This window comes from Dietzia papillomatosis NBRC 105045 (assembly GCF_001570845.1).
Lineage (GTDB): Bacteria > Actinomycetota > Actinomycetes > Mycobacteriales > Mycobacteriaceae > Dietzia > Dietzia cinnamea.
Genome location: NZ_BCSL01000014.1, coordinates 1 through 57,671 on the forward strand (window position 1 = coordinate 1; position 57,671 = coordinate 57,671).

Genomic DNA, 57,671 nt, shown 5'->3' on the forward strand with positions numbered 1-57,671 from the left:
CATCTCGACGCTGGTCTCGCCCGGCTCGTCGCCCGTGACGCGGGGTGCCGACGGATCCAGTTCGTAGGCGCGCCACGCGACCTCCACCTCGGTGTCGGGATGCTCGACCCGGAAGGAGTCCAACGCCGCCTCCAGGTGCCGTTTGCCGATCCAGCAGAACGGACAGATGACGTCGGACCAGATGTCGATGCGCATACCCGGGTGCAACGCCCCGGCGAGGTCCGGGATTCCGAGGAGGCCCGGGTAGCATGGACCGGCCCGGTCCCACGTTCGGACCGCGGTGTCAGCCCGGGCGGCCCGTCGCCGCCCGACGTCCACTGCCGAGGAGATCGTCCCCCGTGTCCGAGAACCGCATGCCTCAAGCCGATGTCGACGCGACGGGTGCGGCCACCGTGACCACCGTCATCCCGGCCGGTGAGCCGGCGGGCAAGATCCTCGCCGAGCGCGAGCTCCAGTCGCGCAGCGGGCCGGAGACCATCGTCGTGGTGCGCGACCCGGAGGGCACCCTTCGGGATCTGTCGTGGGCGCCGGAGGCGGACACCGAGGTCGAGCTCGTCCGCGCCGACACCGAGGACGGCCGGTCGGTGATCCGACACTCGTGTGCGCACGTGCTCGCCCAGGCCGTGCAGGACAAGTTCCCCGAGGCCAAGCTCGGCATCGGGCCGCCGATCGAGAACGGCTTCTACTACGACTTCGACGTCGCCGAGCCCTTCACCCCCGAGGACCTCAAGGACCTCGAGAAGCGGATGAAGAAGATCATCAAGGCCGGTCAGCGCTTCTCGCGCCGCGAGTACGCCTCGCTCGACGAGGCCCGGGCCGAGCTGGCCGGCGAGCCGTACAAGCTCGAGCTCATCGAGGACAAGGGTCGAGCGGACGCCGGCGACGAGAGCGGCGCCGAGGCGCTCGAGGACTCCGAGATCATGGAGGTGGGCGCGGGCGCACTCACCGCGTACGACAACCTCAACCCCCGGACCGGTGAGGTCATCTGGTCCGACCTGTGCCGCGGGCCCCACACCCCGACCACCAAGTTCATCCCCGCGTTCACGCTCACCCGCTCATCGGCCGCCTACTGGCGGGGCGACCAGAGCAACGCCGGCCTCCAGCGCATCTACGGCACCGCGTGGGAGAGCACCGAGGCCATGGACGCCTACCTCGACCGACTGGCCGAGGCGGAGAAGCGCGACCACCGGCGGCTCGGCACCGAGCTCGACCTGTTCAGCTTCCCCGACGAGATCGGTTCCGGTTTCCCGGTGTTCCACCCGCGCGGCGGAATCATCCGCAACGAGATGGAGCAGCACTCCCTCAGGCGCCACCTGGCCGCCGGCTATTCGCTGGTCAACACCCCACACGTGACCAAGGGGGATCTGTTCCGCAAGTCGCAGCACCTGAGCTGGTACTCGGAGGGTATGTTCCCCCCGATGGTGCTCGACGCCGAACACGACGCGGACGGCAACGAGACCAAGCCGGGGCAGGACTACTACGTCAAGCCCATGAACTGCCCGATGCACAACCTCGTATTCGACTCCCGCGGTCGCTCGTACCGTGAGCTGCCACTGCGGATGTTCGAGTTCGGCACCGTCTACCGGTACGAGAAGTCGGGCGTGATCCACGGGCTCACCCGCGCCCGCGGCTTCACCCAGGACGATGCGCACATCTACTGCACCGAGGAGCAGATGGAGGGCGAGATCGCCTCCGTGCTCTCGTTCATCATCTCCCTCCTGCGTGACTACGGTCTCGACGACTTCTATCTGGAACTGTCCACCAAGGACCCGGAGAAGTACGTCGGCGGCGACGAACTGTGGGAGCGGGCCACCGAGACCCTGCGCCGCGTGGCGACGAATTCCGGGCTCGAACTCGTGCCGGACCCGGGCGGGGCCGCCTTCTACGGTCCCAAGATCTCCGTGCAGGCACGTGACGCGATCGGCCGCACCTGGCAGATGTCGACCGTGCAGCTCGACTTCAACCTGCCCGAGCTGTTCGATCTGACCTACAACGCCGCCGACGGGACCAAGAAGCGCCCCGTCATGATCCACCGCGCGCTCTTCGGCTCGATCGAGCGGTTCTTCGCCGTGCTCCTCGAGCACTACGCAGGCCTGTTCCCCGCGTGGCTCGCGCCCGTGCAGGTGGTGGGCATCCCCGTCGCGGAGGCGCACGAGAAGCACCTCGAGGACGTGATCGACGAACTGCGCGGCAGGGGCATCCGAGCCGAGCTCGACACGTCCGACGAGCGGATGCAGAAGAAGATCCGCAACCACACCACCGGCAAGGTCCCGTTCATGCTGCTGGCCGGCGACCGCGACGTGGAGGCCGGCGCCGTGAGCTTCCGGTTCCCCGACGGCACCCAGCTCAACGGTGTCTCGCGCAACGCCGCCATGGACAAGATCGCCTACTGGATCAACTCGCGCCGCAACGACGTGCCCACCGCGGAGCGCGTGTGACGTCCGGGGACTCGGTGCCGACCGAGGAATACCGCCAGTTCGGCGTGGGCGAGGACCGTCTCCAGCTGCTGTGGGCGCCCTACCGGATGTCCTACATCGCGGAGACCCGCCCGGAACCCGCCGAGGGGATGACGGGGGAGCCGTTCCTCGACATCCCCCGGATGAGCGACGAGGACGGGCTGGTGGTCGCCCGGGGCGACCATGTCTACGTCGTACTCAACCTCTTCCCGTACAACCCGGGTCACGCCATGGTGGTGCCGTACCGCAAGGTGGCGAACCTGGAGGACCTGGACGACGACGAGTCCCGTGAGCTGATGTCCTATACGCAGCACCTGATCCGGGTCGTCAAGGCGGTCTCGGCACCCGATTCGTTCAACGTCGGGCTTAACCTCGGCGGCGCGGCCGGCGGGTCGCTGTCCGACCATCTGCACCAACACGTCGTCCCACGCTGGATCGGGGACGCCAACTTCATTACGGTGACCAGCGGCACCAAGGTACTGCCGCAGCTCCTCCGTCAGACACGGCAGCTGCTCGCCGAGGCGTGGTCCACCACGGGGTCCCCGGCTACCGTGCCCGGGTCGACCACACCTTCTAGGTAAGCGGGGGGACGAATGCTCAGCGAGTACGGAAGGTCGGGGGTCACCCGGGTGACGCACCCGTTCGCGACGCTCCTCGTCCGGGCGGGCGTCACGGCCAACGGCATCACCCTGACGGGGCTCGTGCTGACCAGCGCCGCGGCCGTCGCCCTGTTCGGCAACGGACTGCTCGTCGCGGGCGCGATCGTCATCGCGTTGTGCACCCTGCTCGACCTGGTCGACGGCGCCGTCGCGCGTGCCGGCGGCGGCGGATCGCCCTACGGCGCCCTGGTCGACGCGGTGTCCGACCGGGTCGCGGACGGCGTGATCCTGTCCTCCCTGCTGTGGTGGCTCGTCCACGCCGAGCCCGACAACCGCTACGCCCTCGTCATGCTCCTGGCCTGCCTGGTGCTGTCACAGGTGGTGTCCTACTCCAAGGCCCGCGCGGACGCCGGCGGCCTGCGTACCCCCGGCGGGCTCATGGAGCGCGCGGACCGGCTGGTGCTCATCCTGCTCGGCGCCGGGCTCGAGGGACTGGGTGTCCCGTGGGCCCTCGAGGTCGGGCTCACCGCCGTCGCGGTGGGCAGCCTCGTCACGGTCGTCCAGCGGGTGTGGGGCGGGCGCACCGACTACCTCCGGCGCGTGGCCCACGAGGACGTCGCCACCGCACCGGCCACGGGGCCGGGAGACCGATGAGCGACGTGCCCGAGCGCCTGTCCGACCTGGGCTACGCGGCCGGGTGGGCCGTGGTCCGGGCCCTCCCCGAAGGCCTGGCGCGGGCGCTCTTCCGCACGGGCGCCGACATCGCCGCCCGTCGGCAGGGCCCCGATTCCCAGCTGCGCAGGAATCTCGCCCGGGTCCTCGGCGTCGCCCCGGCGGAGGTCCCCGACGAGCTCATCCGCGACTCCTTCCGGTCCTACGCCCGGTACTGGCGGGAGGCGTTCCGCCTGCCGTCCATGGACCGCGAGGCCGTCGCCCGCGAGATGGACCGCACCATCGACGGGATCGAGCACCTGGACGCGGCTCTCGCGCAGGGGCGTGGCGTCGTGGTGGCGCTACCCCACTCGGCCAACTGGGACCTCGGTGGCACCTGGCTCGCGCGGCGGTACGGCGGGTTCGCCACGGTCGCGGAACGCCTCAAGCCGGAGTCGCTCTACCAGCGCTTCCTGGACTATCGCGAGAGTCTGGGGTTCACCATCTACCCACATACGGGCGGACCCACCCCACCGCTCGACGCGCTGCGGGACTACCTCGCCGGAGGCGGCATCGTCGCTCTGCCGGGGGAGCGGGACCTGCGCCGGACCGGTGTGCCCGTGACGTTCTTCGGCGAGACCACCCGCATGCCCGCCGGGGCCGCCAGGCTCGCGGTGGAGACCGGCGCACCGTTCCTCGTGGCCCAGTTCTGGTACGACGGCCCCGACACGATGCGCGTGCGGGTCACCCCGCCGATAGACGTCTCCGGGGGAGTCGAGCCCGCCGTCCAGGCGATGGCCGATCTGTTCGCCGAGGGCATCGCCCGCCACCCCGCGGACTGGCACATGCTGCAGCCCCTGTGGCTCGACGACCTGTCGGCCGAGCGGCGAGAGCGGATCGAGGGCTGATCCGGCCGTGCGTATCGGCATGATCTGCCCCTACTCCTTCGACGCCCCCGGCGGAGTACAGGCCCACGTCGTGGACCTCACGGAGGAGCTCCGCCGTCGCGGGCACACCGTCCGCGTCCTCGCGCCGGGCAGCCCCGGCAGTGCCCCGGTCTCCGGTATGACGCTGACCGGGCCGGGCGTCCCGATCCCGTACAACGGGTCCGTCGCCCGGCTCAGCTTCGGGCCCGCGACCTGGCGAGCGACCCGGCACTGGCTCCGCGAACAGCCCCTCGACGTGCTGCACATCCACGAACCCAACGCCCCCGGGGTCGGCATGTTCGCTCTCGCGATGTGTTCGGGCCCCATCACGGCGACCTTCCACACCTCCACCACCGGGTCGATGATCCTCGACGCCGCGGACGGCGTCCTGGCGCCGCTGCTCGAGAAGATCCGTGGCCGCATCGCCGTGTCGAGCCTGGCCCGCCGCTGGCAGATGGAGGCCCTGGGCTCCGACGCCGTGGAGATCCCCAACGGTGTCGACGTGGGCGCCTTCAGCGACGTCGACACCTCAGGGGAGCCGACCGACGCCCCGACCGTGACGTTCCTCGGCCGTTACGACGAGCCCCGGAAGGGGATGGGGGTCCTCGCCGCCGCGCTGCCGGCCGTCCTGCGCGAGGTGCCGGACCTGCGCCTGCGGATCATGGGCGACGGCGACGAGCACGCCCTGCGGGCACGGCTGCCCGCCGGTCTGGACGTGGAGTTCCTCGGCCGCGTCGACGACGCCCGCAAGGCCGCCGTCCTGGCCGCCGCCGACGTCTACTGCGCCCCCAACACCGGCGGCGAGAGCTTCGGCATCGTCCTCGTGGAGGCCATGGCCGCCGGCACCGCGGTCGTCGCCTCGGACCTCGACGCGTTCCGCCGGGTCCTGCGCGACGGGGAGTGCGGAGAACTCGCGGCGGTCGGGGACGCCGACGCCCTCGCCGGCGCCCTCAAGGCTGTCCTGACCGACCCCGCCCGCCGGGCCGAGCTGTGCACCAGTGGCAGCGAGGCCGTCCGGGAGTACGACTGGCCCGTCGTGGCGGACCGGGTGATCCGCGTGTACGAGACGATCCGCGCGCCGGGGGAGACGCTCCGTGTCCGTTGAGCTGATCGTCCTCGTCGTCGTCGTCGTTCTCGTCGCGGCCCTGGCCGCTGCCCTGCTCGGCGCCTACCTCACCGCCCACCGGCTGGACCGGCTGCACATCCGCACCGACCTCGCCCGCGCCGCGCTGGCCGGCGCCCTGGAGCGGCGCCACGCGGTCGCCGCCGCGGTCGCGCGTGACCTCGCCGACCGCGACCCACCGGGGGCCTACCGCCTGTTCCACGCGCTGGCCCGCGCCCGAGCGCATCCCCCGGACGCCGTCGCCGGGCCCGACCCGGCGCCCCAGCCGCCGCCGCGCCGGAGGACCGACCGGGCCGACGACGACGAGCCCGGCGAGAACGCAGAACTGGCCGAGAACACGCTCGGCATGATGCTGGCCGCGCTCGACGTGGAGGCACTGCCCGTCGACCTCGCCAGCGAACTCGAGGACGCCACCGACCGCGTCTCCATGGCCCGCCGCTTCTACAACGACGCCGTGCGGGACACCCGAGGTCTGCGCGAGCAGACCGCCGTCCGCGCCCTCCGACTGGCCGGCCGGGCCCCCATGCCCGACTACGTCGAGCTCGTCGACGCCCCGCCCCCGCGCGCCTGACCCACCCGGGCGGGACGGCGGTTGGGGAACGGAGGTGAGGGCGACCTACACTGGTAGGCCTGAACACGTCGTCTGAGCCAGGAAAGGCCAATTTCGTGAGCGAGCCGCAGTCGAGCGAGAACACCACCGGAACAGCCCGCGTCAAGCGGGGCATGGCCGAGATGCTCAAGGGCGGCGTCATCATGGACGTCGTCACCGCCGAGCAGGCGAAGATCGCCGAGGACGCCGGTGCCGTGGCCGTCATGGCCCTCGAGCGTGTTCCCGCCGACATCCGCGCCCAGGGCGGCGTCGCTCGCATGAGCGACCCCGACCTGATCGACGGCATCATCGAGGCCGTCTCGATCCCGGTGATGGCCAAGGCCCGCATCGGCCACTTCGTCGAGGCCCAGATCCTGCAGGCACTCGGCGTGGACTACGTCGACGAGTCCGAGGTCCTCACCCCGGCCGACTACACCAACCACATCGACAAGTTCGCCTTCACCGTGCCGTTCGTCTGTGGCGCGACCAACCTCGGCGAGGCGCTGCGCCGCATCACCGAGGGCGCGGCCATGATCCGCTCCAAGGGTGAGGCCGGCACCGGCGACGTCTCCAACGCCACCACCCACATGCGGTCGATCCGCCAGCAGATCCGCAAGCTCCAGAGCCTGCCGGAGGACGAGCTGTACGTGGCGGCCAAGGAGCTGCAGGCCCCGTACGAACTCGTCAAGGAGGTCGCGGAGAAGGGCAAGCTCCCCGTGGTGCTGTTCACCGCCGGCGGCATCGCCACCCCCGCCGACGCCGCGATGATGATGCAGCTCGGCGCCGAGGGCGTCTTCGTCGGTTCCGGCATCTTCAAGTCCGGCAACCCGTCCGAGCGGGCCAAGGCGATCGTCAAGGCCACCACCTTCCACGACGACCCGGAGATGCTCGCGAACATCTCCCGCGGCCTCGGCGAGGCCATGGTCGGCATCAACGTCGACGACATCTCGGAGCCCCACCGGCTCGCCGAGCGGGGCTGGTGACCCGCCGGTGGCGAAGATCGAGGACATCCTCGACCTCGAGCGGATCGACCGCGACCTCTACCGGGGCCCCGCGATCCGCACCCATCTCCAGCGCACCTTCGGCGGACAGGTGGCCGGTCAGACCCTGACCGCCGCCGTCCGGACCGTGGACTCCGACAAGCACGTCCACTCCCTGCACGGGTACTTCATCCGCCCGGGGATCCCGGACGTGCCCACCGTCTATCAGATCGACCGACTGCGGGACGGGCGGAGCTTCGCCACCCGACGGGTCACCGCCATCCAGGAGGGCGAGCCGATCTTCACGATGTCGGCCTCGTTCCACCTGCGCGACCAGGATGGGATCGAGCACCAGGACCAGATGCCCCGCGTCGTCGACCCCGAGGAGATCCCCGTGCCCTCCGTCGACGACCTGGATGAGGTCCACCGCGTATTCGTCGACGAGTGGGCCCAGTGGGACATCCGGTTCGTCCCGCGTGACGGGATGCCGACCAGTTCCGCGCTGGCCGCGCAGCAGCGGGTGTGGTTCCGGTGCGTCGACACCCTCCCGGACGACGCGAACTTCCACGTGTGCACGCTGGCGTACATGTCCGACATGACCCTCCTGGGGTCGGCCAAGATCCCGCACCCGGACGAGCCGACCCAGGACGCCTCGCTCGACCACGCCATGTGGTTCATGCGTCCGTTCCGGGCCGACGACTGGCTGCTCTACGACCAGACGTCCCCGTCCGCCTCCGGGGGGCGTGCCCTGACCCAGGGGCGGATCTTCGACCGATCGGGCCGACTCGTGGCCGCCGTGACCCAGGAGGGACTGTCCCGGCGACTCAATCCCGGGGCGCAGTCGTTCCCCGTGGACACCTCCGGCTCCACGTCCGTGTCGTGACCGGACCCGCACCGACGATCGGTGTCCTCGCCCTGCAGGGTGATGTCGCCGAGCACCTGTCCCACCTCGAGGCCGTCGGCGCGCGGGCCGTCCCCGTGCGCCGACGGTCCGAACTGGACGCGGTGGACGGCCTGGTCCTACCCGGTGGCGAGTCCACCGCCATGAGCCGGTTGATGGACGTCCACGAGATGTATGAGCCCGTGGCCGAGCGGATCTCCGACGGCATGCCCGTCTACGGGTCGTGCGCCGGCATGATCCTGCTCGCCTCGGATGTCCTGGACACCCGGGCCGACGCGACCTGGTTCTCCGCGATCGACATGACGGTCCGCCGCAACGCCTTCGGACGGCAGGTCGACTCGTTCGAGGCCGACCTCGTCGTCGACGCCCTCGGCGCCGACCCGGTACGCACGGTGTTCATCCGCGCGCCGTGGGTCGAATCGGTCGGCTCCGACGTGCAGGTCCTCGCCGAGGTCCGCGCCTCCGACGGCCGAGACCACGTGGTCGCGGTGCGTCAGGGCAACGCCCTGGCCACGTCGTTCCACCCGGAGGTCACCGACGACGTGCGCGTCCATCGGTACTTCCTCGACATGGTGTGGCAGACGACCTCGTAGACTGGGCGTTCAGCGGGCCTCGAGCGCAGCCCCGCGCCGGGCCGCCGGACGGCGGGACCCGGTCCCCAGACCCCCGGAGGGCGGAACATCAATGGCAGGCCATTCCAAGTGGGCCACCACCAAGCACAAGAAGGCGGCGATCGACGCCAAGCGCGGCAAGCTCTTCGCCAAGCTCGTCAAGAACATCGAGGTGGCCGCCCGCACGGGCGGCGGTGACCCCGCCGGAAACCCCACTCTCTACGACGCCATCCAGAAGGCGAAGAAGAACTCCGTCCCGGCCGACAACGTCGAGCGCGCCCGCAAGCGCGGCGCCGGCGAGGAGGCGGGCGGCGCCGAGTGGGAGACCATCATGTACGAGGGCTACGGCCCGAACGGCGTGGCCATGCTCATCGAGTGCCTGACCGACAACCGCAACCGGGCCGCCGGCGAGGTGCGCACGGCGATGACCCGCAACGGCGGCAACCTGGCCGACCCCGGCTCCGTCGCGTACCTGTTCGCCCGCAAGGGGGAGATCGTCCTGGACAAGGGCGAGCTGACCGAGGACGACGTCCTCATGGCCGTTCTCGATGCCGGAGCCGAAGAGGTCAACGACCTCGGCGAGCAATTCGAGGTGGTCTGCGAGCCCACCGACCTGGTCGCGGTGCGCACCGCCCTGCAGGAGGCCGGGATCGACTACGAGTCCGCCGAGTCGGGGTTCCGCGCCTCGGTCGAGGTGACCGTCGACGCCGACGGTGCCGCAAAGGTCTTCAAGCTGATCGACGCGCTCGAGGACTCCGACGACGTACAGAACATCTACTCGAACATGGACGTCCCCGAGGACGTGCTGGCGAGCCTCGACGCCTGACGGCCGACCCCGCTGGTAGGGTCTCGAACGTAGGTTCTACCACCGGTCGAGGAGAGGTCGCAGATGCGCGTCATGGGTGTGGACCCGGGGCTGACCCGGTGCGGGCTCGCCCTCATCGTGACCGCCCCGGGTCGCGCGGTCACGGCGCTCGACGTGGACGTGGTGCGCACGACCTCCGACGAGCCGCTCGAGCGGCGCCTGCGGGCCGTGCACTCCGTGGCCGACGAGTGGATGGAGATCCACCGCCCGGACGTGGTGGCCATCGAGCGCGTGTTCGCGCAGAACCAGGTCTCGACCGCCATGGGTACGGCTCAGGCGGCGGGTGTCGTCGCGCTGGCGGCGGCCTACCGGGAGATCCCCGTGGCGTTCCACACCCCGTCGGAGGTCAAGGCGGCGATCACCGGTAGCGGGCGCGCGGACAAGAAGCAGATGACCCTCATGATCACTCGCATCCTGGGTCTGCAGAAGCCGCCGAGCCCGGCCGACGCCGCGGACGCGCTCGCCCTGGCCGTGTGCCACAGTTGGCGCGCGCCCATGCAGGGTCGGGTGGCCTCGCTCAATGCCCACGTCGCCCGCTCGCGGGCCGGCTTCGAGGCGAAGGTCGCGGCCGCCAGGGAAGCGGCGGCATCGGACGGGACCGGGCGGCGCGACCCGGCCGCCGACCAGGAACGCGCCCGGGCGGCCGCCCGGGGCATGGCGCGGACGAAAGGAGTGCGCTGGTGATCGCCTCGATCCGGGGGACGGTGGCCGAGATCGGCCTGGACCGCTGCGTCGTGGAGACCGGAGGCGTCGGTGTCCTCGTACACGCGACCCCGGCCGCGCTCGCGGGACTACGGCGCGGCGCGGAGGGCATGCTCCACACCGAACTCGTGGTCCGCGAGGACTCGCTCACCCTCTACGGTTTCGACTCCGTCGACGCGCGGCAACTGTTCCTCACCGTGCAGACCGTCTCCGGCGTCGGACCTCGGCTCGCGCTGGCGATCGTCGCCACACTCGAACCCGAGGCCCTCATCCGCGCACTCGGGACCGGGGACGTCAAGGCGCTGACCCGGGTACCGGGCGTCGGCAAGCGCACTGCCGAGCGGATGGTCCTCGAGCTCAAAGACAAGGTCGGCCCGGTGCCGGACGGTGACGCGGCGACCGCCGTGGGCGGGACCGGGCGCGCGCCGGCCGCCACCGAGGTGGCCGACGCCCTGGAGGGCCTGGGCTTCTCCGCCGCGGAGGCCGAGAAGACCGCCACCGCCGTACTGGACTCACAGCCCGACCTCGACCCCGCGCAGGCGCTGCGCCTGGCCCTCAAGTCACTCGGTAAGCGCTGATGACCGGTCAGAACGGCATGACGGGAGGCGGCGCGGACGCCGGGGACGGCCACGAGGCGGAGCTCTCGGCCTCGCTCACCCCGTTCGACACCGACGTCGAGGGCGCGTTGCGGCCACGCAGCCTCGGGGAGTTCATCGGGCAGGAGACCGTCCGCGAGCAACTCGATCTGGTCCTCACCGCCGCCACCCGCCGCGGAGTAGTACCCGATCACCTGCTCTTCTCCGGACCGCCGGGGCTGGGCAAGACGAGTCTGGCCATGATCGTGGCCGCCGAGCTCGGCGGTTCGCTGCGCATCACGTCCGGCCCGGCCCTCGAGCGCCCCGGGGATCTCGCCGCGATGCTCTCCAACCTCATCGAGGGCGACGTACTGTTCATCGACGAGATCCACCGCATCGCCCGGCCGGCCGAGGAGATGCTGTACCTCGCCATGGAGGACTTCCGGATCGACATCATGGTGGGCAAGGGGCCCGGGGCCACGTCGATCCCGCTGGAGATCGCCCCGTTCACCCTTGTCGGAGCAACCACGCGCTCCGGCGCGCTCACCGGTCCACTGCGCGACCGATTCGGGTTCACCGCGCACATGAACTTCTACACCGACTCCGACCTCGCCCGGATCGTCACCCGCGCGGCCGAGATCCTCGCCATCCCCGTCGACCCCGATGCCGCCCTGGAGATCGCCGGTCGCTCACGCGGAACACCCCGGATCGCCAACCGACTGCTGCGGCGGGTCCGCGACTTCGCCGAGGTACGAGCGGACGGCCGCATCACCGTGCCCGTCGCGCGCGCGGCCCTGGAGGTCTACGAGGTCGACGAACTGGGGCTCGACCGTCTGGACCGCGCCGTGCTGCGCGCGCTGCTCGTCCAGCACGAGGGCGGGCCGGTGGGCCTGAGCACGCTGGCCGTGGCGGTGGGGGAGGAGTCGACCACCCTGGAGGAGGTCTGCGAGCCCTTCCTCGTCCGCGCGGGCCTGCTCGCCCGGACCCCCCGGGGACGCATCGCGACCGCCGCGGCGTGGGACCACCTCGGGCTCACCCGCCCCGACAAGACGCCCTCCGAGCCGATGCTCCCGGTCGAGGTCGACCGGGGCCCCGGCGCGCGCGGCTGACCCCCGGGCTGGCATCCTCGGACGGGACCGTCCGTAGCCCGGACCCGACCCACCGGACCCGGAACCCGCGGGTCCACATCAGGAGGACCCCCATGGGACTGGAACTGCTGCTGCCGTTGATGATCATCGTGCTGCTCGTGCTGATGTTCATGCAGAGCTCGAAGCAGCGCAAGGCGATGAAGGAACTGCGGAAGATGCAGGAGTCCCTCGCCGCGGGGGACCACGTGCTCACCACCTCCGGCCTGCACGCCACCATCGTCGGCGTAGACACGGACACCCTCGAGCTGGAGATCGCGCCCGGGATCCGCACCCGCTGGGACCGGCGCGTCATCCGGGAGAAGTTCGACACCTCCGCCGCGCCGGAAACCGGATCGGGGACCGACGCGTCGGGTTCCCGGTAGTCGACTACCGGCGAGTAGTGTAGTGGGGCCGCCCAGCCGGAGGCCTCAGACGAAGACCGAGAGAGATCACCTGTGTCGCCAGTACGTTCTCGAGGCGCCGACGCCCGCCCCAGACCCTGGGCGCTGCTGTCCAGCTTCTTCCTGGTGCTGTTCATCCTCTTCCTCGCCGCGTTTGCCGTCGCGGACAGGGGGCTGACCCCGAAACTGGGGATCGACCTCCAGGGCGGAACCCGTGTCACGCTCATCCCCAAGGGCGATCCCGACGAGGCCGACCTGCGGCTCGCTCAGGACATCATCCGGGAGCGCGTCGACGGCCTCGGCGTCGCAGGGACCACCGTCGTCATCGAGGGCAGCAACATCGTCCTCACCGTCCCCGGCGAGGACTCCAGCCAGGCGCGCGACCTCGGCACGACGTCCCAGCTGACCATCAGGCCGGTGCTCGAGGTGCAACCCGTCGCGGAGGGGGACCGTGAGCCGGTGCCCGCCGACAAGGGCGATCGCGAGGCCGTGGCCGCCGCCGTCGAGGAGGCGCGCGCGGAACGTCAGGGCGAGCCCGCCGAGCTCATCCAGAAGCTACCCACCTTCCGGTGCCCCGAGCGGGACGTGCTCGCGGGCTTCGACGACCCGGCGCAGGCTCTCATCGCCTGCGGGGAGGGAGCCAAGTACGTCCTCGGTCCGGTGCCGCTGCTCGTCGGTGAGCCCGAGGACGGGCAGCGACTCGACGGTCAGCAGATCGTCAAGGACTCCGTGAGCCACGGTTTCAACCAGCAGGCCGGCAAGAACGAGGTCTCGTTCCGTTTCAACGCCGGTCCCGGCGAACAGGGCAGCGCCACCTGGTCGCGCCTGACGCAGGAGAACCTCCAGCGTCAGATCGCGATCCTCCTCGACGGCGAGGTGATCAGCGCCCCCGTCGTGCAGGGCGTCACGCCGGTCGGGTCCGCGACCTCCATCACCGGTGACTTCACGATCGACGAGGCGGCCTCACTCGCCGCAAACCTGCGCTACGGCGCGCTGCCCATCTCCTTCGAGGACCCCAACGTCGACAACGTCCCGGCCTCCCTCGGGCTCGCCTCCCTCGAGGCGGGACTACTCGCCGGCGCGATCGGCTTCCTGCTGGTGCTGGCCTACTCCGCGTTCTTCTACCGCCTGCTCGGCGTCCTCGCGTTCGTCTCGCTGCTGCTGTCCTTCCTGCTCACCTATGTCGTCCTGGTCTTCCTCGGCTACACGGTCGACTACAGCCTCGACCTGGCCGGGATCGCCGGCCTGGTGATCGGCATCGGTATGACGGCCGACTCCTACGTCGTGTTCTTCGAGCGGATCAAGGACGAGTTGCGCGACGGGCACCGGTTCAGATCCGCCGTGCCCCGGGCCTGGAAGAGCGCCGGCCGCACCATCGTCACCGGCAACATGGTCAGCCTCATCGGCGCCGTCGTGCTCTACCTGCTCGCCAGCGGAGAGGTACGCGGCTTCGCCTTCACTCTCGGCCTCACGACCGTCATGGACGTGTTCGTGGCCTTCACCGTGACCTGGCCGCTCGTCTACCTGGCCTCGACCCGGCCCCTGTTCGCCAAGCCGTCGGCCAACGGGATGGGCCGGATGGAGAACCTCCAGGCGGCCGCCGCCGAGCAGCGCCGGCTCGACCGACAGGCCGAGAAGGAGACCGAGGAGACCGCGGATCGCGGGGTCACGGCGACCATCCGCGGCCCGGGCGGCGACACGCTCACCGAACCCCGGACCGACCGACCCGCCACCGACGAGGAGGAGGGCCGATGAGCACTCCCACCAGCACCGCGACCGAGAGCGGCGCCCCGGCCGGCGCGCCGACCGGCAGTCTGTTCACCCGGCTCTACACCGGTACCGGCGCGTTCGGCATCGTCGCGAACCGACGCAAGTTCTACGTGCTGACCGTGGTCATCGTCGCCATCTGCCTCGCCAGCATCATCTTCCGCGGCTTCAGCTTCGGCATCGACTTCACCGGCGGTACCAAGCTCTCCATGCCCGCGGGCAATCACGACCAGGACCGCGTAGCCGCGGTCGTCGAGGAGGCCATCGGCGAGGAGCCCCAGACGGTCCAGGTCGTCGGCGCGGGGGCCGCGCGGATCGTCGAGGTCGAGACCCGGTTCCTCACCAGTGACGAGATCCGCGCCGCCAAGAACGCGATGTTCGAGGAGTTCCAGCCCGTCACCTCGGACGGGGTCGCCTCGGTCGAGGCGATCGGCGACTCCGCCCGCAGCGAGAGCTGGGGTGGTCAGGTCACCAAGAACGCGCTGATCGCCCTCGGCGTGTTCCTCGTGATCGTCTTCGGCTACATCGCCTTCCGCTTCGAATGGCAGATGGCAACGGCCGCGATCGTCGCGCTGCTGTTCGACGTGGTGACCACCGCCGGGGTCTACTCGATCATCGGCTTCGAGGTCACTCCCGCCACGGTCATCGGCCTGCTGACGATCCTCGGTTTCTCTCTGTACGACACGGTGATCGTGTTCGACAAGGTCGAGGAGAACACGCGGGGCATCAGACACACCGCCACACGGACCTACGCCGAGGAGGCCAACCTCGGCGTCAACCAGACTCTCATGCGGTCCATCCACACCACCATCATCGGTGTCCTGCCGCTGCTGGCGCTGGTCGTGATCGCCGTGTGGATCCTCGGCGTGGGTACGCTGCTGGATCTCGCCCTGGTCCAGATGGTCGGCATCGTCACCGGCACCTTCTCCTCCGTCTTCCTCGCGACGCCACTGCTGGTGTCGTTGAAGAACCGTGACCCCGACATCCGACGCCAGACCGCCAAGGTCCTGGCCCGACGCGAGAAGGCCGAGGCCATCGCATGACCGACTCATCCGTCACCCACGTCTCACCGACCATCAGCTCCTCCGTCGAGCGTCTGATGCGCCGCGTCGAGGACTTCCCGTCCGCGGGCGTCCAGTTCTGCGACCTCACGCCCGTGCTCGCCGACCCCGACGGCTTCGACGCCGTCGTCCGCGGGCTCATCGCCGGTCACGAGATCGGCACCGTCGACTACGTCGCCGGCCTCGACGCGCGCGGCTTCCTGCTCGCCGGAGCCGTCGCCGTGCGCCTCCACACCGGCGTCCTGGCCGTCCGGAAAGCGGGCAAGCTACCGCCGCCCGTGCACTCGCGCTCCTACGAGCTCGAGTACGGCGCCGCCACGCTCGAACTGCCCGCAGACGGGCTCGACCTGCGCGGCAAGCGGGTCCTCGTCGTCGACGACGTCCTCGCCACCGGTGGCACCCTCACCGCGGCGGTCGGCCTGCTGGAGGACTGTGGCGCCGTCGTCGCCGGACTGTCCGTCGTTCTCGAGATCCCCGGCCTCGGCGGCCGGGATAGACTGGCCGGCACACCGCTGACCTGCCTCACGGTCGCGTGACCCCCGGCCGCTCCTGACGGCCCGACACTGCAGGGAGGAGCCGGAGATGACGCAGCACCAGAACCCCGCCGGCAACCCCGACGGGGGCGGCCCCACGGGTAAGAAGGCCACGCCGCAGCCCACCACCCAGCCGCTGCCGGTGATCCCCGGCTCCCGGCCGTCCGCCGGACGCCGGGTCCGGGCGCGGTGGGCGCGTCGACTCACCTCCGGTCTCACGGTCACCTCCACCCCCGCGGTCCTCGAACCGCTCGTCCGCGTCCACCGCATCCACCACGCCAAGGCGGATGTGGGGCTCCTGGCGCGCGCCTACACTCTCGCCGAGCGCCAGCACGAGGGCGTGTACCGCAAGTCCGGCGACCCCTACATCACCCACCCGCTGGCGGTGGCCACCATCTGCGCGGAGATGGGCATGGACACCACCACGCTCGTCGCCGCCCTCCTGCACGACACGGTCGAGGACACCGACTACTCGCTCGAACAGCTCGAGGCGGACTACGGGGGAGAGGTCGCCCACCTGGTGGACGGCGTCACCAAGCTGGACAAGGTCGACTTCGGCGAGGCCGCCGAGGCAGAGACCATCCGCAAGATGATCATCGCCATGGCGCACGATCCCCGCGTCCTGGTCATCAAGGTGGCCGACCGCCTGCACAACATGCGGACCATGCGCTTCCTGCCACCGGAGAAGCAGGTCAAGAAGGCCCGCGAGACCCTCGAGGTGATCGCCCCGCTCGCGCACCGGCTCGGAATGGCCACCGTGAAGTGGGAACTCGAGGACCTGGCCTTCGCGATCCTCGAACCGAAGAAGTACCAAGAGATCGTCCGGCTGGTGGCCGACCGCGCACCCAGCCGTGACGTCTACCTCAACACCGTGATCAACCGGGTCAAGGCCGACCTGGAGAAGGCCAACATCCAGGCCCGCGTCGAGGGACGGCCGAAGCACTACTGGTCGATCTATCAGAAGATGATCGTCCGCGGTCGCGAGTTCGACGAGATCCACGACCTCGTCGGCATCCGCGTCCTGTGCGACGACGTGCGGGACTGTTACGCGGCGATCGGTGTCGTCCACTCAACCTGGAAACCCATGCCGGGCCGGTTCAAGGACTACATCGCCCAGCCACGCTTCGGCGTCTACCGCTCCCTGCACACGACCGTGATCGGGCCGGACGGGAAACCTCTGGAGATCCAGATCCGCACGCACGAGATGCACCGCAACGCCGAGTACGGCATCGCCGCGCACTGGCGGTACAAGGAGACCCGCGGCAAACACAACGGCGACCCCGCCGAGGTCGACGAGATGGCGTGGATGCGCCAGCTCCTGAGCTGGCAGCGCGAGGCCGCCGACCCGGGGGAGTTCCTCGATTCCCTCCGTTTCGAGATGACCAGCAAGGAGATCTTCGTCTTCACCCCCAAGGGCGACGTGATCAACCTGCCGGTCGGCGCGACCCCCGTGGACTTCGCCTACGCCGTCCACACCGAGGTCGGCCACCGCTGCATCGGCGCCCGGGTCAACGGCAAGCTCGTCGCCCTCGAGCGCCCGCTCGAGAACGGCGAGGTGGTGGAGGTCTTCACCTCCAAGGACCCCAACGCGGGACCGAGCCTGGACTGGCAGAAGTTCGTGGTCTCCGGCCGCGCCAAGAGCTCGATCCGGCAGTGGTTCGCCAAGGAGCGCCGCGAGGAGGCTCTCGAGCGCGGGAAGGACCTCATCACCCGCGAGGTCCGTCGCGGTGGCGTCCCCGTCCACCGGGTGTTCTCCAACGAGTCGATCGCCGGCGTCGCCCGCGAACTCGGCTTCACCGATGTCACCGCCCTGTACACGGCGATCGGCGAGAACCACGTCTCCGCCAAGACGGTGGTCGGGCGTCTCGTCGCGGCCCACGGCGGCGTCGACGAGGTCACCGAGGAGCTCGCGGACCGGTCGCGGGACAAGACCATCACCCCGCACCGCCCCACGCCCGCGGGCGCCGGCGTCCTCGTCGGAGGCGTGGAGGACGTCCACGCCAAGCTCGCCCGCTGCTGCACACCGGTGCCCGGCGACGAGGTCCTGGGCTTCATCACCCGCGGCGGCACGGTGAGCGTCCACCGGACGGACTGCACCAACGCCACGGACCTCCATCGCGAACCCGAGCGGTTGGTCAAGGTCGAGTGGACGCCACAGCCGGGGTCGCTGTTCCTCGTGGCCATCCAGGTCGAGGCGCTGGACCGGCACCGGCTCCTGTCCGACGTCACCAAGGTGCTGGCTGACGAAAAGGTCAACATCCTGTCCGCGTCGGTGCAGACCGCAGGTGACGACCGGGTCGCGATCTCCCGGTTCACATTCGAGATGGCCGACCCCAAGCATCTGGGCCACGTCCTCAACGCGGTCCGTCGGGTCGAGGGCGTCTTCGACGCCTACCGGATGACGTCCAACTCCTAGGCCCGGCGAGCGCCGGAGCCGCACGAACGACTTCGCCCCGGCCGGATGGCCGGGGCGGTGTCGTCCAGGTCGCGATCCGGGCGGGCCCGGGCCGGGTCACTCCTCGGGCAGACCCTCCTGCGCGTCGACCGTGACCTTCTCGATCTGGACCGGACGCTTGGGCGCCTGGTAGTCCTCGCTCATCGGATCGTTGCTCTTGATCCCGCCCTCGGCGATCCGGTCCAGGACCTCGAGCCCCGACTCACCGATGGTGCCCATGACCGAGTACTCGGGCGGGAGCATGGAGTCCTCGTAGACGAGGAAGAACTGGCTGCCCGCACTGTTCGGCGCCTGGGACTTGGCCATGGCGACCGTGCCGCGCGGGTAGACCGACATCCCGGAGCCGTCCTCCGCCACGGGGAGATCGGTGGGCGGCTCGTCGACGATGGAGTAGCCGGGACCCGAGAGGCCGGTGCCGGTCGGATCCCCGCACTGCAGCACGGAGAGCTCGGCGCCCTCCTCACCGATGGTCAGGCGGTGGCACTCGGTGTCGTCGAAGTAGGACTGCTCGGCCAGATGGACGAAGCTCTCGACGTTGCAGGGGGCCCCGGCCCGGTCCAGCTCGAGCGGGATGTCCCCGGCGTTGGTCGCGATGGTGATCTGTGCGGTACCCCGGCGGGGCTGGTCGCCGCTCGGCGGCTCCACCTCGCGCCTGGTCTCCTCGATCTCGTCGATCTGCTCGTTGAAGCGCTCGGCCTCTTCGACCACCTCGGGGCCCTGGTCCTCGAACTGCGCGGGATCGACCTTCTCCATGGGGGTCTCCGCCGGGTACTCGCAGGTGACCCAGTTGGCCGCGTACTCCTCGGCGCGCGCCTGCTCGGTCTTGTTCCAGACCACGACCCCGACGATCCCCAGCAGGACCACCACGACGACAGCGGCGCCGGCGATCTTGAGCTGCTTCTCGCGGCGAGCCTGGGCCTCCATCTGCTCGCGCAGGCGCTGGCGCGCCTCGGCTCGGCGTTCCTGGTTGGTGGACACTGACCCTCCTGGGGACCTGGACTAGGCTGGAACGGTCGGCCGGATCGACTCGCCGGGTCTCCTCACGGAGGCCCCGGGGACGGTCCGGCCCAGGGTCCTTGTCTACCAGGTCGGGCAACGTCGATCGCACACCACTCCGGTGTCGGACCGCGTTGACCCGACGCCGCGCGCCAGGCGCCGTGGATTGTCGAAGAAAGGGAGTACGGGACGTGCAGATCGTCGGTTTCCCCGCCGGGATGTTCCAGACCAACTGCTACATCGTGTCCGACGACGCGGGGGACTGCGTGATCGTGGACCCGGGCCAGGACGCCGAGGAGCAGGTGCGCCGCCAGGTCTCGGAGGCGGGCCTGCGGCCGCGTGCGGTGCTGCTCACCCACGGTCACCTCGACCACATCTGGAACGCCCGGCAGGTCGCGGACCACTACCGCGTCCCCGCCTACATCCACCCCGACGACCGCCCGATGCTGTCTGATCCCGGCAAGGGCCTGTCGCTCGACCTGTCGGCCATGCTCAAGGACATGACGTTCACCGAGCCCGCCGAGGTCGTCGAGGTTTTCGACGGCGACACCCTGCGGTTCGGGTCGATGACCTTCGACGTGGACCACGCCCCCGGCCACAGCCCCGGTTCGGTGTCCTTCCGGATCACCGTGCAGACCGAAGAGGGACCGCGGATGGTGGTCCTCGGTGGCGACGTACTGTTCCAGGACGGGGTCGGCCGTACCGACCTGCCGGCGGGGGACACCGAGGTGCTCATGCAGTCGATCGCCAAGAAGTTCCTCGTCCTGGATGACGACGCGGTGGTCCTGCCCGGACACGGCCCGTCCACCACGATCGGTCGCGAGCGCCGGTCCAACCCCTTCCTGCGCGACCTCTAGACCGACCGGCGCCCCCGCCCCCTATCTGACCCGAGGACTTTCCCTGTGACCGGCACCGAGAAGAAGACCGCCCTCAAGGCCCCCAAGGGCGTGCCCGACTACGTCCCCCCGGCGTCGGCCGGGTTCGTCGCCGTCCGCGACGCGATCACCACCGCCGCCCGGCGCGCCGGCTACGGCCACATCGAGCTGCCGATCTTCGAGGACACGGCGCTGTTCGCCCGCGGGGTGGGCGAGTCCACGGACGTGGTCTCCAAGGAGATGTACTCGTTCGAGGACAGGGGCGGCCGCAGCGTCACGCTGCGGCCCGAGGGCACGGCGGGGGTCATGCGTGCGGTGATCGAGCACGGGCTGGACCGCGGACAGCTGCCGGTCAAGCTCTGTTACGCCGGGCCGTTCTTCCGGTACGAGCGTCCGCAGGCCGGCCGCTACCGGCAGCTCCAGCAGGTCGGGATCGAGGCCATCGGGGTGGACGACCCCGCCCTCGACGCCGAGGTGATCGCCGTGGCCGACGAGGCGTTCCGGTCGCTCGGCCTGACCGGCTTCCGCCTCGAGCTCACCTCGCTCGGCGACGAGACGTGCCGCCCGCAGTACCGCGAGCGGCTGCAGGCGTTCCTCGCCGGCTTGGATCTCGACGAGGCGACGCGTGAGCGCGCGCGGATCAACCCGCTGCGCGTGCTCGACGACAAGCGCCCCGAGGTGCGTGAGCAGCTCGAGGACGCGCCGCTGATGATCGATCACCTCTCGGACGCCAGCGCCGAGCACTTCGCGACCGTGCGGGCGCACCTGGACGCGCTCGGCGTGCCGTACACGGTCAACCCCCGCATGGTCCGCGGCCTGGACTACTACACCAAGACGACCTTCGAGTTCGTTCACGACGGCCTCGGTGCGCAGTCCGGGATCGGCGGCGGAGGGCGCTACGACGGGTTGATGGAGCAGCTCGGCGGTCAGGCCCTGTCGGGCATCGGCTTCGGGATCGGTGTCGACCGCACGGTGCTGGCGCTGCAGGCCGAGGGGATCGATCCGGCGGCGCAGGGGCGGGTCGACGTGTACGGCGTCGCGCTGGGGGCGGCGGCCAAGGCGGCGATGGTTCCGGTCCTGGCGGAGTTCCGCCGCAACGGGCTGCGGGCCGACATGGCGTACGGCGACCGGGGGATGAAGGGCGCGTTCAAGGCGGCGGACCGGTCGGGCGCGGCGGTCACGGTCGTCATCGGCGAGAACGAGCTCGAGACCGGCACCGCGGTGGTCAAGACGATGTCCACCGGCGAGCAGGAGCCGGTTCCGCTCGAGGCGATTCTCGGGCACGTCACCCGGGCCGTCGGGCGCTGACTCCTCCCGCGCGTCAGAGCTGCGCGCGGAAGGTGTCGCAGGCCTGCACGGAGCCCTGCTCGTAGCCGGTGAGGAACCACTGCCTGCGCATCTCGGACGAGCCGTGGGTCCACGAGCGGGGGTCGACGCGCCCGCCTCCGGTGCGCTGGATGTGGTCGTCGCCGATGGCCTCCGCGGTCCGGACGATCGCATCCACGTCCTGCGGGGTCAGGCTCTCCAGTAGCGGCGGGCCGCCGTCGGGCGCCGGTGTGGAGGTCGCGTAGTGGGCCCAGAGCCCCGCGTAGCAGTCGGCCTGGAGCTCGACGCGGACCGCTCCGGAGGACGGGCCCTGCGGGTCCTGCTGCGAGCGTCGGATGTCGCCGAGCATGGTCTGCAGGTGGTGGCCGAACTCGTGCGCGACGACGTACATCTGCGCCGCGCCGGAGGGCGGTCCGCCGAGCTGCCCCACGAGGACGCTGTCGAAGAACGAGGGGTCGATGTAGACGGTCTGCCCGGCGGGGCAGTAGAAGGGGCCGATGTCGGAGGAGGCGGCACCACAGCCGGTGTCGACGGCGCCGCTGAAGACGGTGGTCCGGGGCTGGACCCAGCTCATCCCCACCTGATCCGGCAGCTGGATTGTCCAGACGTCCTCGAGGCTCTCGGTGGTGGCGACGATGCGGCAGATCGTGTCGGAGTTGGCCTGTTGCAGGTCGCACTGGTCGATGTGGGCCTGGAACTGCTGCGCGGAGTCGGAACCCTGTTCCTGCGCGCCGGTGGGACCGGTGTCCAGGCCGAGCTGGCCCGGGTCGACACCGAGGAACAGGGCGATGAGGACGACGGCGAGGCCGCCGACCCCTCCGCCGACCGCGATCCCCCGGCGACCTCCCCTGCCTCCGCCGGAGACTCCGCTGGTGTCGAGCCTTCCGCCTTGCCGAAACGTCATGATCTCCGCCTTCCGGGTGGTGCGTCGCCCGGTCTGTCGTGGACGTAGACTGTTCCCCGTCCGAGCCCGTGGCGGGCCGTGGGGTCGTCCCGTCGGTGCTCACGCTCAGGCGATCACACCACACTTTCCCCGACGAGAGGACCACCGCAGTGCTGCGCACCCATTCCGCCGGCCAGCTCCGAGCCGCCGACGCCGGTGACACCGTCACCCTGGCCGGCTGGGTGGCACGCCGCCGGGATCACGGCGGTGTCATCTTCGTCGATCTGCGCGACGCCTCGGGCGTGTGCCAGGTGGTCTTCCGTTCCGAGGACGTGGCCGAGCGCGCCCACCGCCTGCGCAACGAGTACTGCGTGGCGGTCACCGGCGTCGTCGACCGTCGTCCGGAGGGATCGGAGAACCCTAACCTCGCCTCGGGCGAGATCGAGATCGACGTCACGTCGTTCGAGGTCCTGGGTGAGGCGGCGGCGCTGCCGTTCCAGCTCGACGACGAGGTGGGGGAGGAGGCACGTCTGCGTCACCGGTACCTCGACCTGCGCCGCGAGGGTCCGGGCGCGGCGCTGCGGCTGCGGTCGAAGGTCAACGCCGCGGCCCGCGGAGTCCTGGCCCGTCACGACTTCGTGGAGATCGAGACCCCCACCCTCACCCGCTCGACCCCGGAGGGTGCGCGCGACTTCCTCGTGCCGGCCCGCCTGCAGCCGGGTACGTTCTACGCCCTCCCGCAGTCGCCGCAGTTGTTCAAGCAGTTGCTCATGGTGGCCGGGATGGAGAAGTACTACCAGCTGGCCCGCTGCTACCGCGACGAGGACTTCCGCGCCGACCGGCAGCCGGAGTTCACGCAGCTCGACCTGGAGATGAGCTTCGTCGACCAGGACGACGTGATCGGCGTGGCGGAGGAGATCCTCACCGAGGTGTGGGCCACCGCCGGTTACGAGATCACCACGCCGATCCCGCGGATGACGTACGAGGAGGCGATGCGCCGGTTCGGCTCCGACAAGCCGGACCTGCGGTTCGACATCGAGCTCGTCGAGTGCACGGAGTTCTTCGCCGACACCCCGTTCCGGGTGTTCAAGGCGCCGTACGTCGGCGCGGTCGTCATGAAGGGCGGGGCGTCACAGCCGCGTCGTCAGCTCGACGCCTGGCAGGAGTGGGCCAAGCAGCGCGGCGCCAAGGGACTCGCGTACGTCCTCGTCGGTTCCGACGGCGAGCTCGGCGGCCCGGTCGCCAAGAACCTGTCGGACTCCGAGCGGGCGGGCATCGCCGCCCACGTCGGCGCGGAGCCGGGTGACTGCATCTTCTTCGGCGCCGGCGCGGTGAAGTCCACGCGGGCCCTGCTCGGCGCGGCCCGCGGTGAGATCGCCGCCAAGCTCGGCCTCATCGACCCCACCAAGTGGGCGTTCACCTGGGTCGTCGACGCCCCGATGTTCGAGCCGGCCGACGACGCCACGGCCGCCGGTGACGTGGCCGTGGGGTCGGGTGCCTGGACCGCGGTGCACCATGCGTTCACCTCGCCCAAGCCCGAGCACCTGGACACGTTCGACACCGATCCGGGCTCGGCGCTCGCCTACGCGTACGACATCGTGTGCAACGGCAACGAGATCGGCGGCGGCTCGATCCGTATCCACCGCAAGGACGTCCAGGAGCGGGTGTTCGGCGTCATGGGCATCTCGGCCGACGAGGCGCAGGAGAAGTTCGGCTTCCTGCTCGACGCCTTCTCCTACGGCTCCCCGCCGCACGGCGGCATCGCGTTCGGCTGGGATCGCATCTGCGCCCTGCTGGCCGGGACCGAGTCGATCCGCGACGTCATCGCGTTCCCCAAGTCCGGCGGCGGCGTCGACCCGCTGACCGATGCGCCGGCGCCGATCACGGCGCAGCAGCGCAAGGAGTCCGGCATCGACGCCAAGCCGGTGCAGCGCGGCCAGGCCGCCCCGTCCGGGGCCGCAGCCGAGTAGTCGGCCCCACCCCGCCCTGCCCCGCCCCCGAATCCGCTACTCTCCTGCGCGATTCGCCGCGCTACCCGGAAAAGAACGGAAAACGGTAGCGAATGTGACGGGGGAGTAGCGGATTTCCGTCATATCGGGGTCTCAGAGGTGGAACGCCTCGAGCGCGGGCCGCCCGTCCATCCCGGAGTGGCCGAGCCCGAACAGCCGGGACACCGTCGGGGCCACGTCGAGGGTCCGGACAGGCCGGTCGACGACCTGCCCGCGGCGGACGATCCGGTGCCCACCGCCAATGAAGAACGGGATGCCGAGCGTGACCTCGTGCCCGTGGTTCCCCGGGATCGGGTTGGAGAACGGGGTGGGGTCGGAGAACCGCCATCCCGGGTGACACGTGGCCACGAGGTCGCCGCCGCGCTCGCCGAGGTCGAGCTCGGCCGGGTCGTAGAGGCGGTTGACGCCGGGGAGCGCGCCGACCACCTCCCGCAGGCGCGCCAGTGCCGCGTCGCGTTCACCGGCGGGGCCGAGGTAGGCGAACGTGTCGGCCCCCCCGTTCTGGGCGATCCCGAACCGGCCCCGCAGCGCCGGGTCGGCGTCGATCGCCCCGGCCGCGCTGATGAGGCGCAGGGGCTCCGACCAGTCCATCCCGTGGTCGGCCAGGACGATGAGCACGGAACGTTCCCAGCGCCCGGTGGCGCGGAGGAACTGCTCGAGGTCCCAGAGCTTGTGGTCCGAGTTGAACACCGCCTGGTTGCGGGCTAGTCGGAGCGAGGTCCCCGACAGGTCCATGTGGCCGAAGCGGTCCATGTCCCCGAGGTTGACGAACGTCATCCTCGGGGCGTGGTCGGTGATGGTCCGCTTGAGGGCCTCGACGGTGAACCAGTCGAGCGAGTGGTCGGTGATCGGCACGAGCGGGAACGGCGCCCACTGCACGCTGGCTCGGCCGCCGAACAGGCCGTGGAGGTAGTCCTTGCTCAGCACGCTCGCGGTGGTGAGGCCGGCCTCGGTCCGAATGCGGTCCAGGACCGTGGCGGCCCGCAGGTCGTCGGGCCGGTCGAGGGTCCGCTCGTCCCCGATCGCGTGGTCCCAGATGGCGTTGGCGGGCACCCCGTTGCGGTGGGGGAGGACGCCGGTGACCATCGCGGCGTGGTTGGGCAGGGTCTCGGCGATCATGATCGACGACGCATCGGTGAACCGCGTGCCCTCGGCTGCCCAGCGGTGCAGTGTCGGCGCCTGCGCGGCGTTCAGTTCGTCCGGTCGCATGCCGTCGGTGACGATCACGTAGACGTCGAGGTCGTCGGCGACCGGCCGTACCGGGTTCGCCCACACGGGGGCGGGTTCAGCGAGCAGGGTCACCCCGACGGCGCCCGCTGCGGCGACCATGCCGGCGCCGGCGAGCGCCTCACGACGGGTGAGGGTGGGTCCGTGGGTGGGGTGGTCGTCGCGGCACATCGGGTGGGACCTCCGGGGGTCGTGGCACGGGGTGGTGTCGTGGGGTGGTGTCGTGGGGTGGCGGCCTGAGGTAGTGGCCCGGGTGGCGGCGGCGTGCCCCCGCCGGGGAGGTGGCAGACCTGAGTTCCAGACAACCCGACGACGACGAAGGCCGCGGTCACTTCCGCGGATCCGTCGCCGGATGTTCACCCGGGGTTCGCTGTCGGGGCCCGCCGGTAGCCTGGGGGCGTGACCGAAGACGCTGGGCTGTTCGCCGCCGGGGACGCGGGCGGCGCCGGGCCCGTTCCTCCGGCGTCGGCGTCCGTGGACCCGGGCGCCCCGTTGGCGGTCCGGATGCGGCCGCGGACGCTGGACGAGGTGATCGGCCAGGAGCACCTGCTGCGCCCCAATTCGCCGCTGCGGCGGCTGGTGGAGGGGCGCGGGGGCTCGTCGGTGATCCTCTACGGCCCTCCGGGGACCGGGAAGACGACGCTCGCCAATCTGGTGGCCAGCACGTCGGGTCGACACTTCGTCGCCCTGTCGGCGCTCAGCGCCGGGGTCAAGGACGTCCGCGCGGTGATCGACGACGCCCGCACCCGGCAGGTCCACGGTCAGCGCACGGTCCTGTTCATCGACGAGGTGCACCGGTTCTCCAAGAGCCAGCAGGACGCCCTGCTGGCGGCGGTGGAGAACGGCATCGTCCTGCTCGTGGCCGCGACCACGGAGAACCCGCACTTCTCGGTCATCGCGCCGCTGTTGAGCCGGTCGCTCATCGCCGAACTGCAGGGCCTGGACGACGCCGGGGTGGCCGCCGTGCTGCGGCGCGCGGTCTCCGACGAACGGGGGCTGGCGGGGCGGGTCGAGCTCACCGACGCGGCGGCGGAGGACATCGTCCGGCTCTCGGGAGGGGACGCGCGGCGCAGCCTGACGATCCTGGAGGCCGCGGCCGGGGCCGCGGCGGACGGCGTGGTGACGCCGGAGATCGTCGAGCTCAGCCTGGACGCGGCCCCCGTGCGCTACGACCGTGACGGCGACCAGCACTACGACGTCACGAGCGCGTTCATCAAGTCCATCCGCGGGTCCGACGTGGACGCCGCGCTGCACTACCTGGCACGCATGCTGGTCGCGGGGGAGGACCCCCGGTTCATCGCCCGGCGGCTCATGGTGCACGCGAGTGAGGACATCGGCATGGCCGACCCGACCGCGCTGCTGTCCGCGAGCGCGGCGGCGGAGATCGTCCAGAAGGTCGGCATGCCGGAGTGCCGGCTCGCGCTGGCCCAGGCCACCATCCACCTCGCGACCGCCCCCAAGTCCAAGGCGGTGATCGCGGCCATCGACGCCGCCATGTCCGACGTCCGCGCCGGTGGCGTCGGCGAGGTGCCCAAGCACCTGCGGGACGGCCACTACGCCGGGGCCAAGGGGCTCGGCAACGGGGTGGGCTACCGGTACCCGCACAACGCGGCGCCGGGGGTCGTGGCGCAGCAGTACCCGCCCGACGAGCTGGTGGGGCGGGACTACTACGAGCCCGGGCCGCACGGCCACGAGCGCGAGCTGTCCGCCCGGGTCGACAAACTCCGCCGGATCATCCGGGACTGAGGCGCGCCCGGGGGCCACGCCGGGACGGGCTCCAGGGGACCCCCGCGGCAAAGCCTGGCCAAATCCTGAGAACTGTGTGAAAGTCATATTTCCTGCCTGAGCAGGCAGGATGTTGTGTCCACATCAGCATTCGGAGGTTCTCATGTTCACCGGTCTCGCCAGCATCTTCTCGACGCTCGTCGGCGTCGCCACCTCGGTCGGCGTCTGGGGCACCGGGGCGCACAGCCTCGGCCTGCTGCCGCAGGAGGCCTTCATCACCGCCGCCAACTTCGGCATCATCCTGCCCCCGATGCCGCGCTGACCGACCCTCTCGCCGCACACGGCCAGCCCGGGCGCCCCTCCGCCGGACCGGTGGAGCGGGCGCCCGCGTCCCTTCCGGGTGGCGGCCCCTCGTCGTCGTCGTCGGGACCACGTCCCCAGCCCGGCGGCCCCTCACCCCGCCCGCAGCGCATCCCGGCCCGCCCCACCTCGTTCCCGGGCGCCGACCCGCGCGGCGGTAGTCTTGACTCTCGCCCGACACCACCCGTAGACGACCAGTGAGGCCCCCTGTGCAGACCCATGAGATCCGGCGCCGCTTCCTCGACCACTTCGTCCGCGCCGGACACACCGAGGTCCCCAGCGCGTCACTGGTCCTGGACGATCCCAACCTGCTGTTCGTCAACGCCGGCATGGTCCCGTTCAAGCCCTACTTCCTCGGCCAGGAGACGCCGCCGTACGCCACCGCGACATCCATCCAGAAGTGCGTGCGCACCCTCGACATCGAGGAGGTGGGCATCACCACCCGCCACAACACCTTCTTCCAGATGGCCGGCAACTTCTCCTTCGGCGACTACTTCAAGGAAGGGGCCATCCGCCACGCGTGGTCGCTGCTGACGTCCTCACTCGACGACGGGGGCTTCGGCATCGACCCCGCGCTGCTGTGGGTGACCGTCTACCTCGACGACGACGAGGCGTACGGCATCTGGCGCGACGTGATCGGCGTGCCCGAAGAGCGCATCCAGCGGCGCGGCATGGCCGACAACTACTGGTCCATGGGCGTGCCCGGACCCTGTGGACCGTGCTCGGAGATCTTCTACGACCGCGGACCGGCCTACGGCGTCGACGGCGGGCCGGAGGCCGACGAGGACCGCTACATCGAGATCTGGAACCTCGTGTTCATGCAGAACGAGCGCGGCGATGGCTCCGGCAAGGACTCCTTCGAGATCCTCGGCCCGCTGCCCAAGCAGAACATCGACACCGGCATGGGCGTCGAGCGCGTGGCCTTCCTGCTCCAGGGCGTCGAGAACGTCTACGAGACCGACCTGCTGCGCCCGGTCATCGACACCGCCGAGCGCCTGTCCGGCGCGAAGTACGGCGCTGACAGCGCCTCGGACGTGCGGTTCCGCGTGATCGCCGATCACGCCCGGACCGCCTACATGCTCATCTCCGACGGCGTGACCCCCGGCAACGAGGGCCGCGGCTACATCCTCCGTCGCCTCCTGCGGCGCATCGTCCGCTCCGTGCGCCTCCTCGGCGCGACGGGGGAGACCATGGCCGAGTTCATGGCCACCGTCCGGGACGCGATCGGTCCCTCGTTCCCCGAGACCGTCTCCGGCTACGAGCGGATCGAACGGATCGCCGTGGCCGAGGAGGCCGCCTTCCTCAAGACCCTCGAGTCCGGCACCCAACTCTTCGAGCGCGCCGCCGAGTCCGCCCGCCGGTCCGGCGCCGCGGTGCTCTCCGGCCAGCAGGCGTTCGCCCTCCACGACACCCACGGGTTCCCGATCGATCTCACCCTCGAGATGGCCTCCGAGGCCGGGCTGCAGGTCGACGAGGAGGGCTTTCGCTCGCTCATGTCCGAGCAGCGCGCCCGCGCCAAGGCCGACTCCCAGGCGAAGAAGCACGCCCACGCCGACCTGTCCGTCTACCGCGACTTCCTCGACGCCGGCGAGACCGTCTTCACCGGCTTCACCGACCTCACCGACGAGTCGCGCCTGCTGGGCATCGTCTCCGGCGGCCGGGCCGTCGCGGTGGCCCGCGAGGGCGACGAGGTGGAGTTCGTGCTCGACCGCACCCCGTTCTACGCCGAGTCCGGCGGCCAGCTGGGCGACCGCGGCATGATCTCCACCGCCGGCTTCCAGATGCGCGTCGACGACGTCCAGAAGATCGGCAAGAAGCTCTGGATCCACAAGGGTGTCCTCACCGGGGGCGAGGTCGAGGCCGGGCAAATCGTCACGGCCGCCGTCGACCCCGAGTGGCGCAAGGGCGCCACCCAGGGCCACTCGGCCACCCACCTCGTCCACGCGGCACTGCGCCAGATCCTCGGGCCCGAGGCCGTCCAGGCCGGTTCGCTCAACAAGCCCGGCTACATGCGGTTCGACTTCAACTGGTCCGGCTCGATCCCCGCCGACGTCCTCGCCCAGATCGAGGAGGTCACCAACTCCGCCGTCGACGCCGACTACGGCGTCAACACCATCGAGACCACCCTCGACGAGGCCAAGCGCATGGGCGCCATGGCCCTGTTCGGCGAGAACTACGGGTCCACGGTCCGTGTGGTGGAGATCGGCGGCCCGTTCTCCATGGAACTGTGCGGCGGCACCCACGTCAGCAGCTCCGCGCAGATCGGCCCCGTCAGCCTGCTCGGCGAGGCGTCCGTCGGGTCCGGCATCCGGCGTGTCGAGGCCTACGTCGGCATGGACGCCTACCGCCACCAGGCCCGCGAGCGTGCCCTCGTGTCCGGCCTCGCCACCTCGCTCAAGGCACCCGCCGACGAGCTGCCCGACCGCATCGCCGCGCTGACCGCCAAGCTGCGCGAGACCGAGAAGGCCCTCGAGTCGCTGCGCGCGGCCCAGCTGGCCTCCCAGGCCGGCGACCTGCTCGCCTCGGCCGAGGACCTCGACGGTGTCCGGTTCCTCGCCCACAGCGCCCCCGGCGGTGCCGCCGGCGACCTGCGCACCCTCGCGTCCGACCTCAAGGGCCGCCTCGGCTCCGACGCGGGCGTCGTCCTCCTCACCGCACCCGGCCAGGACAAGGTGCCGTTCGTCATCGCCGTCACCCCGGCCGCCCAGGAGCGCGGCCTCCGGGCCGGCGACCTCGTCAAGGCGATCTCCCCGGCACTCGGCGCCCGCGGCGGCGGCAAGGCGGACATGGCCCAGGGCGCGGGCACCGAGCCCGGCGGCATCGACGCCGCGGTCTCAGCCCTGCGCGACGCCGTCCGGGACGCGGGATGACCGACCCCGGCGCGCCCGCGGCCACCGGCGCGGCCTGGACCCGCGGGCGCCGGCTCGGCCTGGACGTGGGCACCGCCCGCATCGGCGTGGCCTCCTGCGACCCAGACGGGATCCTGGCCACCCCGGTCGAGACCATCCGCGTGGTCGACGGCGACCCCGGGTGGGCCGCCGAGCTCCGGCGGCTCGGCGAGCTGATCGCCGAGTACGACGCCGTCGGCGTGGTCGTGGGGCTACCCACCTCCCTCAAGGGGCGCGAGACCGCCTCGACCGCCATGGCCCGGTCGTTCGCCGACGCGCTGACCACCGCTTCCCCGGAAGTGCCGGTGGAACTCGTCGACGAGAGGCTGACCACCGTCACCGCCGGCGCGGCCCTCCACGGGGCCGGTCGCAACACACGTAAGCAGCGCGACGTGATCGACCAGGCCGCCGCCGTCGTCCTCCTCCAGGCCTGGATCGACTCGCGGCACGCCCGCTGATGAACGGCGCGCCGACCGGCGGTGATGGCTAAACTGCGGCCGAGCACGATGCTGTCCGACGGGCAGCTCCCCTTCAACCCTGACCGAGGAGCACCATGTCTGCGGCACGAGGACGCTCACGCACGAGCGGCACCACCAGGTTCCTCCTCCTGGCGGCCGTGATCGGGGTGGTCCTCGCCTTCGGCTTCATGGTCTACCGCAATCTCAACACCGAGGTCGCCGCCGCTCCCGACCACGAGGGAGAGGGCAGCGGCAACGCTCTCCTGCACGTCGAGCCGGGCGACACCCTGGGCGTCGTGGGGGACCGCCTCTACGAGATCGGCACGGTCGCCAGTACCCGGGCCTTCACCGGCGCCGCGGCCGGCACGCCCGTCGAGGGCATCCAGCCCGGCTACTACCAGGTGCGTCAGGAGATGAGCGCGGCCGCCGCCGTCGAGGCGCTGTCGGACCCGCGGAACCGCGTCGGGATGGTCGACGTCAAGCCCGGCGGCCGGCTCCTGGACACGGTCGTCGTGGGCGGCGGCACCGAGAAGGGGATCTTCACCCTGATCGCCGACGCCACCTGCCTGCGCGACCTCGACGCGCCGGACGAGGCCCCGGCGTGTCGACAGCCCCAGGAGATCGTGGACGCCGCCGCCCAGGCCGACCCCGCGGTGCTGGGCGTCCCCGACTGGGCGATCAACGAGGTCCGGGCCGCCCCGGACCCGGTGCGCCGACTCGAGGGCCTCATCCGGCCGGGCGTCCACACCATCGACCCCCGCTCCGAGCCCGTCGACATCCTGCGGCACCTCATCGAGACCTCCACCGCCGCCTATGACGAGACCGGTCTGGTCCCGGCGGCCCAGCGGATCGGCCTGACCCCGTACCAGGTGGTCACCGCGGCCTCGCTGGTGGAGAAGGAAGGTCTGCCGCAGGACTTCGACAAGGTCGCCCGGGTCATCCTCAACCGCCTCGCCGAACCCATGCGGCTGCAGTTCGACTCCACCGTGAACTACGCTCTCGCCGATCAGGAGATCGCCACCACTGACGCCGACCGGGCCGCCCGGACCCCGTGGAACACCTACGCCATGGACGGCCTCCCCTATGGGCCCATCGGCTCACCCGGGCTCGAGGCGCTCCGCGCCATGGAGAACCCTGCCGAGGGGCAGTGGAAGTACTTCGTCACGGTGGACATGGAGGGGACCACCCGCTTCGCCGACGAGTACCCGGAACACGAGCGCAACCAGAGCGAGGCGATCGCCAACGGGGTCCTGGCCAGTGGACGCTGATCCCTCGTCGCCCGGCGCCGGGCCGCGGTCGGCGGCCGTGCTCGGGCATCCGGTGGACCACTCGCTCTCCCCGGTCCTGCACGGTGCCGCCTACCGCGCGCTCGGCCTCCACGACTGGACCTACGAGCGCATCGACTGTGACGCCGAGCGCCTGCCGTCCCTGGTCGACGCCTCGCCGGCCCACCGGATCGGCTACTCGGTCACGATGCCCGGGAAGTTCGCCGCCCTCGCGCACGCCAGCGAGGTCAGCGACCGCGCCCGCATCGTCGGCAGCGCTAACACCCTCGTGCGGCGCAGCGGCGGCTGGTACGCCGACTGCACGGACGTCGACGGGGTCACCGGGGCCCTGGCCGAGTTCGGCGACCTGCCCGCCGCGCCGACGGCGGTCGTCCTCGGCGTGGGCGGCACCGCCCGGCCCGTCCTGGCGGGCCTGGCCGCGGCCGGCGCGACCCGGGTCGTCCTGGCCTCCCGCCGCGACACCGCCGGCCCGGCCGCGGAGTGCGGGCGCGCCCTCGGACTGGACATCAGCACGGTGCTCCTGACCGACGCGTTGCTGCCCGGCGAGATCGAGGCCGCGGACGTGCTGGTCAACACCGTTCCCGAGCCCGGGATCCGGGACCTCACCGACCTCGTGTCCCGCGCCCGCCGGCTCTTCGACGTGCTCTACGACCCCTGGCCGACCGTGGCCGGGGCGGCCGCCTCCGCCGCGGGGGTACCGGTGGTGGGCGGCGACGTCATGCTGCTCAACCAGGCCTTCGGTCAGGTCGAGTTGTTCACGGGCAGGCCCGCGCCGCGGGCCGAGATGGCCGCGGCGCTCGCGCGAGCCCTCGGGCGGTAGCGCCCCCGCGCACGGCGAGGGGCGCCCGGCGCTGGTCGACGCGGCGCCGCGACGGGCCTGATGTGCCCCCGCCCACCCGGTCGTGGGATGATCGGCGACGTGCTGAAGTGGACCACTGCCGGAGAATCGCATGGCCAGGCCCTCGTGACGATCGTCGAGGGCGTCATCGCGGGCGTCGAGGTGACGAGCGAGCAGATCGCCGCGCAACTCGCCCGCCGCCGCCTCGGCTACGGCCGCGGTGCGCGCATGAAGTTCGAGGCCGACGCCGTGCGCGTGCTGGGCGGCGTCCGGCACGGCCGGACCATGGGATCGCCGGTGGCGATCGAGGTCGGGAACACCGAGTGGCCCAAGTGGGAACAGATCATGTCGGCGGACCCCGTGGACCCCGAGGAGATCGACGACAAGGCCCGCGCCGCCCGCCTGACCCGCCCGCGGCCCGGTCACGCGGACTTCTCCGGGATGCTCAAGTACGACTTCGACGACGCCCGGATGGTCCTCGAGCGGGCCAGCGCGCGTGAGACCGCCGCCCGCGTCGCGGCGGGGACGGTCGCCCGCGGTGTGCTCCGCGACGTCCTCGGCGTGGAAGTGCTGTCCCACGTCATCTCCATCGGCGCCTCGGAGCCCTACGTGGGCCCCGAGCCGACGTTCGCCGATCTCGACGCGATCGACGCCAGCCCGGTGCGCGCGTTCGACGCCGCCGCCGCGGACTCGATGATCGCCGAGATCGAGGCCGCCAAGAAGGCCGGTGACACCCTCGGGGGCGTGGTCGAGGTCGTCGTCCACGGGCTCCCGATCGGACTCGGGTCGCACGTGTCGGGCGAGGAGCGTCTCGACGCCCAGCTCGCGGGCGCCCTCATGGGGATCCAGGCCATCAAGGGCGTCGAGGTCGGTGACGGGTTCGAGACGGCCCGCCGGCGCGGCAGCGTCGCCCACGACGAGATGGTCCGCGGTGAGGACGGCGTCGAGCGGCGCAGTAACCGCGCGGGCGGACTCGAGGGCGGCATGACCAACGGCCAGCCCCTGCGGGTGCGGGCGGCGATGAAGCCCATCTCGACCGTTCCGCGCGCCCTCGCGACGGTCGACATGGAGGACGGGTCGGCGGCCACGGCGATCCATCAGCGCTCGGACGTGTGCGCCGTCCCCGCGGCGGGCGTCGTCGCGGAGTCGATGGTCGCGCTCGTGCTGGCCCGGGCGGTACTGCAGAAGTTCGGTGGCGACTCGCTGGCGGAGACCCGCCGCAACGCCGAGGGGTACCTCGACGCGGTCGCCGAGCGTCTGGACTGGGCGACGGACGAGGTATGAGCGGCCCGGCACGTCCGGTCGCGGTGCTCGTGGGCCCGCCCGGCGCCGGGAAGACCACCATCGGCCGCAAACTCGCCCGACGCCTCGAGCTGCCGTTCCTGGACGCCGATCACCTGATCGAGGAGGCCGAGGGCCGGAGTATCCCCGAGATCTTCGCCTCCGACGGTGAGCCCGCCTTCCGAGAGATCGAGGAGCGGATCATCGGCGAGGCTCTCACCTCCTTCGACGGGGTGCTCTCCCTCGGTGGTGGCGCGGTGCTGTCCCCGGTGACACGGGAGCGGCTGCGCGGGCACCGGGTCGTCCACCTCACGATCGGCGTCGCCGAGGGCGTGCGCCGTTCCCAGGGGCCGGGTCGCCCACTGCTGTCCGGCGGTGACGTCACCGCGCGGTACCAGGCACTGCTCACCGAGCGGGCACCCTTGTACCGGGAGGTGGCCTGGACGACCGTGAGCACCGAGCGGCGCAGTTCGGGCAAGGTGGTGTCGGACATCGTCGACAGGCTCGACTCCGGCGACCCGCATCCGCGGGGCGCCGGCGGCCGGACGAGATGATGGTGAAGACGTGCACACGCGTGCGGAGACGATCGATGAGCGGGAGCGACAGATGAACAAGGATCCGAACACCAGCGACCCCGTCGTCGTGGAGGTGCGCGCCGCGGACCCGTATCCCGTGGTGATCGGCCGCGGGCTGCTGCCGGAGATCCTCGAGGCGTGCTCGTCCTCGCGGACCGTCGCGATCTTCTACCAGCCGCCGTTGGCGCAGACGGCCGAGACGTTGCGCGAGAAGCTCGCCGAGGCGGGGGTGGACGCCCACCGCATCGAGATCCCCGACGCCGAGGCCGGGAAGGATCTCGTCGTGGCCGGGTTCTGCTGGGACGTCCTCGGGCAGATCGGGCTCAACCGCAAGGACACGATCGTCAGCCTGGGCGGCGGGGCCGCCACCGACCTCGCCGGCTTCGTCGCCGCCACGTGGATGCGGGGCGTGCGGGTGGTGCACATCCCCACGACGCTGCTGGCGATGGTCGACGCGGCCGTCGGCGGCAAGACCGGCATCAACACGGACGCGGGCAAGAACCTCGTGGGCAGCTTCCACGAGCCGGCGGCGGTGTTCGTCGACACGGCCACCCTGAAGTCCGTTCCCCGCAACGAGTTGGTCTCGGGCATGGCCGAGGTGGTCAAGTGCGGCTTCATCGCCGACCCCGTGATCCTCGACCTCATCGAGGCCGACCCGCAGGCGGCGCTGGACCCGTCCGGGGACACGATCGTCGAGCTGATCCGCCGCAGCGTGCAGGTCAAGGCCGACGTCGTGGGGCAGGACCTCAAGGAGTCGGGCCTGAGGGAGATCCTCAACTACGGGCACACCCTCGGCCACGCGGTCGAGCGTCGCGAGCAGTACCGCTGGCGTCACGGCGCCGCGATCAGCGTGGGCATGTGCTTCGTCGCGGAGCTCGCGAGGCTCGCCGGTCGCCTCGACGACGCGACGGCCGATCGCCACGCCTCGGTCCTGGCCTCGCTCGGCCTGCCGACCGGGTACGACCCGGACGCGTTCCCGCGCCTGCTCGAGCTCATGGCCGGGGACAAGAAGAACCACTCCGGCTTCCTGCGGCTGGTGGTGCTGGACGGGCTCGCGCGCCCCTCCCGGATGGAGGCCCCGGACCCGTCGCTGATGACGGCCGCCTACGCCACCATCTCCGAGGGCCGTGCCCCCAGCGGTGGGGGGATCCTCCTGTGATCGAGCGACTCGCCCGCCGCCGGAAGGCCCTGGCCGTCGCCCTCGCGGACGTCGGCGCGCAGGGCCTGTTGGTCACCGATCCGCGCAACATCGCCTACCTGACCGGGTTCCGCGGGTCCGGTGGTGTCGCGTTGGTGGACGACGACGGCGAGGCGGTGCTCTGCACGGATTCGCGGTACGAACTCCAGGTGGTCGAGCAGGCCCCGGACGTGGGGCACGTGATCTCGCGGGAGTACGTCTCCGGCGTGCTCGGGCGTCGCCGCGGCCCCGCGGACGCCCCGCTCGCCGTGGAGGCCGACCACATGACGCTGTCCGCGGCCTCCGCCCTCCGCCGCGCACTCGCGGACACCGGGGGAGCGGCCACCCGCATCGTCGAGACCAGCGGCCTCGTGGAGCAGGTGCGCCGTGCCAAGGACCGCGAGGAGCTGGCGCTCATCGAACGCGCCTGCGGCGTGGTCGACGAGGCGTGGACACACCTGCTGAACGCCGGTGCCATCGCCGAGGGCCGCACCGAGCGGGAGGTCGCGGCCGACCTCGAACACGCTATGCGGCGGGCGGGATCGGACGGAGTGGCGTTCGAGACGATCGTCGCCTCCGGCCCCAACGGAGCGCACCCGCACCACGTGCCGGGCGACCGGGTGCTCGCCGACGGCGACCTCGTGGTGGTCGACTTCGGCGCCACCGTCTCCGGCTACGCGTCGGACTGCACCCGCACGGTCGCGCTGGGCACCGCCCCGGATCGGCTGCTGGACGCCTACGACGTCGTCCTGCGTGCGCAGCTGGCCGGCGTGGAGGCGGTGCGCGAGGGGATGGGATGCGCGGACCTCGACGCGGTGAGCCGGGGCATCATCGACGACGCCGGGTTCGGCGACCACTTCGGCCACTCGCTGGGCCACGGGGTGGGCCTGGACGTGCACGAAGCGCCCGCGGTCTCGACGAGGTCCACGAGTACACTGTCCGACGGCGATGTGATCACCATCGAGCCGGGGATCTACCTCCCGGGTCTCGGCGGGATCCGGATCGAGGACACCGTGGCCGTCACCGGAGGTGGCGGGAGGTCCCTGACCACCACGTCGAAGGCTCTCAGGGCGCTCTGACCACCAGCACGCCCCGAGTGGTCTGCCCACGACCACGTGCGCGGCGCCCCCACCGGCGTCCCGCCCGACGACTTTCCCGAAGGAGTACCGACTATGGCGTCCACCGCCGACTTCAAGAACGGCCTCGTCCTCAAAGAGGAGGGGCAGCTGTGGCAGATCGTCGAATTCCAGCACGTCAAGCCCGGTAAGGGCCCGGCGTTCGTGCGGACGAAGCTGAAGAACGTCGTCACCGGGAAGAACGTCGACAAGACGTTCAGCGCCGGCGTCAAGGTCGAGATCGCGACGGTCGACCGCCGCGACATGACGTTCCTGTACCGCGACGGTGAGGACTACGTCCTCATGGACGAGCAGGACTACGAGCAGATCAACGTCAGCCCGGCCGTCATGGGCGACGGCGCGCGTTTCCTGCTCGAGAACACCACCGTCCAGGTCTCGTTCAACGAGGGCGTCCCGCTGTTCGCCGAGATGCCGGTCGCCGTGGACCTGATCGTGCAGCACACCGATCCCGGCCTCCAGGGTGACCGCTCCACCGGCGGCACCAAGCCCGCCACCCTCGAGACCGGCGCCGAGGTGCAGGTCCCGCTGTTCATCAACACCGGCGACAAGCTGCGCATCGACACCCGTGACGGCCACTACCTCAGCCGGGTGAACGACTGATCATGGCGGACGAGGTCGACCACCGGCGCCGAGGAGCTCGGTACCGGGCGCGCAGGCGTGCCGTCTCCCTGCTCTTCGAGGCCGAACTGCGGGACGCCGACGTGGTGCAGCTCGCCGAGGAGCGCCGCCGGATGGGGGAGGAGTCCCAGGAGTTCCACGACGTTGCGCCGTACACCATGGAGATCGTCACCGGCGTCGCCGAGCGGCTCGACCGGCTGGACTCGACGATCTCCGAGCACCTGCGGGAGTGGACGCTCGAGCGGCTGCCCGCCGTCGACCGCGCGGTGCTCCGCGCGGCCGCGTGGGAGCTGCTCTTCGGCTCCGACGAGGTGGACGCGGCGGTGGTGATCGACCAGGCGGTTCTGCTGGTGTCGGACCTGTCCGCGGAGAAGTCGGTGCCGTACGTCAACGCGGTCCTCGACCGGGTGGCCGGGCTGGCCCAGCACATCCGGGCCGCCGAGCGCGCCGTGTCGAGCCTGGAGGGCCCGGACGACACCGGTGGGCCCGACGTGTCGCAGACCACGTCCGACGATCCGGGGACGGGCGCGGCCGGCTGATAGAGTTCAGGTCCGAAAGCTATCCCTTTAACGAGCCGTCCAGCGAGGCGGACAAGGAGGTGGTGATCGGTGAGCGCTGACGGTTCGGAGACGAACTCGGTGTCACTCTTCACGTCCGACGACGTCGCCAGGACGGTGTCCCGCCTGGCACATCAGATCATCGAACGCACCGCTGCGGACGCGCCCGGCTCGGGCCCCGTGGTGCTGCTCGGCATCCCGACCCGTGGCGTGCCGCTGGCCGCCCGCCTCGCCGAGCGGATCCGCGAGTTCAGCGGGGCCGAGGTCCACGCCGGGTCACTCGACGTCACGCTCTACCGTGACGATCTCGCGGGCGGTCCGCACCGGCCCCTGGGACCCACGAGGGTCCCCTCGCAGGGGATCGACGGGGCCACGGTCATCCTCGTCGACGACGTGCTGTTCTCGGGCCGCACCATCCGGGCCGCGTTCGACGCGCTCCGTGATCTCGGGCGGCCCGCGCGCGTGCAGCTCGCGGTCCTCGTCGACCGCGGTCACCGCGAGCTGCCCATCCGCGCCGACTACGTGGGCAAGAACGTCCCGACCTCCCGGGATGAGGGCGTGTCGGTGCGGCTCACCGAGATCGACGGCACCGACGCCGTGTTCCTGCGGCGGCCCGACCCGGAGAGGACGCGATGAAGCACCTGCTCTCGGCGGCCGACCTCGACCGGGAAGCGGCGCTGTCGATTCTCGACGAGGCGGCGCGACTGAAGGAGGCACTCCTCGGTCGCGAGGTCCGCAAGTTGCCGACGCTGCGCGGCAAGACGGTGCTGACGGTGTTCTATGAGAACTCCACCCGGACCCGCGTGTCCTTCGAGACCGCCGGCAAATGGATGAGCGCTGACGTCATCAACGTCTCGGCGAGCGCGTCCTCCGTCCAGAAGGGCGAGTCGCTCCGCGACACCGCGTTGACCCTCACCGCCATCGGTGCCGATGCCCTTATCGTCCGCCACCCCGCCTCGGGTGCGGCGCAGCAGATCGCCGGCTGGGTCGCCCCCGGAGGGGCGGGCCCGTCGGTCATCAACGCCGGTGACGGCATGCACGAGCACCCCACCCAGGCACTGCTCGACGCCATGACCCTGCGCGAGCGGCTGGGGGGCGTCGAGGGACGCCGCGTGGTGATCGTCGGCGACATCCTGCACTCGCGGGTCGCCCGGTCCAACGCCCTGCTGTTGTCGACGCTGGGCGCGGAGGTCGTCCTCGTCGCCCCGCCCACGCTGTTGCCGGTGGGCGTGGAGTCCTGGCCGGTCCGCGCCTCCACCGATCTCGACGCCGAGCTGGACGGCGCGGACGCCGTCATGATGCTGCGCGTCCAGGCCGAGCGGATGAACGGCGGGTTCTTCCCGTCCGCCCGCGAGTACGCGGTGCGCTACGGACTCGGACCCGCCCGCGCGGCCCGGCTCGGGGAGGACGTCGTCGTCCTGCACCCGGGTCCGATGGTCCGCGGCATGGAGATCGGCTTCGACACCGCCGACGCGCCGTCGTCCGCGATCCTCCAGCAGGTCACCAACGGGGTGCACGTCCGCATGTCGGTCCTGCTGCACGCCCTGGTCGGAACGGAAGGAAACCCCGAGTGAGCGCCCATACTGCGCCTACCCTGCTGCTTCGTCGGGTACGCCCCTACGGGGAGGGCGACCCGGTGGACGTCCTCGTCCGGGACGGCCGGATCGCGGCGATCGGTGACGACGCCGGCGCCCACGTCGGGGCCGGTACCGCCGATGCCACGGACGGTGGGGAGGCCGTCGAGGTCCTCGACTTCGACGGTGCTGTCCTGCTGCCCGGGTTCGTCGATCTGCACACCCATCTGCGCGAGCCCGGCCGCGAGGACACCGAGACCATCGCGACCGGGTCGGCCGCCGCCGCCCTCGGCGGTTACACCGCCGTGTTCGCGATGGCCAACACCCAGCCCCCGCAGGACAACCAGACCGTCACCGACTCGGTCTTCAGGATCGGCCGCGAGGTCGGTCTGTGCGACGTCCACCCCGTCGGCGCCGTCACAGTCGGGCTCGCCGGCGAGCAGCTCACGGAGATGGGGCAGATGGCCTCGGGGGAGGCCCGCGTACGGGTCTTCTCCGACGACGGCATGTGCGTGTACGACCCGCTGGTGATGCGCCGCGCCCTCGAGTACTCGGCCGGTCTCGGCGTGCTCATCGCGCAACACGCCGAGGAGCCGCGGCTGACCCGCGGAGCGGTGGCACACGAGGGGCCCACCGCGGCACGCCTCGGGCTCACCGGCTGGCCGCGCTCGGCCGAGGAGTCGATCGTCGCCCGCGACGCGATCCTCGCCCGCGACGCCGGTGCCCGCGTGCACATCTGTCACGCCTCCACCACCGGCACCGTCGAGCTGCTTCGGTGGGCCAAGGCGCAGGGCATCTCGATCACCGCCGAGGTCACCCCGCACCACCTGCTGCTGGACGACTCGCGACTCGAGTCGTACGACGGCGTGTACCGCGTCAACCCGCCGCTGCGCGAGGCGCACGACGCGGCGGCACTGCGCGAGGCCCTGGTCTCCGGGGTGATCGACTGCGTCGCCACCGACCACGCCCCGCACGCGGCCCAGGAGAAGTGCTGCGAGTTCGCCGCCGCCCGTCCCGGCATGCTCGGCCTCGAGACCGCCCTGCCCATCGTCGCCGCGCTGCTCGTCGAGACCGGGGACATGACCTGGCGGGACCTCGCCCGCGTCATGAGCACCCGGCCCGCCGAGATCGCCGGTCTGTCGGACCAGGGGCGGCCGATCGCGGTGGGGGAGCCGGCCAACCTCGCCGTCGTCGACCCCGACTCCCCGTGGACCGTCGTCGGCGAGGAGCTCGCAAGTCTGTCCGCCAACACCCCCTACGAGGGAATGACGTTCGCGGCGAGGGTCGTCGGCACCGTGTACCGGGGCCGTCTGACCACCCGCGACGGAGAGGTACTCGCATGACCCAGGACTTCTGGACCGTCATCTTCGTCATCGCCGTGCTGCTCGTCCTGATCGGTCTGATGACGCTCGGCTGGCGGAACCGGAGCCGATCCCAGGCGGGTCTGTTCGACGACCTGCCGGCACCGCCCGCCGACCCGGGCGAGGTCGTGCTGGGTCCGCTGTCCGGCGTGTACATCGGAAGCACCATCGCGGGCGACTGGCAGGCCAGGATCGCCCGCCCGCCGCTCGGTCACCGCTCGGCCGGCACCCTCACCGCCCACACCGGCGGCCTGCGACTCGACCTCGCCGACGCCACTGTCTGGATCCCGCGCGAAGACCTCGTCGACGTGCGCCGCGCCTCGGCACTGGCCAACAAGACCGTGCCCGGCGGCGGCATCCTCGTCGCCCGTTGGCAGGTCACCGGCGCGGACGGCCGCACCCTCGTCGACTCGGGCTTCCGGGCCGACGACAAGGACGGCTACCCCCGCTGGGAGGCACTGCGCGGTGACGCCGCCCCCACCCCCGATACCGACTCCACCACCGAGGAGAAGCAGTGACATCGCACAGCACCACGCCCGCGCGACAGGGGGTCGGCGAGCCCGCCGCACTCGTCCTCGAGGACGGGCGTATCCACCGGGGTCAGGCGTTCGGCGCCACCGGCACCACGCTCGGCGAGGCGGTGTTCACCACCGGTATGTCCGGGTACCAGGAGACCCTCACCGATCCGTCCTACTGTCGACAGATCGTCGTGACCACCGCGCCCCAGATCGGCAACACCGGCTGGAACGACGAGGACGGCGAGTCGCTGCTCGACGGCGAGGTCGGCGGCGGCCGCATCTGGGTCGCGGGCCTGGTCATCCGCGACCTGTCGCGCCGCGCCTCCAACCATCGCTCCACGCGCACGCTCGAAGAGGAGATGGTCGCCCAGGGCGTCGTCGGCATCGCGGGGATCGACACCCGCGCGGTCGTCCGCCACATCCGCGAGCGAGGTGCGATGAAGGCCGGCATCTTCTCCGGCGCGGATCTCTCCGACGACGAGACCATGCTCGCCGCGGTCCGCGCCCAGGAGTCCATGGCCGGCGCGTCGCTGTCCGAGGAGGTCACCACCTCCGCGCCGTACGTGGTCGAGCCGGAGGGCGAGGCCCGATTCTCGGTCGCCGCCCTCGACCTGGGCATCAAGTCCAACACGCCGCGGATGCTCGCGGCGCGGGGCGTCCGGGTCCACGTGATCCCCGCCGGGTCGACCCTCCAGGACGTCCTCGACCTCGACGTCGACGGCGTCTTCCTGTCCAACGGGCCCGGCGACCCGGCGACCGCCGACTCCGCCGTGCACCTCACCAAGGAGGTCCTCGGCCAGGGCATCCCGTTCTTCGGCATCTGCTTCGGCAACCAGATCCTCGGGCGCGCCCTGGGTCTGGACACGTACAAGATGCGGTTCGGTCACCGCGGCACCAACATCCCGGTGATCGAGAAGGCCACCGGCTCCGTGGCCATCACCTCGCAGAACCACGGGTTCGCCCTCCGCGCCCCCGAGAACGACACCTGGGAGACCCCGTGGGGGACCGCGACGGTCACCCACGTGTGCGCCAACGACGGCACCGTCGAGGGCGTCGCCCTCACCGACGGCAGCGCGTTCTCCGTCCAGTACCACCCCGAGGCGGCCGCGGGCCCCCGCGACGCGGCGGACCTGTTCGACCGCTTCGTCAGCCTGCTCGCCTCCTCCGACACCGGCTCCGCAGACTCCAGAAAGGGCTCGAACTGATGCCCCGGCGCACAGACATCAACCACGTCCTCGTCATCGGCTCCGGCCCGATCGTCATCGGCCAGGCCAGTGAGTTCGACTACTCCGGGACCCAGGCGTGCCGTGTGCTCAAGTCGGAGGGGCTGCGCGTCACGCTGGTCAACTCCAATCCGGCCACGATCATGACCGACCCCGAGTTCGCCGACGCGACCTACGTCGAACCGATCACTCCCGAGTACATCGACAAGATCTTCGTCCGCGAGGCCGAGCAGGGCCATCCCGTCGACGCGGTCCTCGCGACGCTGGGCGGGCAGACCGCGCTCAACGCCGCCATGCAGCTCGACGCCCAGGGGATCCTCACCAAGCACGGTGTGGAGCTCATCGGCGCCGACATCCCCGCGATCAACCGCGGCGAGGACCGGCAGACCTTCAAGGACATCGTCGCCAGTGTGGGCGGCGAGTCCGCGCGCAGCGCCGTGTGCCACACGATGGAGGAGGTCCACGCGACGGTCGCCGAGCTCGGCCTGCCCGTCGTCGTCCGCCCGTCGTTCACCATGGGCGGCCTCGGTTCCGGCCTCGCCTTCACCACCGAGGACCTCGAGCGGATCGCCGGTGGCGGACTGTCGGCCTCGCCCACCGCGAACGTCCTCATCGAGGAGTCCATCCTCGGGTGGAAGGAGTTCGAGCTCGAGCTCATGCGCGACAACAAGGACAACGTCGTCGTCGTGTGCTCGATCGAGAACGTGGACGCCCTCGGCGTGCACACCGGCGACTCCGTGACGGTCGCGCCGTCGATGACGCTGACCGACCGCGAGTTCCAGAACATGCGCGACCTCGGCATCGCCATCATCCGCGAGGTCGGCGTCGACACCGGCGGCTGCAACATCCAGTTCGCCGTCAACCCGGTCGACGGCCGCATCGTCGTGATCGAGATGAACCCCCGCGTGTCACGCTCGTCGGCGCTGGCCTCCAAGGCCACCGGCTTCCCGATCGCCAAGATCGCGGCCCGCCTCGCGATCGGCTACTCGCTCGACGAGATCACCAACGACATCACGGGGGAGACCCCGGCGTGCTTCGAGCCGACCCTCGACTACGTCGTCGTCAAGGCCCCGCGTTTCGCGTTCGAGAAGTTCCCGGGTGCCGACGACACCCTCACCACCACGATGAAGTCGGTGGGCGAGGCCATGAGCCTCGGCCGCAACTACCGCGAGGCGCTCGGCAAGGTCATGCGCTCGCTCGAGACCAAGGCCGCCGGCTTCTGGACCCTGCCCGACGAGGTCATCGCCCCGGGGCGTTCGACCGACGTCACGGCGGTCCTCGACGATCTGCGTCGCCCGACCGAGGGACGCATGTACGACGTCGAGCTCGCGCTGCGCCTGGGCGCCACGGTCGAGCAGGTGCACGAGGCCTCGGGCATCGACCCGTGGTTCGTCGACGAGGTCGCCGCGCTGGTCGAGCTGCGTCAGGAGATCATCGACGCCCCGGTCGTCGACGAGCCCCTGCTGCGTCGCGCCAAGCACAACGGGCTGTCCGACGCCCAGATCGCGGCGCTGCGCCCCGAGTTCGCCGGGGCCGAGGGCGTGCAGCGCCTTCGGCACCGCCTGGGGGTGCGCCCCGTCTACAAGACCGTCGACACCTGCGCGGCCGAGTTCGAGGCCAAGACCCCGTACCACTACTCCACCTACGAGCTCGACCCCGCCGCCGAGTCGGAGGTCACGCCGCAGACGGAGCGGGAGAAGGTCATCATCCTGGGCTCCGGTCCCAACCGGATCGGCCAGGGCATCGAGTTCGACTACTCGTGCGTGCACGCCGCCCTGACCCTGTCCGAGGCCGGCTACGAGACCGTCATGGTCAACTGCAACCCGGAGACCGTCTCGACCGACTACGACACGGCGGACCGCCTCTACTTCGAGCCGCTCACGTTCGAGGACGTCATGGAGGTCTACCACGCCGAGTCCGAGTCGGGAACGGTCGCGGGCGTCCTCGTCCAGCTCGGCGGGCAGACCCCGCTCGGCCTGGCCGCCCAGCTCGAGGAGGCCGGGGTGCCGATCGTCGGCACCAGCCCGTCCGCCATCGACCTGGCCGAGGACCGCCGCGAGTTCGGCGAGGTGCTGGTCCGCGCCGGCCTGCCCGCCCCCGCGTTCGGCACCGCGATCAACGCGGAGGAGGCCACGACCATCGCCGCGGACATCGGCTACCCCGTTCTCGTGCGCCCGTCCTACGTGCTGGGCGGCCGGGGTATGGAGATCGTCTACGACGAGGCCTCACTTCGCTCCTACATCGACCGGGCGACCGAGATCAGCCCGGACCGTCCGGTCCTGGTGGACCGCTTCCTCGACGACGCCGTCGAGATCGACGTCGACATCCTGTGTGACGGCACCGAGGTCTACCTCGGTGGCGTGATGGAGCACATCGAGGAGGCCGGCATCCACTCCGGCGACTCCGCCTGCGCACTCCCGCCGATCACCCTCGGCCAGGACGACATCGACCGTGTCCGCCGTTCGAGCGAGGCACTCGCCTTCGGCATCGGCGTCAAGGGCCTGATGAACGTCCAGTACGCCATCAAGGACGACGTCCTCTACGTCCTCGAGGCCAACCCGCGCGCCAGCCGCACCGTGCCGTTCGTGTCCAAGGCGACCGGCGTCCACCTGGCCAAGGCCTGCGCCCGGATCATGATGGGCGAGTCCATCGCAGCGCTGCGCGAGGAGGGACTCCTGCCCTCGGACCGGGACGGCGGCTCCCTGCCCGCGGACGCGCCCGTCGCGGTCAAGGAGGCGGTCCTCCCGTTCAACCGCTTCCGCACCCCGGAAGGCGACACCGTCGACTCCCTGCTGAGCCCGGAGATGAAGTCGACCGGCGAGGTCATGGGCATCGGCCCCGACTTCGCCGTCGCCTTCGCCAAGGGTCAGCTCGCCGCCGAGGGGGTGCTCCCCACGTCGGGCACCGTGTTCGTCTCGGTCGCGAACCGGGACAAGCGCTCGATGGTGTTCCCCGCGCAGCGCCTCGCCGCGCTCGGGTTCACCGTTCTGGCCACCGAGGGGACCGCTCTGATGCTGCGGCGGTACGGGATCGCGTGCGAGACCGTGGCGAAGCTCTCCGAGTCGGGCTCGGGTCCCGTGGACGCCGAGGGCAACGCGGTCCGGACGATCGTCGACCGCATCAACGCCGACGAGGTGGATCTCATCCTCAACATCGCCTCCTCGACGGGCGGGACCCGGGCGGACGGACACGAGATCCGCTCCGCCGCCATCTCGCGTCGCGTCCCGTGCGTCACGACCGTCCAGGGCGCCACGGCCGCCGTCCACGGCATCGAGGCGACACGCCGCGGCGACGTCACCGTCAGCCCGCTGCAGGACCTGCACTCGGGGTTCGCCTCCTGATGACCGTCTCCGCCCCCCGGGCCCCCTTCGGCGAGCGGTTACGCTCGGCGGTCTCCGCCCGCGGCAACCTGTGCGTGGGGATCGATCCACACCCCGCACTGCTCGAGGCGTGGGGACTCGGGGCGGACGCCGACGGGCTCGCCGAGTTCGCACGCCGGTCGCTCGAGGCGTTCGCGGACCTCGTCCCGGCGGTCAAACCCCAGGTCGCGTTCTTCGAGGAACACGGCTCGGCCGGCATCGGCGTCCTCGAGCAGGTCCTCGACCGGATCGGCGAGGCCGGCGCGCTGTCCGTCGCGGATGCCAAGCGCGGCGACATCGGCTCGACCATGGCCGGGTACGCCCGGGCGTGGCTGCGCGATTCCTCTCCGCTCGCGTGTGATGCGCTCACCGTCTCGCCGTACCTCGGCGTCGGATCACTGGACGCCGCGTTCGAGGCGGCCTCGGACACCGGGCGAGGGCTGTTCGTCCTCGCCCGCACCTCCAACCCCGAAGCGGGTCCGTTGCAGCGCTCGCTCGGGTCCGCGGGATCGGTCGCGCAGGCGGTGGTCGACGAGGTGGGCCGCCGCAACGGCACGGCCACCCCGGGGGCACCCGGCCCCTTCGGTGTGGTCGTGGGGGCCACGGTCGCCGATCCGCCGCGGCTGGACGCGCTGCACGGGCCCGTCCTCATGCCGGGCGTGGGGGAGCAGGGCGGCACGCTCGAGGACGTCAGGAGGATCGCCGGGCCCGCGCTGCCGCACACCCTGGTCAACGTCTCGCGGCACGTCCTCCGGGCGGGCCCGGACGTCGACGCGATGCGGACCGTCGTGCGCGATCTGGCGGCACAGTACAGGTTCGGTGGCGACTCCTGAGTCACCGCCGTCCCCTCCGGTTCACCGACGTCACATGGGGACACGTCACCGGTGTGCCCGGCGGGAACCGGATCGGCGGCATTCGGGTGGTTCGACTCGCGGTGGCCGAGGCGCGCCGCTAGTCTTCTGTACAACCTCACCACGCCAATGCGCAGTTCAGACGGGGTACCGCTACGGGGCCCCGCGCTGGTACGGGGTCCCTCGGCCGCGTACTGTTGCTGAGGTCATCAGGCCCGGAACAGTGGACATCCCCTCGGGGAAGTCGGAACCGCCCGGGTACGGTGAGCACGAGGGAGCGCCCGCTCCCGGAGGCGTTCCGCAGCCCGCGGACGCGCCGGGGACGGTCACCGCACACCAGGCGGGGGTGTCCTACGGTGGACACCCGCGTGAGTCATGAGACACACACGAACGAGACGGAGGAATTGTGGCCCTTCCCCAGTTGACCGATGAGCAGCGCGCTGCTGCTCTGGAGAAGGCGGCTGCCGCCCGTCGCGCCCGGGCTGAGCTCAAGGAGCGCCTGAAGCGCGGCGGCACCGACCTCAAGCAGGTGCTCAAGGACGCCGAGAGCGACGAGATCCTCGGCAAGATGAAGGTCTCGGCGCTGCTCGAGGCCCTGCCGAAGGTGGGCAAGGTCAAGGCTCAGGAGATCATGACCGAGCTGGAGATCGCGCCGACGCGCCGTCTGCGTGGTCTCGGTGACCGCCAGCGTCGCGCACTGCTCGAGCGGTTCGACTTCACGGTCGACTGATCGGCGAATGAACACACCGTCGTCCGGGGCCGCCCCGGAGGCGACGGCGAAGAGGGGCCGGCTGATCGTCTTGGCCGGCCCCTCCGCTGTCGGCAAGTCAACCGTCGTCGCCCGCCTGCGCGAGCGCCTGTCCGATCTCTACTTCAGCGTCTCCATGACCACCCGCGATCCCCGCCCCGGCGAGGTCGACGGTCGCGACTATCACTTCGTCACCACGGAGGAGTTCCGCGACGCGGTCGCGGGGGGCCGCATGCTGGAGTGGGCCGAGATCCACCGGGGCCTCCAGCTCTCCGGTACCCCCGCCGAGCCGGTCCGCCGCGCCCTGGACGAGGGTCGGCCGGTCCTCATCGAGGTCGATCTGGCCGGGGTCCGTCAGATCCGCGAGTCCCTACCCGAGGGCACGACCGTCTTCCTGGCACCTCCGTCATGGGAAGAACTCGAGGTCCGCCTGCGTGGTAGGGGTACCGAACCCCACGACGTGGTCGCCCGTCGACTCGAGACCGCGAAGGTCGAGATGGAGGCCCGCGACGAGTTCGACGTGGTCATCGTCAACGACGAACTCGAGGCCGCCGTCGACGAGTTGGTATCATTGCTGGTCGGCCGCGACTAGCGCCGGTCCCAGCGTCACCCGGGTGTCACGAGACACCGCCCGCAGTACCCAGAGGAGATCCCATAGTGGCCACCACCGAAGCCGCAGCGGCCACCCCGCTGTACGACACCCCGATCGGTATCACCAACCCCCCGATCGACGAGCTGCTCGAGCGGGCGTCCTCCAAGTACGCGCTCGTAATCTTCGCCGCCAAGCGCGCGCGGCAGATCAACTCGTACTACAACCAGATCGAGGAGGGCATCCTCGAGTACGTCGGTCCGCTGGTCGACCCGGGGCTGCACGAGAAGCCGCTGACCATCGCGCTGCGCGAGCTGCACTCCGATCTGCTCGACTGCGCCGAGGGAGAGTGAGCCCCACCGGGGACGACATGCGCGGCAAGCGTGTCGTCGTCGGCGTGGGCGGCGGGATCGCCGCGTACAAGGCCTGCGGCCTGATCCGGCTCCTCACCGAGTCCGGATGCCACGTCGACGTCGTCCCCACCGAGGCGGCCCTGCGCTTCGTCGGGTCCGCCACCTTCGAGGCTTTGTCCGGAAATCCGGTGTCGACCGGGGTGTTCTCGGACGTGCCGTCCGTCCGCCACGTCGCCCTCGGGCAGCGGGCGGACCTCGTCGTCGTCGCCCCCGCCACCGCCGACCTGCTCGCCCGCGCGGCGAGCGGCCGGGCGGACGACCTCCTCACCTCCACGCTGCTCACCGCACGCTGCCCGGTCCTGCTCGCCCCGGCCATGCACACCGAGATGTGGGAGCACCCCGCCACCCGGCGGAACGTCGACACCCTCCGCGGGGACGGGGTGCACGTCATGCCACCGGCCTCCGGACGCCTCACCGGCGCCGACACCGGCGCCGGGCGCCTACCCGAGCCGTCGGACATCGCCCGGCTGGCCTGGCTTTTCCTCGACGGCGGGACCCTGCCGTGGGATCTGGCGGGTCGGCGCGTCGTGGTGACCTCCGGCGGTACCCGCGAGGAGATCGACCCGGTCCGGTTCCTCGGCAACCGGAGCTCCGGCAAGCAGGGACACGCGATCGCCGCGGTGGCCGCGGCCCGTGGCGCCCGGGTCACGTTGGTGACGTCCTCGGACCTCCCGGTGCCCGCGGCCGTCGAGGCCGTGCACATCGAGTCCGCACTGCAGTTGCGGGAGGAGACCCTGCGCGCCGCCGCCCACGCCGATGTCGTCGTCAAGGCCGCGGCCGTCGCCGACTTCCGGCCGGCGGACGTCTCCGAGTCCAAACTCAAGAAGGGCAGCGATTCCGAGCCGGCCGAGATCAGGCTGCAGCGCAACCCGGACATCCTGGCCGACCTCGTCGCGGCCCGCTCCGCCGGCGACGTCCCCGCCAGCTGCGTCCTGGTCGGTTTCGCGGCCGAGACCGGCGACTCCTCCGGATCGGTCCTCGAGCACGGCCGGGCGAAGCTCGCGAGGAAGGGATGCGACCTCCTCGTCGTCAACGAGGTCGGGCGGGACACCACCTTCGGCCGGGACGACAACGGGGGCTGGATCCTCGACGTCGACGGCGCCGAGACCACGCTGGACCGGGCGAGCAAGGACCTCCTGGCCGACCGGCTGCTCGACGCGGTCGCAGCGGTCAGCCTCCGCCGGACCCGCCGGAGTGACACAGACCGCACCGACTAGTGTCGTTCTCACGCGATCGGCACCGATCACACGCGATCCCACCATGGAAGAGAGAAGCACTGTGACGCAGGCACGTCGGCTGTTCACCAGCGAGTCCGTGACCGAGGGGCATCCGGACAAGATCTGTGACGCCATCTCAGATTCGATCCTGGACGCGATGCTGGAACAGGACCCGGCGGCCCGCGTGGCCGTGGAGACAATGGTCACCACCGGCCAGGTCCACGTGGCCGGCGAGGTCAAGACCACTGGTTACGTGGAGATCCCGCAGCTCATCCGCGACAAGATCGTCGAGATCGGCTACGACTCCTCCGACAAGGGCTTCGACGGGGTCTCCTGCGGCGTGTCCATCTCTATCGGCCAGCAGTCCCCGGAGATCGCCCAGGGAGTCGACACCTCCCACGAGGCACGCACCTCCACCGAGTCGGTCGAGGACGCCATCGCCCGCCAGGGCGCCGGCGACCAGGGCCTGATGTTCGGCTACGCCTGCTCGGACACCCCCGAGCTCATGCCGCTGCCGATCGCGCTGGCGCACCGCCTGTCCCGGCGGCTGACCGAGGTGCGCAAAGACGGCACCCTGGACTACCTGCGCCCGGACGGCAAGACCCAGGTCACCATCGAGTACGACGGCGACCGCGCGGTGCGTCTGGACACCATCGTCATCTCCACCCAGCACGCCGACGGCATCGACCTCGAGACCACGCTGCGTGACGACCTCACCGCCCACGTGATCGACCCGGTCCTGGCCGATGCGGCCGGTGACATCGACACCTCCGACTTCCGCCTGTTGGTCAACCCCACGGGCCGGTTCGTGCTCGGTGGCCCGATGGGCGACGCCGGTCTGACCGGACGCAAGATCATCGTCGACACCTATGGCGGCATGGCCCGTCACGGCGGCGGCGCCTTCTCGGGCAAGGACCCGTCCAAGGTCGACCGCTCCGCCGCGTACGCAATGCGCTGGGTCGCCAAGAACATCGTCGCCGCCGGGCTGGCCGAGCGCGTCGAGGTCCAGGTCGCCTACGCCATCGGCAAGGCCGCCCCCGTCGGCCTGTTCGTCGAGGCCTTCGGCACCGAGAAGGTCGAGATCGACCGTCTGCAGCAGGCCGTGACCGAGGTGTTCGACCTGCGCCCGGGCGCCATCATCCGCGACCTGGACCTCAAGCGGCCCATCTACGCCCCCACCGCGGCCTACGGCCACTTCGGACGCACCGACGTCGACCTGCCCTGGGAGCGCACCGACCGCGTCGAGGACCTCAGGACGGCCGCCGGACTGTAGAGCCGTCGCACCTGGGTGTCGTAGCGGGGTGCGAGGATTTCCGACGTGACGACAACGCGCCCGGCGACCCGGGTCGCGGCGGCCGAGCGCCCCGTGGCCCGGGTTCTGCCGTTGCTCGGGGTACCCCACCTCGACCGCGAGTTCGACTACCGGGTGCCCGAGTCGATGTCGGCCGAGGCTCGCCCCGGCGTACGCGTGCGGGTGCGTTTCGCCGGCCGACTTGTCGACGGTTTCCTCGTCGAACGCGCGGCCCACACCGACCACCAGGGCGAGCTCGCCTGGCTCGAACGCGTGGTCTCCCCGGAACCCGTCCTCACCCCGGCGCTGTTGCGCCTGGTGGACCTCGTCGCGCGCCGGTGGGTGGGCACGCGGTCCGACGTGCTCCGACTGGCCATCCCGCCCCGGCACGCGGCGGCGGAGAAGTCCGTGCCCGAGCCCGGCGCGCCCGAGGGGGTGTCGATCGGCCCGGTCGAACTACCGGCGGGCTGGGAGGACCACCCGATGGTCGCCAGGTTCCTCGAGGCGGTCACCGGCGGTGTGCCGGCCCGGGGGGTGTGGACGGTGCCGCCCGGCCGGGACTGGGCGCGGTCGTTGGCCGCACTCGCCGACTCCGTCCGACGACGGGGTCTGCAGGTGCTGCTCATCGTCCCGGACCAACGTGACGTCGACCGCCTCGCCGGGGCGTGCCGCGAGGTGGTCGGGGGCGGAGCGGCCGGCCGGGACCTCGTCGCCGACCTGTCCGCGGGAGTGGGCCCCTCCGCCAGGTACCGACGCTGGCTGCGCGCGGTCCGCGGGCATGCACGGATCGTCGTGGGCACACGCAGCTCCGTCTTCGCCCCGCTCCCCGAACCGGGCCTCATCGTGCTGCACGACGACGGTGACGACTCCTTCGTCGAACCCCGCGCTCCGTATCCGCACACGCGTGATGTCGCCGCCCAGCGTTCCGCGCTGGAGGGCACCCCGCTCCTGCTGACGTCGGTGGACCGGACGCCGGAAGTCGCGGAGTACGTGAGGACCGGCTGGGCACACGAGATCCGGCCCCGCGCCGGCCTGGTCCGCGAGCTGGCCCCGCGCGTGGTGGCCGTGACGGACGCCGACCCGCTCCAGGCACGCGACGTCGCGGGCGGCCGCACGCGCCTGCCGGCCGTCGCGTTGACGATGGCCCGCGAGTCGATCGACGTCGACGCGCCGGTCCTGGTCCAGGTTCCCCGGAAGGGGTACATCCCCACTCTGCTGTGCGGTTCCTGCCGGACGCCCGCCCGGTGTCGTCGCTGCAACGGCCCCCTGCGCGCCGGCCGCATGGACGAGGTCTACGGGCCGGTCGAGCTGGCGTGCGGGTGGTGCGGGGCGCCCGAGCCGGGGTTCCGGTGCGTGGCCTGCGGATCGCGTGCGTTGCGCGCCGGGGTCGTGGGCGCGGGGCGCACCGCCGAGGAGTTGGGCCGGATGTTCCCCGGGGTGCGGATCCGCACGAGCGGGGGAGGGGAGATCCTCGACTCCGTGCCCGCGAGTCCCGCGATCATCGTGTCCACCCCCGGCGCGGAGCCCGTCGCCGACGGCGGTTACGGCGCCGCGCTGCTGTTGGACTCGTGGGCGCTGCTCGGCCGGCCCGACCTGAGGGCTGTGCAGAACGCGCTCCGGCTGTGGATCGGCGCCGCCGGGCTCGTCCGCCCGGCCGACGAGGGTGGCAGGGTGTTCCTGTCGGCGGACTCCGGGTCCGCGGTCGCCCAGGCGTTGGTCCGGTGGGACCCACAGGGCTGGGCGGAGCGCGAGCTCGCCGACCGCGCCGAGGTCGGGTTCCCCCCGGCGGTCCACATGATGGCGGTCGACGGCCCCGCGGCGGCGCTGGCGGAGTTCCTCGAGGACTTCCGGTTCGCCGACAGCGTCGAGGTGCTCGGCCCGGTGGACCTCCCCCCTGGCGAGGAGCTGCCCGGCCATGACGAGGTGGAGGATCCCGAGCGGGTCCTCCTGCGGGTCCCCCCGGCGATGCTGAACGACGTCGCCGCGGAGCTGCGCGCCCTCATCGTCCGGCGGGCGGGCAGACGATCCACCCATCCGCTGCGCGTCCGCCTGGATCCCGTGAACATCGGATGACTGACGCAGCGCCTAGAATGGCTGTTCATCACCGTCGCCCCGAGGAGACCCGATACGCATGCCCGTCCACCCCGTCCGGCTCTTCGGCGATCCCGTCCTGAGGACCGCCGCTGATCCCGTCACCTCCTTCGACGACCGGCTGGCGCGGACGGTGACGGACCTCATGGACACGGTCGCGCACGAGGAGGGCGCCGGTCTCGCGGCCCCGCAGATCGGCCTGTCCACCCGCGTGTTCGTCTACACCTGTGGAGGACGTCGGGGCCACCTGGTCAACCCGGAATGGGAAGCCATCGGGAACGAGACCACCGAGGTCAACGAGGGCTGTCTGTCCATCCCGGGGGTGTCGATGCCCACGGAGCGGTTCGCCCGGGTCCGCGCACGCGGGTTCGACATGAAGGGTGACCCGGTCAGCTTCGAGGCGGAGGGCATCCTCGCCCGCGCTGTCCAGCATGAGATCGACCACCTCGACGGGGTGCTGTTCCTCCAGCGGCTCACCCCGGAACGTCGCCGCGCCGCGATGGCCGAGATCCGCTCGTCAGCGTGGTTCGGCAGCGCCGCCGTCAGCGCCGGGGTCGTCTACGACCAGCTCTCCGACGCCATGGCGGTGAGGTGACCGATGCGCCTCGTCTTCGCCGGCACCCCCGACGTCGCCGTCCCGTCCCTGCGGGCTCTCCTCGACAGCGACCGCCACGAGGTGGTGGCCGTGGTCTCCCGACCCGACGCGCGCACCGGACGTGGCCGCGGGCTGTCCCGCAGTCCCGTCGCGGCCGCCGCCGACGCGGCGGGAATCGAGGTCCTCACCCCGCCCAACGCCCGCGATTCCGGGTTCGCCGAGCGGCTGCGTGAACTGGCGCCCGACGCCGTCCCCGTGGTCGCCTACGGACACCTCGTCCCACGGCCCGTTCTGGACATCCCGGCGCACGGTTGGATCAACCTGCACTTCTCCCTCCTGCCCGCGTGGCGGGGGGCCGCCCCCGTCAACGCCGCCATCGCGGCCGGTGACGAGGTCACCGGCGCCACGACGTTCCGGCTCGACGAGGGGATGGACACCGGCCCCGTGCTGGGAACGATGACCGAGACGATCCGGCCACGCGACACCGCCGGCGACCTGCTCGGGCGACTGTCCGAGTCCGGGGCCGGTCTGCTGGTCGCGACGCTCGACGGCCTCGAGGCGGGGGAGTTGCGCCCGGTACCGCAACCGACCGATGGCGTCTCCCACGCGGGGAAGCTCACCGTCGACGACGCGCGGGTGCGGTGGTCCGACCCCGCCCTGGCGGTCGATCGACACATCCGGTCGGTCACCCCGGCGCCCGGTGCGTGGACGACACTCGGCGGCGAGCGGGTGAAGATCGGCTCGGCCCGCCCGGCCGAGGAGACCGCCCCCGACCTCGAGCCCGGCCGTATCGCGTGGGACAAGAAGGCCGTGCACGTGGGCACGGCCTCCGCTCCCATGGTGCTCGAGACCATCCAACCCCCGGGCAAGAGGATGATGGACGCACTCAACTGGGTCCGCGGTGCGCGCCTCGACGCCGAGGCGGCCTTCGAGTGAGCGCCGACGGCGGACGGGGTCGCGGCGCCGGAAACGGCGGCAGCGAACGGGGCCGTGGCGCCGGAAGCGGCGGCAGCGGGCGCCGCGGTGACGCTCCGAAGCGCGGAGACGGCGGAGGTCGCCCCCGGGACACGGGCGCAGGTCGCCCACGGTCGGGCGGCCAGCAACGGTCAGGGGGACCGCGTTCGGGAGCCCGGCAGCGGTCTGGTGACCGGCAGCAGCAAGGTGGCCGGCAGCGGTCGGGCGACCAGCAGCGAGCGCAGCGACGGCCCGACGCGAGGTCCGTGGCCCTGACGGTCATGGCGGCGGTCCGCGAGCGCGCGGCCTACGCCAACCTCACGCTGCCGGCCGAGCTGCGCCGGGCGAAGCTCGACACCCGCGACGCCGCCCTGGCGACCGAGCTGACCTACGGCACGCTCCGCGCGCAGGGGCTCCTCGACCGCATCATCACCCTCGCCTCGTCGCGCCCCGTCGAGGAGATCGACCCGCCGGTGCTCGATCTGATCCGCCTGGGCGCCTACCAGCTGCTGTTCACGCGCATCGGCGCGCACGCGGCCGTCGACACCAGCGTGGAGGCGGCCCGCACCGCGGGGCTCGGCCGCGCCGGTGCGTTCGTCAACGCCGTCCTGCGCAAGATCTCGGCGCGCGACGCGGACGCGTGGGTCGAGGCGCTACGCGACGGCGTGACCGACCCGGTGGCGAGAATGGCCATCGGCACCGCCCACCCGGAGTGGATCGCCCGGGCGTTCGCCGACTCGCTCGGTGCGGCCGCCGGGGAGCTGCCCGAGCTGCTCGCCGCGGACGACGCGCGGCCCAGGGTCCACCTGGCCGCCCGGCCGGGCGCGATCTCCGCCGAGGAGCTCGCGTTGGTCACGGGGGGCCGCGAGGGCGAGCTGTCGCCGTACGCGGTGCACCTCGACTCGGGGGACCCGGGCACGCTCGACGCCGTGCGGGAGGGGCTGGCCGCGGTCCAGGACGAGGGCAGCCAGCTGGTCGCGCTGGCCGCCGCCCGCGCGCCGCTGGACGGCCCGGACGGCGGACGCTGGCTCGATCTCGCCGCCGGCCCCGGCGGCAAGGCGGTCATGTTGGGCGCGCTCGCGGAGATCGAGGGCGGGACCCTCACCGGCGTCGAGGTGTCGCCGCATCGCGCCGACCTGGTCCGTGAGGCCACCCGGGACCTTCCGGTGACGGTGCACACGGCCGACGGCCGCGATCCCGGCCTCGAACCCGGCTTCGACCGCGTCCTCCTCGACGCGCCGTGCTCGGGCCTGGGCGCGTTGCGGCGGCGCCCCGAGGCGCGGTGGCGCAAGACGGCCGCGGACATCCCCGCGCTGGTCTCTCTGCAGCGCGAGCTGCTGGACTCGGCGATGCGACTGGTCCGACCGGGGGGTGTGGTGCTGTACGCGACGTGCTCGCCGCATCTGTCGGAGACCGTGTCGGTGGTCCGCGAGGCCGCGCGTCGGGACGACGTGGAGACGCTCGACGTGCGAGAGATCCTCGCGGACATCGGCGGCGCGGTCGGCGGCCCGCCCGACGGGTCGGGGGCGGGGCCGTGGGTGCAGCTGTGGCCGCACCGGCACGGCACCGACGCGATGTTCATGGCGGCGCTGCGGCGGACCCGCTGACGCGGCCCGCCTAGACTGGGCGGCATGTCGTACCAGCCGCTCATCGCGCCGTCGATCCTGTCCGCCGACTTCGCCCGACTCGACCGCGAGATCGAGCGGATCCCGTCCGCCGACTGGATCCACGTGGACGTCATGGACGGCCACTTCGTGCCCAACCTGTCGTTCGGCGCGCCGGTCGCCGCTGCGGTCGGCCGGGTGACCGACAAGCCCATGGACTGCCACCTCATGATCGAGAACCCGCTGCGCTGGGTCGGGGACTACGTCGACGCGGGCGCCGCGAACGTGACCTTCCACCTCGAGGCGGCCGACGACCCGGTGGCGGTGGCGGACCTGCTGCACGTCAAGGGCAGCCGTGCCGGGATCTCGATCAAGCCGGGCACGCCCGCCGAGATGTGCTTCGAGGTGCTCGACCACGTGGACCTGGTCCTCGTGATGAGCGTCGAGCCGGGCTTCGGCGGTCAGAAGTTCATGCCCGAGTCGCTCGACAAGGTCCGCGCCCTGCGTGCCGAGATCGACCGCCGCGGTCTGGACGTCCGCATCCAGATCGACGGTGGGATCGACGCCGACACGATCGGGGAGTGCGCGGCCGCCGGCTGTGACGTGTTCGTGGCCGGCTCGGCCGTCTACGGCGCCCCGGACCCCGACGTGATGATCGGGGACCTGCGCGACCGCGCGCTCGCCGCGCGGGCGTGACCGTGCCCGACGCGACCGGCCCCGAGGCGGTCGCCTCCACGACGACACCG

55 protein-coding genes (1 of these 55 running past the window's edge) are annotated in these 57,671 nt (G+C 71.5%); 51 read left to right on the plus strand and 4 right to left on the minus strand.

Features of this window, described 5'->3' with window-relative positions:
- A partial coding sequence (locus tag DPA01S_RS16970) for a DsbA family protein (RefSeq protein WP_198150717.1) occupies positions 1-318 on the minus strand: 318 nt, incomplete at its 3' end.
- Between the two features lie 35 nt (positions 319-353).
- Here DPA01S_RS16970 and thrS point away from each other — a divergent pair.
- The 18 genes from thrS (at position 354) to DPA01S_RS06740 (ending at position 18,283) form a co-directional block, all read left to right on the plus strand.
- A complete protein-coding gene (thrS, locus tag DPA01S_RS06655; protein WP_043566477.1) occupies positions 354-2,438 on the plus strand; it encodes a threonine--tRNA ligase in 2,085 nt (694 codons plus the stop codon).
- Complete coding sequence (locus tag DPA01S_RS06660) at positions 2,435-3,037, plus strand: ATP adenylyltransferase (RefSeq protein WP_007627695.1); 603 nt, start codon at positions 2,435-2,437, stop codon at positions 3,035-3,037. The genes thrS and DPA01S_RS06660 overlap by 4 nt, the downstream gene beginning before the upstream one ends.
- A 12-nt stretch (positions 3,038-3,049) precedes the next feature.
- Positions 3,050-3,709: a phosphatidylinositol phosphate synthase gene (gene pgsA, locus DPA01S_RS06665; RefSeq protein WP_050797115.1), complete on the plus strand. Its 660-nt coding sequence runs from the start codon at positions 3,050-3,052 to the stop codon at positions 3,707-3,709.
- Positions 3,706-4,614 carry a phosphatidylinositol mannoside acyltransferase gene (locus tag DPA01S_RS06670; protein ID WP_007627698.1) on the plus strand — a complete coding sequence of 303 codons (909 nt, stop codon included), beginning with the start codon at positions 3,706-3,708 and terminating at the stop codon, positions 4,612-4,614. The genes pgsA and DPA01S_RS06670 overlap by 4 nt, the downstream gene beginning before the upstream one ends.
- Positions 4,615-4,621: 7 nt before the next feature.
- Positions 4,622-5,737, plus strand: coding sequence for a glycosyltransferase family 4 protein (locus DPA01S_RS06675; RefSeq protein WP_061228690.1), 1,116 nt, complete (start codon positions 4,622-4,624; stop codon positions 5,735-5,737).
- A complete protein-coding gene (locus DPA01S_RS06680; protein ID WP_061228689.1) occupies positions 5,727-6,326 on the plus strand; it encodes a LemA family protein in 600 nt (199 codons plus the stop codon). Before DPA01S_RS06675 ends, DPA01S_RS06680 begins: the two co-directional genes overlap by 11 nt.
- Before the next feature lie 95 nt (positions 6,327-6,421).
- Complete coding sequence (gene pdxS / locus DPA01S_RS06685; protein WP_061228688.1) at positions 6,422-7,327, plus strand: pyridoxal 5'-phosphate synthase lyase subunit PdxS; 906 nt, start codon at positions 6,422-6,424, stop codon at positions 7,325-7,327.
- 7 nt (positions 7,328-7,334) lie between these two features.
- Complete coding sequence (locus DPA01S_RS06690) at positions 7,335-8,207, plus strand: acyl-CoA thioesterase (protein WP_061228687.1); 873 nt, start codon at positions 7,335-7,337, stop codon at positions 8,205-8,207.
- Entirely contained in the window at positions 8,204-8,818 is a 615-nt protein-coding gene (gene pdxT, locus DPA01S_RS06695) for a pyridoxal 5'-phosphate synthase glutaminase subunit PdxT (protein ID WP_061914753.1), read from the plus strand. The genes DPA01S_RS06690 and pdxT overlap by 4 nt, the downstream gene beginning before the upstream one ends.
- Before the next feature lie 91 nt (positions 8,819-8,909).
- Positions 8,910-9,662, plus strand: coding sequence for a YebC/PmpR family DNA-binding transcriptional regulator (locus DPA01S_RS06700; protein ID WP_061228685.1), 753 nt, complete (start codon positions 8,910-8,912; stop codon positions 9,660-9,662).
- A 63-nt stretch (positions 9,663-9,725) separates the two neighbouring features.
- Complete coding sequence (locus tag DPA01S_RS06705) at positions 9,726-10,385, plus strand: crossover junction endodeoxyribonuclease RuvC (protein ID WP_061228684.1); 660 nt, start codon at positions 9,726-9,728, stop codon at positions 10,383-10,385.
- A complete protein-coding gene (gene ruvA / locus DPA01S_RS06710; protein WP_061228683.1) occupies positions 10,382-10,981 on the plus strand; it encodes a Holliday junction branch migration protein RuvA in 600 nt (199 codons plus the stop codon). The genes DPA01S_RS06705 and ruvA overlap by 4 nt, the downstream gene beginning before the upstream one ends.
- Positions 10,981-12,087 (plus strand): Holliday junction branch migration DNA helicase RuvB, encoded by a 1,107-nt coding sequence (ruvB, locus tag DPA01S_RS06715; protein ID WP_371412125.1) that lies wholly within the window; start codon positions 10,981-10,983, stop codon positions 12,085-12,087. The genes ruvA and ruvB overlap by 1 nt, the downstream gene beginning before the upstream one ends.
- 92 nt (positions 12,088-12,179) lie before the next feature.
- Positions 12,180-12,488, plus strand: a complete 309-nt coding sequence (yajC, locus tag DPA01S_RS06720; RefSeq protein WP_061228682.1) for a preprotein translocase subunit YajC — start codon at positions 12,180-12,182, stop codon at positions 12,486-12,488.
- 144 nt (positions 12,489-12,632) lie between these two features.
- Positions 12,633-14,261, plus strand: coding sequence for a protein translocase subunit SecD (gene secD / locus DPA01S_RS06725; RefSeq protein ID WP_061228681.1), 1,629 nt, complete (start codon positions 12,633-12,635; stop codon positions 14,259-14,261).
- Positions 14,258-15,316 carry a protein translocase subunit SecF gene (secF, locus tag DPA01S_RS06730; RefSeq protein ID WP_061228680.1) on the plus strand — a complete coding sequence of 353 codons (1,059 nt, stop codon included), beginning with the start codon at positions 14,258-14,260 and terminating at the stop codon, positions 15,314-15,316. Before secD ends, secF begins: the two co-directional genes overlap by 4 nt.
- Complete coding sequence (locus tag DPA01S_RS06735; RefSeq protein ID WP_007626297.1) at positions 15,313-15,870, plus strand: adenine phosphoribosyltransferase; 558 nt, start codon at positions 15,313-15,315, stop codon at positions 15,868-15,870. The genes secF and DPA01S_RS06735 overlap by 4 nt, the downstream gene beginning before the upstream one ends.
- A gap of 46 nt (positions 15,871-15,916) precedes the next feature.
- Complete coding sequence (locus DPA01S_RS06740) at positions 15,917-18,283, plus strand: RelA/SpoT family protein (RefSeq protein ID WP_061228679.1); 2,367 nt, start codon at positions 15,917-15,919, stop codon at positions 18,281-18,283.
- 96 nt (positions 18,284-18,379) lie between these two features.
- On the opposite strand, the gene DPA01S_RS06745 is transcribed toward DPA01S_RS06740, so the two are convergent.
- Positions 18,380-19,300, minus strand: coding sequence for a peptidylprolyl isomerase (locus DPA01S_RS06745; protein WP_061228678.1), 921 nt, complete (start codon positions 19,298-19,300; stop codon positions 18,380-18,382).
- 209 nt (positions 19,301-19,509) lie between these two features.
- On the opposite strand from DPA01S_RS06745, the gene DPA01S_RS06750 reads away from it, so the two are divergent.
- Both DPA01S_RS06750 and hisS read left to right on the plus strand, forming a co-directional pair.
- Positions 19,510-20,175, plus strand: coding sequence for an MBL fold metallo-hydrolase (locus DPA01S_RS06750; RefSeq protein ID WP_061228677.1), 666 nt, complete (start codon positions 19,510-19,512; stop codon positions 20,173-20,175).
- A gap of 45 nt (positions 20,176-20,220) precedes the next feature.
- Complete coding sequence (gene hisS, locus DPA01S_RS06755; RefSeq protein WP_061228676.1) at positions 20,221-21,501, plus strand: histidine--tRNA ligase; 1,281 nt, start codon at positions 20,221-20,223, stop codon at positions 21,499-21,501.
- A gap of 13 nt (positions 21,502-21,514) precedes the next feature.
- Here hisS and ypfJ read toward each other — a convergent pair whose 3' ends face one another.
- Complete coding sequence (gene ypfJ / locus DPA01S_RS06760; protein ID WP_061228675.1) at positions 21,515-22,423, minus strand: KPN_02809 family neutral zinc metallopeptidase; 909 nt, start codon at positions 22,421-22,423, stop codon at positions 21,515-21,517.
- 149 nt (positions 22,424-22,572) lie between these two features.
- Between ypfJ and aspS the strand changes: the two genes are divergently transcribed.
- A complete protein-coding gene (gene aspS, locus DPA01S_RS06765; RefSeq protein ID WP_061228674.1) occupies positions 22,573-24,372 on the plus strand; it encodes an aspartate--tRNA ligase in 1,800 nt (599 codons plus the stop codon).
- Between the two features lie 132 nt (positions 24,373-24,504).
- On the opposite strand, the gene DPA01S_RS06770 is transcribed toward aspS, so the two are convergent.
- A complete protein-coding gene (locus tag DPA01S_RS06770) occupies positions 24,505-25,809 on the minus strand; it encodes an alkaline phosphatase family protein (protein WP_061228673.1) in 1,305 nt (434 codons plus the stop codon).
- 228 nt (positions 25,810-26,037) lie between these two features.
- Here DPA01S_RS06770 and DPA01S_RS06775 point away from each other — a divergent pair, with 228 nt between their 5' ends.
- The 30 genes from DPA01S_RS06775 to ribD form a co-directional block, all read left to right on the plus strand.
- The gene (locus DPA01S_RS06775) at positions 26,038-27,384 is read left to right on the plus strand and encodes a replication-associated recombination protein A (protein ID WP_371441656.1); all 1,347 of its coding nucleotides are present in this window, start codon (positions 26,038-26,040) and stop codon (positions 27,382-27,384) included.
- A 142-nt stretch (positions 27,385-27,526) separates the two neighbouring features.
- Positions 27,527-27,685: a hypothetical protein gene (locus tag DPA01S_RS16975; RefSeq protein ID WP_007626311.1), complete on the plus strand. Its 159-nt coding sequence runs from the start codon at positions 27,527-27,529 to the stop codon at positions 27,683-27,685.
- A gap of 247 nt (positions 27,686-27,932) precedes the next feature.
- Positions 27,933-30,593 carry an alanine--tRNA ligase gene (alaS, locus tag DPA01S_RS06780; protein ID WP_061228672.1) on the plus strand — a complete coding sequence of 887 codons (2,661 nt, stop codon included), beginning with the start codon at positions 27,933-27,935 and terminating at the stop codon, positions 30,591-30,593.
- Complete coding sequence (gene ruvX / locus DPA01S_RS06785) at positions 30,590-31,069, plus strand: Holliday junction resolvase RuvX (protein ID WP_061228671.1); 480 nt, start codon at positions 30,590-30,592, stop codon at positions 31,067-31,069. The genes alaS and ruvX overlap by 4 nt, the downstream gene beginning before the upstream one ends.
- 95 nt (positions 31,070-31,164) lie before the next feature.
- Positions 31,165-32,337 carry an endolytic transglycosylase MltG gene (locus DPA01S_RS06790; protein ID WP_061914756.1) on the plus strand — a complete coding sequence of 391 codons (1,173 nt, stop codon included), beginning with the start codon at positions 31,165-31,167 and terminating at the stop codon, positions 32,335-32,337.
- Positions 32,327-33,175, plus strand: coding sequence for a shikimate dehydrogenase (locus DPA01S_RS06795; protein ID WP_061914759.1), 849 nt, complete (start codon positions 32,327-32,329; stop codon positions 33,173-33,175). Before DPA01S_RS06790 ends, DPA01S_RS06795 begins: the two co-directional genes overlap by 11 nt.
- 87 nt (positions 33,176-33,262) lie before the next feature.
- A complete protein-coding gene (aroC, locus tag DPA01S_RS06800) occupies positions 33,263-34,477 on the plus strand; it encodes a chorismate synthase (RefSeq protein WP_061914761.1) in 1,215 nt (404 codons plus the stop codon).
- The gene (locus DPA01S_RS06805; protein WP_007631952.1) at positions 34,474-35,028 is read left to right on the plus strand and encodes a shikimate kinase; all 555 of its coding nucleotides are present in this window, start codon (positions 34,474-34,476) and stop codon (positions 35,026-35,028) included. The genes aroC and DPA01S_RS06805 overlap by 4 nt, the downstream gene beginning before the upstream one ends.
- Before the next feature lie 52 nt (positions 35,029-35,080).
- Positions 35,081-36,208: a 3-dehydroquinate synthase gene (aroB, locus tag DPA01S_RS06810; RefSeq protein ID WP_061914831.1), complete on the plus strand. Its 1,128-nt coding sequence runs from the start codon at positions 35,081-35,083 to the stop codon at positions 36,206-36,208.
- Positions 36,205-37,305 (plus strand): M24 family metallopeptidase, encoded by a 1,101-nt coding sequence (locus DPA01S_RS06815; protein ID WP_061914764.1) that lies wholly within the window; start codon positions 36,205-36,207, stop codon positions 37,303-37,305. The genes aroB and DPA01S_RS06815 overlap by 4 nt, the downstream gene beginning before the upstream one ends.
- A gap of 93 nt (positions 37,306-37,398) precedes the next feature.
- The gene (gene efp / locus DPA01S_RS06820) at positions 37,399-37,962 is read left to right on the plus strand and encodes an elongation factor P (RefSeq protein WP_007631945.1); all 564 of its coding nucleotides are present in this window, start codon (positions 37,399-37,401) and stop codon (positions 37,960-37,962) included.
- 2 nt (positions 37,963-37,964) lie between these two features.
- The gene (nusB, locus tag DPA01S_RS06825; RefSeq protein ID WP_061914767.1) at positions 37,965-38,519 is read left to right on the plus strand and encodes a transcription antitermination factor NusB; all 555 of its coding nucleotides are present in this window, start codon (positions 37,965-37,967) and stop codon (positions 38,517-38,519) included.
- Positions 38,520-38,588: 69 nt separating this feature from the next.
- Complete coding sequence (gene pyrR, locus DPA01S_RS06830) at positions 38,589-39,173, plus strand: bifunctional pyr operon transcriptional regulator/uracil phosphoribosyltransferase PyrR (RefSeq protein ID WP_061914771.1); 585 nt, start codon at positions 38,589-38,591, stop codon at positions 39,171-39,173.
- Complete coding sequence (locus DPA01S_RS06835; RefSeq protein WP_061914774.1) at positions 39,170-40,111, plus strand: aspartate carbamoyltransferase catalytic subunit; 942 nt, start codon at positions 39,170-39,172, stop codon at positions 40,109-40,111. The genes pyrR and DPA01S_RS06835 overlap by 4 nt, the downstream gene beginning before the upstream one ends.
- Complete coding sequence (locus DPA01S_RS06840; RefSeq protein WP_061914777.1) at positions 40,108-41,454, plus strand: dihydroorotase; 1,347 nt, start codon at positions 40,108-40,110, stop codon at positions 41,452-41,454. Before DPA01S_RS06835 ends, DPA01S_RS06840 begins: the two co-directional genes overlap by 4 nt.
- Positions 41,451-41,990, plus strand: a complete 540-nt coding sequence (locus DPA01S_RS06845) for a PH-like domain-containing protein (RefSeq protein WP_061914780.1) — start codon at positions 41,451-41,453, stop codon at positions 41,988-41,990. Before DPA01S_RS06840 ends, DPA01S_RS06845 begins: the two co-directional genes overlap by 4 nt.
- A complete protein-coding gene (carA, locus tag DPA01S_RS06850; protein ID WP_061914784.1) occupies positions 41,987-43,195 on the plus strand; it encodes a glutamine-hydrolyzing carbamoyl-phosphate synthase small subunit in 1,209 nt (402 codons plus the stop codon). The genes DPA01S_RS06845 and carA overlap by 4 nt, the downstream gene beginning before the upstream one ends.
- Complete coding sequence (gene carB / locus DPA01S_RS06855; RefSeq protein ID WP_061228658.1) at positions 43,195-46,554, plus strand: carbamoyl-phosphate synthase large subunit; 3,360 nt, start codon at positions 43,195-43,197, stop codon at positions 46,552-46,554. The genes carA and carB overlap by 1 nt, the downstream gene beginning before the upstream one ends.
- Positions 46,554-47,405: an orotidine-5'-phosphate decarboxylase gene (gene pyrF, locus DPA01S_RS06860; RefSeq protein WP_061228657.1), complete on the plus strand. Its 852-nt coding sequence runs from the start codon at positions 46,554-46,556 to the stop codon at positions 47,403-47,405. Before carB ends, pyrF begins: the two co-directional genes overlap by 1 nt.
- A gap of 424 nt (positions 47,406-47,829) precedes the next feature.
- Positions 47,830-48,153, plus strand: coding sequence for an integration host factor, actinobacterial type (mihF, locus tag DPA01S_RS06865; RefSeq protein WP_007631925.1), 324 nt, complete (start codon positions 47,830-47,832; stop codon positions 48,151-48,153).
- A gap of 7 nt (positions 48,154-48,160) precedes the next feature.
- Positions 48,161-48,763 carry a guanylate kinase gene (gene gmk, locus DPA01S_RS06870; protein ID WP_061228656.1) on the plus strand — a complete coding sequence of 201 codons (603 nt, stop codon included), beginning with the start codon at positions 48,161-48,163 and terminating at the stop codon, positions 48,761-48,763.
- A gap of 65 nt (positions 48,764-48,828) precedes the next feature.
- Positions 48,829-49,113: a DNA-directed RNA polymerase subunit omega gene (gene rpoZ / locus DPA01S_RS06875; protein ID WP_061228655.1), complete on the plus strand. Its 285-nt coding sequence runs from the start codon at positions 48,829-48,831 to the stop codon at positions 49,111-49,113.
- A complete protein-coding gene (gene coaBC, locus DPA01S_RS06880) occupies positions 49,110-50,390 on the plus strand; it encodes a bifunctional phosphopantothenoylcysteine decarboxylase/phosphopantothenate--cysteine ligase CoaBC (RefSeq protein ID WP_174521538.1) in 1,281 nt (426 codons plus the stop codon). The genes rpoZ and coaBC overlap by 4 nt, the downstream gene beginning before the upstream one ends.
- 43 nt (positions 50,391-50,433) lie before the next feature.
- Positions 50,434-51,663, plus strand: a complete 1,230-nt coding sequence (gene metK / locus DPA01S_RS06885; RefSeq protein ID WP_043568210.1) for a methionine adenosyltransferase — start codon at positions 50,434-50,436, stop codon at positions 51,661-51,663.
- Positions 51,664-51,708: 45 nt separating this feature from the next.
- On the plus strand, positions 51,709-53,754 hold the full coding sequence (locus DPA01S_RS06890) for a primosomal protein N' (RefSeq protein WP_007631912.1): 2,046 nt from the start codon (positions 51,709-51,711) through the stop codon (positions 53,752-53,754).
- Positions 53,755-53,812: 58 nt separating this feature from the next.
- Positions 53,813-54,367, plus strand: a complete 555-nt coding sequence (gene def / locus DPA01S_RS06895) for a peptide deformylase (RefSeq protein ID WP_007631910.1) — start codon at positions 53,813-53,815, stop codon at positions 54,365-54,367.
- Between the two features lie 3 nt (positions 54,368-54,370).
- Positions 54,371-55,303 carry a methionyl-tRNA formyltransferase gene (gene fmt / locus DPA01S_RS06900; protein ID WP_061228653.1) on the plus strand — a complete coding sequence of 311 codons (933 nt, stop codon included), beginning with the start codon at positions 54,371-54,373 and terminating at the stop codon, positions 55,301-55,303.
- 284 nt (positions 55,304-55,587) lie between these two features.
- Positions 55,588-56,928, plus strand: coding sequence for an RsmB/NOP family class I SAM-dependent RNA methyltransferase (locus DPA01S_RS06905; RefSeq protein ID WP_082767689.1), 1,341 nt, complete (start codon positions 55,588-55,590; stop codon positions 56,926-56,928).
- A gap of 24 nt (positions 56,929-56,952) precedes the next feature.
- Positions 56,953-57,621 (plus strand): ribulose-phosphate 3-epimerase, encoded by a 669-nt coding sequence (gene rpe, locus DPA01S_RS06910; protein WP_061914787.1) that lies wholly within the window; start codon positions 56,953-56,955, stop codon positions 57,619-57,621.
- Between the two features lie 2 nt (positions 57,622-57,623).
- A protein-coding gene (gene ribD / locus DPA01S_RS06915; protein WP_198150718.1) for a bifunctional diaminohydroxyphosphoribosylaminopyrimidine deaminase/5-amino-6-(5-phosphoribosylamino)uracil reductase RibD crosses the window boundary here: on the plus strand, positions 57,624-57,671 show its beginning. 1,083 nt of this gene lie beyond the right edge of the window; the window shows 48 of its 1,131 coding nt (coding positions 1-48); its start codon is at positions 57,624-57,626; its stop codon lies beyond the right edge, outside the window.

What these genes read in the sequence shown, in the direction of transcription:
- thrS (WP_043566477.1), top strand. Translation starts at nt 354, where the DNA reads ATGCCTCAAGCCGATGTCGACGCGACGGGTGCGGCCACCGTGACCACC.
- pgsA (WP_050797115.1), top strand. Translation starts at nt 3,050, where the DNA reads ATGCTCAGCGAGTACGGAAGGTCGGGGGTCACCCGGGTGACGCACCCG.
- DPA01S_RS06670 (WP_007627698.1), top strand. Translation starts at nt 3,706, where the DNA reads ATGAGCGACGTGCCCGAGCGCCTGTCCGACCTGGGCTACGCGGCCGGG.
- DPA01S_RS06700 (WP_061228685.1), top strand. Translation starts at nt 8,910, where the DNA reads ATGGCAGGCCATTCCAAGTGGGCCACCACCAAGCACAAGAAGGCGGCG.
- DPA01S_RS06705 (WP_061228684.1), top strand. Translation starts at nt 9,726, where the DNA reads ATGCGCGTCATGGGTGTGGACCCGGGGCTGACCCGGTGCGGGCTCGCC.
- ruvB (WP_371412125.1), top strand. Translation starts at nt 10,981, where the DNA reads ATGACCGGTCAGAACGGCATGACGGGAGGCGGCGCGGACGCCGGGGAC.
- yajC (WP_061228682.1), top strand. Translation starts at nt 12,180, where the DNA reads ATGGGACTGGAACTGCTGCTGCCGTTGATGATCATCGTGCTGCTCGTG.
- secF (WP_061228680.1), top strand. Translation starts at nt 14,258, where the DNA reads ATGAGCACTCCCACCAGCACCGCGACCGAGAGCGGCGCCCCGGCCGGC.
- DPA01S_RS06735 (WP_007626297.1), top strand. Translation starts at nt 15,313, where the DNA reads ATGACCGACTCATCCGTCACCCACGTCTCACCGACCATCAGCTCCTCC.
- DPA01S_RS06740 (WP_061228679.1), top strand. Translation starts at nt 15,917, where the DNA reads ATGACGCAGCACCAGAACCCCGCCGGCAACCCCGACGGGGGCGGCCCC.
- ypfJ (WP_061228675.1), bottom strand. Translation starts at nt 22,423, where the DNA reads ATGACGTTTCGGCAAGGCGGAAGGCTCGACACCAGCGGAGTCTCCGGC.
- DPA01S_RS06770 (WP_061228673.1), bottom strand. Translation starts at nt 25,809, where the DNA reads ATGTGCCGCGACGACCACCCCACCCACGGACCCACCCTCACCCGTCGT.
- DPA01S_RS16975 (WP_007626311.1), top strand. Translation starts at nt 27,527, where the DNA reads ATGTTCACCGGTCTCGCCAGCATCTTCTCGACGCTCGTCGGCGTCGCC.
- ruvX (WP_061228671.1), top strand. Translation starts at nt 30,590, where the DNA reads ATGACCGACCCCGGCGCGCCCGCGGCCACCGGCGCGGCCTGGACCCGC.
- DPA01S_RS06790 (WP_061914756.1), top strand. Translation starts at nt 31,165, where the DNA reads ATGTCTGCGGCACGAGGACGCTCACGCACGAGCGGCACCACCAGGTTC.
- aroC (WP_061914761.1), top strand. Translation starts at nt 33,263, where the DNA reads ATGATCGGCGACGTGCTGAAGTGGACCACTGCCGGAGAATCGCATGGC.
- DPA01S_RS06805 (WP_007631952.1), top strand. Translation starts at nt 34,474, where the DNA reads ATGAGCGGCCCGGCACGTCCGGTCGCGGTGCTCGTGGGCCCGCCCGGC.
- aroB (WP_061914831.1), top strand. Translation starts at nt 35,081, where the DNA reads ATGAACAAGGATCCGAACACCAGCGACCCCGTCGTCGTGGAGGTGCGC.
- efp (WP_007631945.1), top strand. Translation starts at nt 37,399, where the DNA reads ATGGCGTCCACCGCCGACTTCAAGAACGGCCTCGTCCTCAAAGAGGAG.
- nusB (WP_061914767.1), top strand. Translation starts at nt 37,965, where the DNA reads ATGGCGGACGAGGTCGACCACCGGCGCCGAGGAGCTCGGTACCGGGCG.
- DPA01S_RS06835 (WP_061914774.1), top strand. Translation starts at nt 39,170, where the DNA reads ATGAAGCACCTGCTCTCGGCGGCCGACCTCGACCGGGAAGCGGCGCTG.
- DPA01S_RS06845 (WP_061914780.1), top strand. Translation starts at nt 41,451, where the DNA reads ATGACCCAGGACTTCTGGACCGTCATCTTCGTCATCGCCGTGCTGCTC.
- carB (WP_061228658.1), top strand. Translation starts at nt 43,195, where the DNA reads ATGCCCCGGCGCACAGACATCAACCACGTCCTCGTCATCGGCTCCGGC.
- pyrF (WP_061228657.1), top strand. Translation starts at nt 46,554, where the DNA reads ATGACCGTCTCCGCCCCCCGGGCCCCCTTCGGCGAGCGGTTACGCTCG.
- gmk (WP_061228656.1), top strand. Translation starts at nt 48,161, where the DNA reads ATGAACACACCGTCGTCCGGGGCCGCCCCGGAGGCGACGGCGAAGAGG.
- metK (WP_043568210.1), top strand. Translation starts at nt 50,434, where the DNA reads ATGGAAGAGAGAAGCACTGTGACGCAGGCACGTCGGCTGTTCACCAGC.
- def (WP_007631910.1), top strand. Translation starts at nt 53,813, where the DNA reads ATGCCCGTCCACCCCGTCCGGCTCTTCGGCGATCCCGTCCTGAGGACC.
- fmt (WP_061228653.1), top strand. Translation starts at nt 54,371, where the DNA reads ATGCGCCTCGTCTTCGCCGGCACCCCCGACGTCGCCGTCCCGTCCCTG.
- rpe (WP_061914787.1), top strand. Translation starts at nt 56,953, where the DNA reads ATGTCGTACCAGCCGCTCATCGCGCCGTCGATCCTGTCCGCCGACTTC.